General features: G+C 72.9%; 48 protein-coding genes, 3 tRNA genes and 1 pseudogene (1 of these 52 cut by a window edge). 31 read left to right on the top strand and 21 right to left on the bottom strand.

The features are described 5' to 3' along the window. From K7G60_RS18105 to K7G60_RS18090, 4 genes are all read left to right on the top strand, one after another. Positions 1-612: the 3' portion of a helix-turn-helix transcriptional regulator gene (locus K7G60_RS18105; protein ID WP_225801958.1), read on the top strand. It extends 579 nt beyond the left edge of the window; 612 of the gene's 1,191 nt are visible here — the last part of the coding sequence; its start codon lies off the left edge, out of view; it ends in the stop codon at positions 610-612. A gap of 76 nt (positions 613-688) precedes the next feature. Continuing rightward, a complete protein-coding gene (locus tag K7G60_RS18100) occupies positions 689-1,846 on the top strand; it encodes an acyl-CoA dehydrogenase family protein (protein WP_225801957.1) in 1,158 nt (385 codons plus the stop codon). Then, positions 1,847-2,716, top strand: a complete 870-nt coding sequence (locus K7G60_RS18095) for an acyl-CoA thioesterase II (RefSeq protein WP_225801956.1) — start codon at positions 1,847-1,849, stop codon at positions 2,714-2,716. 23 nt (positions 2,717-2,739) lie between these two features. Beyond that, positions 2,740-3,687: a cation diffusion facilitator family transporter gene (locus tag K7G60_RS18090; protein WP_225801955.1), complete on the top strand. Its 948-nt coding sequence runs from the start codon at positions 2,740-2,742 to the stop codon at positions 3,685-3,687. A gap of 306 nt (positions 3,688-3,993) precedes the next feature. Here K7G60_RS18090 and K7G60_RS18085 read toward each other — a convergent pair whose 3' ends face one another. Further along, the gene (locus K7G60_RS18085; RefSeq protein WP_225801954.1) at positions 3,994-4,767 is read right to left on the bottom strand and encodes a phosphatase; all 774 of its coding nucleotides are present in this window, start codon (positions 4,765-4,767) and stop codon (positions 3,994-3,996) included. Between the two features lie 66 nt (positions 4,768-4,833). After that, positions 4,834-5,421 carry a TetR/AcrR family transcriptional regulator gene (locus tag K7G60_RS18080; protein ID WP_225801953.1) on the bottom strand — a complete coding sequence of 196 codons (588 nt, stop codon included), beginning with the start codon at positions 5,419-5,421 and terminating at the stop codon, positions 4,834-4,836. Positions 5,422-5,508: 87 nt separating this feature from the next. Between K7G60_RS18080 and K7G60_RS18075 the strand changes: the two genes are divergently transcribed. The 7 genes from K7G60_RS18075 (at position 5,509) to K7G60_RS18045 (ending at position 15,230) form a co-directional block, all read left to right on the top strand. After that, positions 5,509-7,116 carry a carboxyl transferase domain-containing protein gene (locus K7G60_RS18075; RefSeq protein WP_225801952.1) on the top strand — a complete coding sequence of 536 codons (1,608 nt, stop codon included), beginning with the start codon at positions 5,509-5,511 and terminating at the stop codon, positions 7,114-7,116. A 14-nt stretch (positions 7,117-7,130) separates the two neighbouring features. Further along, positions 7,131-9,065 (top strand): biotin carboxylase N-terminal domain-containing protein, encoded by a 1,935-nt coding sequence (locus K7G60_RS18070; protein ID WP_225801951.1) that lies wholly within the window; start codon positions 7,131-7,133, stop codon positions 9,063-9,065. 14 nt (positions 9,066-9,079) lie between these two features. Then, on the top strand, positions 9,080-9,997 hold the full coding sequence (locus K7G60_RS18065) for a hydroxymethylglutaryl-CoA lyase (RefSeq protein WP_225801984.1): 918 nt from the start codon (positions 9,080-9,082) through the stop codon (positions 9,995-9,997). A gap of 8 nt (positions 9,998-10,005) precedes the next feature. Continuing rightward, on the top strand, positions 10,006-11,166 hold the full coding sequence (locus tag K7G60_RS18060) for an acyl-CoA dehydrogenase family protein (RefSeq protein WP_225801950.1): 1,161 nt from the start codon (positions 10,006-10,008) through the stop codon (positions 11,164-11,166). 342 nt (positions 11,167-11,508) lie between these two features. After that, on the top strand, positions 11,509-12,360 hold the full coding sequence (locus K7G60_RS18055; protein WP_225801949.1) for a siderophore-interacting protein: 852 nt from the start codon (positions 11,509-11,511) through the stop codon (positions 12,358-12,360). A 130-nt stretch (positions 12,361-12,490) separates the two neighbouring features. Next, complete coding sequence (locus tag K7G60_RS18050; RefSeq protein WP_225801948.1) at positions 12,491-13,969, top strand: aspartate aminotransferase family protein; 1,479 nt, start codon at positions 12,491-12,493, stop codon at positions 13,967-13,969. After that, positions 13,956-15,230: a lysine N(6)-hydroxylase/L-ornithine N(5)-oxygenase family protein gene (locus tag K7G60_RS18045; protein ID WP_225801947.1), complete on the top strand. Its 1,275-nt coding sequence runs from the start codon at positions 13,956-13,958 to the stop codon at positions 15,228-15,230. Before K7G60_RS18050 ends, K7G60_RS18045 begins: the two co-directional genes overlap by 14 nt. Here the strand turns inward: K7G60_RS18045 and K7G60_RS18040 are convergent. Continuing rightward, positions 15,185-16,489, bottom strand: a complete 1,305-nt coding sequence (locus K7G60_RS18040) for an RNA-guided endonuclease TnpB family protein (RefSeq protein ID WP_225801946.1) — start codon at positions 16,487-16,489, stop codon at positions 15,185-15,187. The genes K7G60_RS18045 and K7G60_RS18040 overlap by 46 nt on opposite strands. A 150-nt stretch (positions 16,490-16,639) precedes the next feature. On the opposite strand from K7G60_RS18040, the gene K7G60_RS18035 reads away from it, so the two are divergent. After that, positions 16,640-17,194: a GNAT family N-acetyltransferase gene (locus K7G60_RS18035; protein ID WP_225801945.1), complete on the top strand. Its 555-nt coding sequence runs from the start codon at positions 16,640-16,642 to the stop codon at positions 17,192-17,194. Continuing rightward, positions 17,191-18,960: an IucA/IucC family siderophore biosynthesis protein gene (locus K7G60_RS18030; protein WP_225801944.1), complete on the top strand. Its 1,770-nt coding sequence runs from the start codon at positions 17,191-17,193 to the stop codon at positions 18,958-18,960. Before K7G60_RS18035 ends, K7G60_RS18030 begins: the two co-directional genes overlap by 4 nt. A gap of 88 nt (positions 18,961-19,048) precedes the next feature. On the opposite strand, the gene K7G60_RS18025 is transcribed toward K7G60_RS18030, so the two are convergent. Next, positions 19,049-20,686 carry a beta-N-acetylhexosaminidase gene (locus K7G60_RS18025; RefSeq protein WP_225801943.1) on the bottom strand — a complete coding sequence of 546 codons (1,638 nt, stop codon included), beginning with the start codon at positions 20,684-20,686 and terminating at the stop codon, positions 19,049-19,051. Positions 20,687-20,879: 193 nt separating this feature from the next. Here K7G60_RS18025 and K7G60_RS18020 point away from each other — a divergent pair, with 193 nt between their 5' ends. Continuing rightward, positions 20,880-21,155, top strand: a complete 276-nt coding sequence (locus tag K7G60_RS18020) for a hypothetical protein (protein ID WP_030210307.1) — start codon at positions 20,880-20,882, stop codon at positions 21,153-21,155. A gap of 37 nt (positions 21,156-21,192) precedes the next feature. Beyond that, positions 21,193-23,010 (top strand): glutamine--fructose-6-phosphate transaminase (isomerizing), encoded by a 1,818-nt coding sequence (glmS, locus tag K7G60_RS18015; protein WP_225801942.1) that lies wholly within the window; start codon positions 21,193-21,195, stop codon positions 23,008-23,010. A 151-nt stretch (positions 23,011-23,161) separates the two neighbouring features. Here glmS and K7G60_RS18010 read toward each other — a convergent pair whose 3' ends face one another. Next, the gene (locus K7G60_RS18010) at positions 23,162-23,725 is read right to left on the bottom strand and encodes a GPR1/FUN34/YaaH family transporter (protein WP_225801941.1); all 564 of its coding nucleotides are present in this window, start codon (positions 23,723-23,725) and stop codon (positions 23,162-23,164) included. Positions 23,726-23,899: 174 nt separating this feature from the next. Continuing rightward, complete coding sequence (locus K7G60_RS18005; RefSeq protein ID WP_123452601.1) at positions 23,900-24,421, bottom strand: universal stress protein; 522 nt, start codon at positions 24,419-24,421, stop codon at positions 23,900-23,902. 279 nt (positions 24,422-24,700) lie between these two features. Here K7G60_RS18005 and K7G60_RS18000 point away from each other — a divergent pair, with 279 nt between their 5' ends. The 4 genes from K7G60_RS18000 to K7G60_RS17985 all read left to right on the top strand — a co-directional run bounded on the left by K7G60_RS18000 (position 24,701) and on the right by K7G60_RS17985 (position 28,103). Next, on the top strand, positions 24,701-25,354 hold the full coding sequence (locus tag K7G60_RS18000; protein ID WP_225801986.1) for a hypothetical protein: 654 nt from the start codon (positions 24,701-24,703) through the stop codon (positions 25,352-25,354). 421 nt (positions 25,355-25,775) lie between these two features. Further along, positions 25,776-26,936 (top strand): helix-turn-helix domain-containing protein, encoded by a 1,161-nt coding sequence (locus tag K7G60_RS17995; protein ID WP_225801940.1) that lies wholly within the window; start codon positions 25,776-25,778, stop codon positions 26,934-26,936. Between the two features lie 375 nt (positions 26,937-27,311). Then, on the top strand, positions 27,312-27,914 hold the full coding sequence (gene orn, locus K7G60_RS17990) for an oligoribonuclease (RefSeq protein WP_225801939.1): 603 nt from the start codon (positions 27,312-27,314) through the stop codon (positions 27,912-27,914). Positions 27,915-28,030: 116 nt separating this feature from the next. Continuing rightward, positions 28,031-28,103, top strand: a tRNA-His gene (locus K7G60_RS17985). A 412-nt stretch (positions 28,104-28,515) separates the two neighbouring features. On the opposite strand, the gene K7G60_RS17980 is transcribed toward K7G60_RS17985, so the two are convergent. The 3 genes from K7G60_RS17980 to K7G60_RS17970 all read right to left on the bottom strand — a co-directional run bounded on the left by K7G60_RS17980 (position 28,516) and on the right by K7G60_RS17970 (position 32,270). Then, positions 28,516-30,033: a cellulose binding domain-containing protein gene (locus tag K7G60_RS17980; RefSeq protein WP_225801938.1), complete on the bottom strand. Its 1,518-nt coding sequence runs from the start codon at positions 30,031-30,033 to the stop codon at positions 28,516-28,518. A gap of 141 nt (positions 30,034-30,174) precedes the next feature. After that, a complete protein-coding gene (locus K7G60_RS17975; RefSeq protein ID WP_225801937.1) occupies positions 30,175-31,572 on the bottom strand; it encodes a HAMP domain-containing sensor histidine kinase in 1,398 nt (465 codons plus the stop codon). Then, on the bottom strand, positions 31,569-32,270 hold the full coding sequence (locus K7G60_RS17970) for a response regulator transcription factor (RefSeq protein ID WP_225801936.1): 702 nt from the start codon (positions 32,268-32,270) through the stop codon (positions 31,569-31,571). The genes K7G60_RS17975 and K7G60_RS17970 overlap by 4 nt, the downstream gene beginning before the upstream one ends. An 87-nt stretch (positions 32,271-32,357) precedes the next feature. Between K7G60_RS17970 and K7G60_RS17965 the strand changes: the two genes are divergently transcribed. Beyond that, positions 32,358-32,930: a hypothetical protein gene (locus K7G60_RS17965; protein ID WP_225801935.1), complete on the top strand. Its 573-nt coding sequence runs from the start codon at positions 32,358-32,360 to the stop codon at positions 32,928-32,930. Between the two features lie 7 nt (positions 32,931-32,937). Here the strand turns inward: K7G60_RS17965 and K7G60_RS17960 are convergent, their stop codons facing one another. Both K7G60_RS17960 and K7G60_RS17955 read right to left on the bottom strand, forming a co-directional pair. Continuing rightward, positions 32,938-33,804 carry a spermidine synthase gene (locus tag K7G60_RS17960; protein ID WP_225801934.1) on the bottom strand — a complete coding sequence of 289 codons (867 nt, stop codon included), beginning with the start codon at positions 33,802-33,804 and terminating at the stop codon, positions 32,938-32,940. Between the two features lie 34 nt (positions 33,805-33,838). Further along, positions 33,839-34,327 (bottom strand): hypothetical protein, encoded by a 489-nt coding sequence (locus K7G60_RS17955; protein WP_225801933.1) that lies wholly within the window; start codon positions 34,325-34,327, stop codon positions 33,839-33,841. Positions 34,328-34,552: 225 nt separating this feature from the next. Between K7G60_RS17955 and K7G60_RS17950 the strand changes: the two genes are divergently transcribed. Then, positions 34,553-35,842 carry a tetratricopeptide repeat protein gene (locus K7G60_RS17950; protein ID WP_225801932.1) on the top strand — a complete coding sequence of 430 codons (1,290 nt, stop codon included), beginning with the start codon at positions 34,553-34,555 and terminating at the stop codon, positions 35,840-35,842. A 29-nt stretch (positions 35,843-35,871) separates the two neighbouring features. Here K7G60_RS17950 and K7G60_RS17945 read toward each other — a convergent pair whose 3' ends face one another. Then, a complete protein-coding gene (locus K7G60_RS17945; RefSeq protein WP_225801931.1) occupies positions 35,872-36,468 on the bottom strand; it encodes a histidine phosphatase family protein in 597 nt (198 codons plus the stop codon). 143 nt (positions 36,469-36,611) lie between these two features. Between K7G60_RS17945 and K7G60_RS17940 the strand changes: the two genes are divergently transcribed. From K7G60_RS17940 to K7G60_RS17925, 4 genes are all read left to right on the top strand, one after another. Next, complete coding sequence (locus K7G60_RS17940; RefSeq protein ID WP_225801930.1) at positions 36,612-37,451, top strand: phosphatase PAP2 family protein; 840 nt, start codon at positions 36,612-36,614, stop codon at positions 37,449-37,451. Then, positions 37,384-38,508 carry a hypothetical protein gene (locus K7G60_RS17935; RefSeq protein WP_225801929.1) on the top strand — a complete coding sequence of 375 codons (1,125 nt, stop codon included), beginning with the start codon at positions 37,384-37,386 and terminating at the stop codon, positions 38,506-38,508. Before K7G60_RS17940 ends, K7G60_RS17935 begins: the two co-directional genes overlap by 68 nt. After that, a complete protein-coding gene (locus tag K7G60_RS17930) occupies positions 38,499-40,088 on the top strand; it encodes a hypothetical protein (protein ID WP_225801928.1) in 1,590 nt (529 codons plus the stop codon). Before K7G60_RS17935 ends, K7G60_RS17930 begins: the two co-directional genes overlap by 10 nt. 96 nt (positions 40,089-40,184) lie before the next feature. Beyond that, positions 40,185-41,516 (top strand): AAA family ATPase, encoded by a 1,332-nt coding sequence (locus K7G60_RS17925; RefSeq protein ID WP_225801927.1) that lies wholly within the window; start codon positions 40,185-40,187, stop codon positions 41,514-41,516. A gap of 161 nt (positions 41,517-41,677) precedes the next feature. On the opposite strand, the gene K7G60_RS17920 is transcribed toward K7G60_RS17925, so the two are convergent. Next, positions 41,678-41,845, bottom strand: coding sequence for a hypothetical protein (locus K7G60_RS17920; protein WP_225801926.1), 168 nt, complete (start codon positions 41,843-41,845; stop codon positions 41,678-41,680). 350 nt (positions 41,846-42,195) lie between these two features. Between K7G60_RS17920 and K7G60_RS17915 the strand changes: the two genes are divergently transcribed. The 3 genes from K7G60_RS17915 to K7G60_RS17905 all read left to right on the top strand — a co-directional run bounded on the left by K7G60_RS17915 (position 42,196) and on the right by K7G60_RS17905 (position 43,438). Next, the gene (locus K7G60_RS17915) at positions 42,196-42,552 is read left to right on the top strand and encodes a hypothetical protein (RefSeq protein ID WP_225801925.1); all 357 of its coding nucleotides are present in this window, start codon (positions 42,196-42,198) and stop codon (positions 42,550-42,552) included. Positions 42,553-42,744: 192 nt separating this feature from the next. Continuing rightward, complete coding sequence (locus K7G60_RS17910) at positions 42,745-43,374, top strand: hypothetical protein (RefSeq protein ID WP_225801924.1); 630 nt, start codon at positions 42,745-42,747, stop codon at positions 43,372-43,374. Next, a tRNA-Lys gene (locus tag K7G60_RS17905) sits at positions 43,365-43,438 on the top strand. Before K7G60_RS17910 ends, K7G60_RS17905 begins: the two co-directional genes overlap by 10 nt. Positions 43,439-43,488: 50 nt before the next feature. On the opposite strand, the gene K7G60_RS17900 is transcribed toward K7G60_RS17905, so the two are convergent. After that, positions 43,489-44,739, bottom strand: coding sequence for a M6 family metalloprotease domain-containing protein (locus K7G60_RS17900; protein WP_225801983.1), 1,251 nt, complete (start codon positions 44,737-44,739; stop codon positions 43,489-43,491). A 354-nt stretch (positions 44,740-45,093) separates the two neighbouring features. On the opposite strand from K7G60_RS17900, the gene K7G60_RS17895 reads away from it, so the two are divergent. Beyond that, positions 45,094-46,992, top strand: coding sequence for an EAL domain-containing protein (locus tag K7G60_RS17895; RefSeq protein WP_225801923.1), 1,899 nt, complete (start codon positions 45,094-45,096; stop codon positions 46,990-46,992). An 84-nt stretch (positions 46,993-47,076) separates the two neighbouring features. On the opposite strand, the gene K7G60_RS17890 is transcribed toward K7G60_RS17895, so the two are convergent. After that, positions 47,077-48,774: a glycosyl hydrolase family 18 protein gene (locus tag K7G60_RS17890; protein ID WP_225801922.1), complete on the bottom strand. Its 1,698-nt coding sequence runs from the start codon at positions 48,772-48,774 to the stop codon at positions 47,077-47,079. Positions 48,775-49,018: 244 nt separating this feature from the next. Beyond that, positions 49,019-50,116, bottom strand: a complete 1,098-nt coding sequence (locus tag K7G60_RS17885) for an LLM class flavin-dependent oxidoreductase (RefSeq protein ID WP_374115642.1) — start codon at positions 50,114-50,116, stop codon at positions 49,019-49,021. A gap of 294 nt (positions 50,117-50,410) precedes the next feature. Between K7G60_RS17885 and K7G60_RS17880 the strand changes: the two are divergent. Further along, positions 50,411-51,026 (top strand): annotated as a pseudogene (locus tag K7G60_RS17880) (IclR family transcriptional regulator C-terminal domain-containing protein). Between the two features lie 86 nt (positions 51,027-51,112). Continuing rightward, a tRNA-Lys gene (locus K7G60_RS17875) sits at positions 51,113-51,186 on the top strand. 71 nt (positions 51,187-51,257) lie between these two features. Here K7G60_RS17875 and K7G60_RS17870 read toward each other — a convergent pair. The 5 genes from K7G60_RS17870 to K7G60_RS17850 form a co-directional block, all read right to left on the bottom strand. Beyond that, positions 51,258-51,920, bottom strand: a complete 663-nt coding sequence (locus K7G60_RS17870; RefSeq protein ID WP_225801920.1) for a response regulator transcription factor — start codon at positions 51,918-51,920, stop codon at positions 51,258-51,260. Further along, complete coding sequence (locus K7G60_RS17865; protein ID WP_225801919.1) at positions 51,851-53,164, bottom strand: sensor histidine kinase; 1,314 nt, start codon at positions 53,162-53,164, stop codon at positions 51,851-51,853. Before K7G60_RS17865 ends, K7G60_RS17870 begins: the two co-directional genes overlap by 70 nt. Before the next feature lie 384 nt (positions 53,165-53,548). After that, on the bottom strand, positions 53,549-55,207 hold the full coding sequence (locus K7G60_RS17860) for an AMP-binding protein (RefSeq protein WP_225801918.1): 1,659 nt from the start codon (positions 55,205-55,207) through the stop codon (positions 53,549-53,551). 67 nt (positions 55,208-55,274) lie between these two features. Continuing rightward, positions 55,275-55,868 (bottom strand): lytic polysaccharide monooxygenase, encoded by a 594-nt coding sequence (locus K7G60_RS17855; protein ID WP_225801917.1) that lies wholly within the window; start codon positions 55,866-55,868, stop codon positions 55,275-55,277. Between the two features lie 128 nt (positions 55,869-55,996). Then, a partial coding sequence (locus tag K7G60_RS17850; RefSeq protein WP_225801916.1) for an SPFH domain-containing protein occupies positions 55,997-57,274 on the bottom strand: 1,278 nt, incomplete at its 5' end.

Below are 57,274 nucleotides of genomic sequence, written 5' to 3'. Positions count from 1 at the left end.
CACCTCTGGGAGAACGGGTGCGGGCACACCTACCTCGTGGAGCGGACGCCCCCTCCCCCGCCGGAGGCGGCCGACGCGCGGAGCTGGGCGGCGGCGCAGGGGGCCGTGGACGGCGGGGAGACGCTGGTGCGGGTGTCGGTGCAGGGGAAGGGCGCGGCGGCAGTGGTGCTCCAGGCGCTGCACGTGCGGGTGGTGGAGCGGGGCGCGCCGCTGCCGTGGGCGGCGTACCGGACGGACGACGGGTGCGGCGGGGCGGTGACGCCGCGCCGTTTCGAGGTGGACCTGGACCGGCCGCGGCCGGTGGCGCGGGCGCTGGACGGATACGACGCCTCCGGGGAGGAGGGCCGGACGCTCCCGGCGGTCTCCTTCCCGTACGCGGTCAGCGCCGCCGAGCCGGAGGAGCTGCTGGTCTCGGCGGGGACGGCGGGGTGCGACTGCCGCTGGTACCTGGAGCTGGAGTGGAGCTCGGAGGGGCGCCGGGGCACGGTCCGGATCGGGGACGAGGACGGCGCGCCCTTCCGGACGAGCGGGGCGAAGGGGCGGCCCGTGTACGGCTACGACTCCGCGGGGCGGGCCTGGATCACAGGCGAGGAGTCTGGACAGGGTGGGTGACCGCTGGGTAACTTCGTTGACGACAGGCTGAGCAAGCGCTTAGACAAATGGGCCCGCACACCGGAGGAGTCGCACCGTGCGCCGTACCGTATTCGACGAGGACCACGAGGCGTTCCGGGAGACCATCCGCGCCTTCATCGAGGCCGAGGTCGTCCCCGTCTACGACGAGTGGTTCGCCGCGGGCCAGGCGCCGCGCGAGTTCTACGACAAGCTGGGCGAGCTGGGCGTCTTCGGCATCAACGTGCCCGAGGAGTTCGGCGGCGCGGGCCTGGACACCCACAAGTTCGAGGCCGTCATGTACGAGGAGACCTCGCGCGCGGGCGTCCACTTCGGCGGCTCCGGCGTCCACGTGCTGCTCGCCCTGCCGTACATCAAGATGCTCGCCACCGACGAGCAGAAGAAGCGCTTCCTGCCGAAGTTCGTCACCGGCGAGGAGATGTGGGCGCTCGCCATGACCGAGCCGGGCACCGGCTCCGACGTCGCGGGCATGAAGACCACCGCCAAGCTTTCCGAGGACGGCACCCACTACGTCCTCAACGGCGCCAAGACCTTCATCACCGGCGGCGTCCACGCCGACCGCGTGATCGTCTGCGCCCGCACCTCCGCCCCGTCGGCCGAGGACCGCCGCTTCGGCATCTCCCTCTTCGCCGTCGACACCAAGTCCGAGGGCTACTCCATCGGCCGCAAGCTGGACAAGCTCGGCCTGCGCACCTCCGACACCGCCGAGCTCGCGTTCGTCGACGTCAAGGTGCCCGTCGAGGACCTGCTCGGCGAGGAGGGCAAGGGCTTCTACTACCTCGGCCACAACCTGGCCTCCGAGCGCTGGGGCATCGCCTTCGGCGCCTACGCCCAGGCAAAGGCCGCCGTCCGCTTCGCCCAGCAGTACGTCACGGACCGCACGGTCTTCGGCAAGCCGGTCGCCCACTTCCAGAACACCAAGTTCGAGCTGGCCGCCTGCCAGGCCGAGGTCGACGCCGCCGAGGCCGTCGCCGACCGCGCCCTGGAGGCCCTGGACGCGGGCGAGCTGACCCCGGCCGAGGCCGCGAGCGCCAAGCTCTTCTGCACCGAGGTCGCCCACCGCGTCATCGACCGCTGCCTCCAGCTGCACGGCGGCTACGGCTACATGAACGAGTACCCGATCGCCCGTCTGTACGCCGACAACCGCGTCAACCGCATCTACGGCGGCACCAGCGAGATCATGAAGTCGATCATCGCCAAGTCGATGGGCCTCTGAGTGCCCGACGCGCATACGGCTCTGGATGACCTGCTCGATCTGCTCGACCTGGAGCGGATCGAGCGGGACATCTTCCGGGGCGAGTCCCGCCCCTCGATCGTCCCCCGCGTCTTCGGCGGCCAGGTGGCCGCCCAGGCGCTGGTGGCGGCGGGCCGGACCGTCCCCGGGGACCGGCTCGCACACTCGCTCCACGCGTACTTCCTGCGCCCCGGCGACCCGGGCGCGCCGATCGTCTACACGGTCGACCGCATCCGCGACGGCCGCTCCTTCACCACCCGCCGGGTCGTGGCCGTCCAGCACGGGCAGCCGATCTTCCACCTCTCCGCGTCCTTCCAGACGTACGAGGAGGGGCTGGAGCACCAGGTCGACATGCCGCCCGCCCCGGACCCGGAGTCGCTCCCGACGCCGGCCGAGATGCTCCCCCGCCACCTCCCCCGCGAGGTCGCGGACCGGCTGATCGAGGCGCGGGCGGCGGTGGACCTGAGGTACGCCGGGACGCCCCCGTGGGGGACGGTCGGCACCCCGCGCGAGCCGCACTCCCAGGTGTGGTTCCGCACCAACGGCAAGCTGGCCGACGACCCGCTGCTGCACGTCGTCCTCGCCACGTACGTCTCCGACATGACCCTGCTCGACTCGGTGCTCCTCGCCCACGGGCGGGGCGGCTGGGCCGTCGGCGACGTGGTCGGGGCGTCCCTGGACCACGCCATGTGGTTCCACCGCCCCTTCCGGGCCGACGAGTGGCTCCTGTACGACCAGGAGTCGCCGACCGCGTCCGGCGGACGCGGCCTCGGCCAGGCCCGGATCTACACCCGGGACGGGCGGCTCGCGATCTCCGTCATCCAGGAGGGTGTCGTTCGCGTCCCCCGCTGACGCCCGAACCTACCGTCCGGTTCATGACGGAAAACGGTGGAAACGGCGAAAGCACCTTCACGGTGATCGTGGCGGCGGCGGCGAACCTCGGGATCGCCGCCGCCAAGGCCGTCGCGGGCGTCGTCAGCGGCTCCAGCGCCATGCTCTCGGAGGCCGCCCACTCGGTCGCCGACACCGTCACCGAGGGCATGCTGCTCACCGCCCTCAAACGGAGCGAGAAGCCGGCCGACGAGGACCATCCCGTCGGCTACGCGGGCGAGCGCTACGTCTGGGCGATGCTGGCGGCGGTCGCCACCTTCGTGGGCGGCGCGGTCTTCTCGGTCTACGACGGCATCCACACCCTCGTCCACGGCGAGGAACTCGGCGACCCGACGGTCTCGTACGTCGTCCTCGGCATCGCCTTCGTCCTGGAGGGCTACTCGCTGCGGACGGGCGTGAGGCAGGTCAAGGCGGAGGCGGAACGGATGAAGGCCCCCTTCGCCAGGTACCTCCGCCTCACGCCGGACACCACCGTCAAGGCGGTGGTCATGGAGGACTCCGCCGCCCTCGCGGGCCTCATGCTGGCGGCGGGCGGCCTCCTCGGCGGCCAGATCACCGGCTCCGGCGTCTGGGACGGCGTCGCGTCGATCCTCATCGGCGCCCTGCTCGTGTACGTGGCCTGGGTGCTCGGCCGCTCCAACGCCGAACTCCTCGTCGGCCGCCCGGCCCCGCGGCAGATGCGCGCCGGCATCCGCGAGGAACTGCTCTCGGTCCCCCACGTCGTCGACGTCCTCGACCTGATCACCCTGATCCAGGGGCCCGGGGAGGTCCTGGTCGCGGCGAAGATCGACTTCCGGGACGTGTCGTCGGCGGAGCAGGTGGAGTGGGCGTGCGAGGACGCGGAGTCCCAGCTCCGCGAACGCTTCCCGTCGATCCGCCGGCTGTACCTGGACCCGACGCCGGGCGTGAGACAGCACCGCCCCGAACCCTGACGACCGCGGAGCCGGAGCCCCCTCGCCCGTGCGGGCCGCGCTCCCGCCCGTGTGGGCAGTCGTCCCGTCGGGGCAAGGGGGTCCCCCCCTGCTCGAGCGAAGCCGAGAGCTTGGGGGAGGGTGGGCACACGGGACGGCGCCCACAGCGGGGCCCCGCGTCCCGCGCCTGGACCCGCACCACCAGGGAGCTGTGCACGGGGTGCGGGTCCAGGCACATGAGCCTCGGGCGCCGGCAAGGGCGCCGTCCGTTGTGCCCACCCGTTCCGCCCCTTGCGGAACGCCTGCCCACAACGGGCGGGGGTACCGTCAGGCGAGGCCCGCCGCCGCCAGGGTGTACGCCGTCAGGGGTTCGTAGAAGCGCGGGTCCAGGACGTGGTCGTCCAGGGGGATCGTGACCTGCATCGTGCCCTCCGCCTCGCCGATGAAGAGCGCGGGGTCGTTGCAGTCGGCGTAGCCGACGGAGTCGACGCCCCGCTGCCCCGCGCGACCGGCCCACCCGTGGTCGGCGATGACGAGGTCCGGCCGGCCGGACTCCCCGAGCGCGTCGAGGATCGCGTTCATCGGCTCCGGGGAGTGCGTGTGCCACAGGCTCGCACCGCGCTCGAAGACGGCGACGTCGGCGAACTGCACCACGTACCCCTCGTCGGCGACGAGCCCGCCGGGGATGCGGACGATGTCGCAGCCCTGGGCGCGCAGCGCGGCGGCGACCCGGCTGTGGACGTCGATGAGCGAGCCGGGGTGCCCGGTCGCGAAGAGGACCCGCTCGCGGCCCGCGGCGGCCTTGCGGAGCCGGGCGGCCATCCGGTCGAGGCCGTCGACGGTGAGCTCGGGGTCGATGGTGTCCTGGCCGACCCGGTGCGCCGGGTCGTCGACGACGCCGCACCGCTCGGCCATGACGGCGAGCACGTCCTGCTCGTCGGTCCAGCGGTCGCCGAGTTCGAGGCCGAGCCAGTAGTGCCGGTCGCCGTTGGCGAGCTTGCGGTAGTGGGAGAGGTTGTTGTCGCGCGGGGTGGCGACGTCTCCCGCGATCCGGGTGCGGACGAGGTGCTCGACGAGGGCGGCGCGGCTGAGTATCGGCATGGGGTTCATTCTGTCCGAGCCGCGGAGGCGGAGGGCAACCCGTTCCGAGCTCTGGACCGGACGGTCCTACGCGCCCAGCGCGCCGAACGCCCCGTGCGCGAGCCGCCGCAGCAGGTCCTCCATGGGCCGGCGGCCGAGGGCCGCCAGGTGCGGGGTGGAGTTGAGCAGGCCGAAGACTGCGTGGACGGCCGTGCGGGACTCCGACTCGCCGGTGTCGGGGTACAGCTCGCGCACGACGGCGACCCAGAGTTCGACGTACTGCCGCTGGAGCTGCCGGACGCGCTTGCGGTCCTCGTCCTTGAGCCGGTCGAGCTCGCGGTCGTGGAGGGTGATCAGCGGCCGGTCGTCGAGGGCGAAGTCGATGTGCCCGTCGATGAGGGAGGCGAGGAGCGCCCGCGGGTCGCCGTCCGACTCGGCGGCCCGCAGCCGGCCCCCGTCGAGCAGCCGCTCGCTGATGCCGACGAGGAGTTCGGCGAGCATCGCGTCCTTGCCGGGGAAGTGGCGGTAGAGGCCGGGGCCGCTGATGCCGACGGCCGCCCCTATCTCGTCCACGCCGACGCCGTGGAAGCCGCGCTCGGCGAAGAGGCGGGCGGCCTCCTTGAGGATCTGCTCGCGTCGCGTCGGGGCGTCCGTCCGAGTGGGGCTCGTGGTCATGAAGTCGATTCTAGACAACCCGGTTAGCGGTCGTTAACCTGGGCGACGTACGTTAACGCTCATTAACCGAGCAAGGGAGCTCGAGGGATGCAGCAGGCACCTGTGCTGACGAGCGCGGCGGATCCCGCGTCCGCGGCCTGGCAGGCCAACGAGGCGGCCCATCACGAGCTGGCGGCGACCCTGCGCGCCAAGCTCGCGACGGCCGCCCTGGGCGGTGGTGAGAAGTCCAGGGCCCGGCACACCGCGCGCGGCAAGCTGCTGCCGCGGGACCGGGTGGACACGCTGCTCGACCCGGGCTCGCCGTTCCTGGAGCTGGCCCCGCTGGCGGCGAACGGCATGTACGGCGACCAGGCCCCGGCGGCCGGCGTCATCGCGGGCATCGGCCGGGTCTCCGGGCGCGAGTGCGTGATCGTGGCGAACGACGCGACCGTCAAGGGCGGCACGTACTACCCGATGACGGTGAAGAAGCACCTGCGCGCCCAGGAGGTGGCGCTGGAGAATCGTCTCCCCTGCCTCTACCTGGTCGACTCGGGCGGCGCCTTCCTGCCGATGCAGGACGAGGTCTTCCCCGACCGGGAGCACTTCGGCCGGATCTTCTTCAACCAGGCCCGGATGTCCGGCGCCGGCATCCCGCAGATCGCGGCGGTCATGGGCTCGTGCACGGCCGGTGGCGCGTACGTCCCGGCGATGAGCGACGAGGCCGTGATCGTACGGAACCAGGGCACGATCTTCCTGGGCGGTCCGCCGCTGGTGAAGGCGGCGACCGGCGAGGTCGTCACGGCCGAGGAGCTCGGCGGCGGCGAGGTCCACTCCCGGATCTCCGGCGTCACCGACCACCTCGCCGAGGACGACGCGCACGCGCTGCGCATCGTCCGGAACATCGTCGCCACGCTCCCCGAGCGCGGCCCGCTGCCCTGGTCGGTCGAGCCGGCCGAGGAGCCGAAGGTCGACCCGTACGGGCTGTACGGGGCCGTGCCCGTCGACTCCCGCACCCCCTACGACGTGCGCGAGGTCATCGCCCGGGTGGTGGACGGCTCCCGTTTCCAGGAGTTCAAGTCCGAGTACGGGCAGACGCTGGTCACCGGCTTCGCCCGGATCCACGGCCACCCGGTCGGCATCGTCGCCAACAACGGCATCCTGTTCGCCGAGTCGGCCCAGAAGGGCGCGCACTTCATCGAGCTGTGCGACCAGCGCGGGATCCCGCTCGTCTTCCTGCAGAACATCACCGGCTTCATGGTCGGCAAGGCGTACGAGCACGGCGGCATCGCCAAGCACGGCGCCAAGATGGTCACGGCCGTGGCCACCACCCGGGTGCCGAAGCTGACGGTCGTCGTCGGCGGTTCGTACGGCGCGGGCAACTACTCGATGTGCGGCCGGGCGTACTCCCCCCGCTTCCTGTGGATGTGGCCCAACGCCAAGATCTCGGTGATGGGCGGCGAGCAGGCCGCGTCCGTCCTCGCGACCGTCAAGCGCGACCAGCTCGGCGACGGGTGGAGCGCCGAGGAGGAAGAGGCCTTCAAGGCCCCGATCCGCGAGCAGTACGAGACGCAGGGCAGCGCCTACTACGCGACCGCCCGACTGTGGGACGACGGCGTCATCGACCCGCTGGAGACCCGGCAGGTCCTCGGCCTCGCCCTGACCGCCTGTGCCAACGCGCCCCTGGGTGACCCCCAGTTCGGCGTCTTCCGGATGTGAAGGGCCCCCAGAAGATGCAGAGCATGTTCGACACCGTCCTCGTGGCCAACCGGGGCGAGATCGCCGTCCGCGTCATCCGCACCCTGCGGGAGATGGGCGTGCGCTCGGTGGCCGTCTACAGCGACGCGGACGCCGACGCCCGGCACGTGCGGGAGGCGGACACGGCGGTGCGGATCGGTCCGCCGCCGGCCGCCGAGTCGTACCTGTCCGTCCCGGCGCTGCTCGACGCGGCCAGGCGGACCGGGGCGCAGGCCGTCCACCCCGGCTACGGGTTCCTGGCGGAGAACGCGGGCTTCGCCCGCGCGTGCGCCGAGGCGGGGCTCGTCTTCATCGGGCCCTCCGCCGAGGCGATCGCCCTCATGGGCGACAAGATCCGGGCGAAGGAGACCGTGAAGGCCGCGGGCGTGCCGGTCGTGCCCGGCGCGGCCGACCCGGAGATCGCCGCCGCGGCCCGTGAACTGGGCGCGCCCGTCCTGCTGAAGCCCAGCGCGGGCGGCGGCGGCAAGGGCATGCGCCTGGTGCGGGACCTTGCGGTCCTGGAGGAGGAGATCGCGGCGGCCCGCCGGGAGGCGCGGGCGTCCTTCGGCGACGACACGCTGCTCGTGGAGCGGTGGATCGACCGGCCCCGGCACATCGAGATCCAGGTCCTGGCGGACGCCCACGGGAACGTGGTGCACCTGGGCGAGCGCGAGTGCTCGCTCCAGCGCCGCCACCAGAAGATCATCGAGGAGGCGCCGAGCGTCCTCCTCGACGAGACGACCCGCGCGGCGATGGGCGCGGCGGCCGTGGAGGCCGCCCGGTCCTGCGGCTACGTCGGCGCGGGAACGGTCGAGTTCATCGTCCCGGGCGGCGACCCGTCCGCGTACTACTTCATGGAGATGAACACCCGCCTCCAGGTCGAGCACCCCGTGACCGAGCTGATCACGGGACTCGACCTGGTGGAGTGGCAGCTGCGGGTCGCCGCCGGCGAGCCGCTCGGCTTCCGCCAGGAGGACGTCCGGCTCGACGGCTGGGCGATCGAGGCGCGCATCTGCGCCGAGGACCCCTCGCGCGGCTTCCTGCCCTCGGGAGGCACGGTCCTCGCGCTGAGCGAGCCCCACGGGAACGGCGTACGGACGGACTCCGGCCTGCTCGAAGGCACCGAGGTCTCCTCCCTCTACGACCCGATGCTGTCGAAGGTCATCGTCCACGCGGCCGACCGGCCGACGGCCCTGCGGAAGCTGCGCGCGGCCCTCGCCGACCTGGTCACCCTGGGCGTCCCCACCAACGCCGGCTTCCTCCGCCGTCTCCTCGCCCACCCGGACGTCGTCTCGGGCGACCTGGACACGGGCCTGGTGGAGCGGGACGCGGAGAGCCTGGTCCCGCGGGGCGTCCCCGCCGAGGTGTACGCGGCGGCGGCGGCCGTGCGGCGCGCCGAGCTGGCCCCGGCGCCCCGGGACGGCTGGACGGACCCGTTCGACGTGCCGAGCGGATGGCGCCTGGGCGGGGCGGCGAAGCGGCCCGCCTTCCCGCTCCGGGTGCCGGGAACCGAACCCGTCACGGTCGAGGCGCCGGACGGCGCCCGGGTCGCGAACGGCACGGTGACGGTCACCGTGGACGGCATGACGCACGCCTTCCACCGCGCGGGCGACTGGCTCGGCCGTGACGGGGACTCCTGGCACGTGCTCGACCACGACCCCGTGGAGGCCGCGCTCTCCGGTGCCCGGCACGGGGGCGCCGACACGCTCGCCGCGCCGATGCCCGGGACCGTGACCGTCGTGAAGGTGGCCGTCGGGGACGAGGTGGAGGCCGGGCAGAGCCTGCTCGTGGTCGAGGCGATGAAGATGGAGCACGTCATCTCCGCCCCGCACGCCGGCACCGTCACCGAGCTGGACGTCACCCCCGGCACCACCGTCGCCATGGACCAGATCCTGGCCGTGGTGACGCCCCGCGAGGAGGAGGGCGCGTGAGCACCGGACTGCCGATGACCGTGCCCGACCCGTCGCTGCCCGCCCGGGTGCGGATCCACGAGGTCGGTGCCCGGGACGGGCTGCAGAACGAGAAGACGGCCGTCCCGACCGGGGTGAAGGCCGAGTTCGTGCGGCGGCTCGCGGCCGCCGGTCTGACGACGATCGAGGCGACGAGCTTCGTGCCCTCGAAGTGGGTGCCGCAGCTCGCCGACGCGGAGGAGCTGTTCCCACTCGTCCGTGACCTGCCCGTCCGGCTGCCCGTCCTCGTGCCGAACGAGCGCGGTCTCGACCGCGCCCTCGCGCTGGGCGCCCGTGAGGTCGCCGTGTTCGCCTCGGCGACCGAGTCCTTCGCGAAGGCCAACCTGAACCGGACCGTCGACGAGGCGCTCGCGATGTTCGCGCCGACCGTCACCCGGGCCATAGAGGCCGGGCTGAAGGTGCGCGGCTACCTCTCGATGTGCTTCGGCGACCCCTGGGAGGGCGCCGTGCCGGTCGAGCGGGTCGTCAGGGTCACCAAGGCCCTCGCCGACATGGGCTGCGACGAGCTGAGCCTCGGGGACACGATCGGCGTCGCCACGCCGGGGCACGTCCAGGCCCTCCTGACGGCCCTGACCAAGGCCGGCGTCCCCGTCTCCCGCGTCGCCGTGCACTTCCACGACACGTACGGGCAGGCGCTGTCCAACACCCTGACCGCCCTGCGGCACGGGGTGACCACCGTCGACGCCTCCGCCGGCGGCCTCGGCGGCTGCCCGTACGCGAAGAGCGCGACCGGCAATCTCGCCACCGAGGACCTCGTGTGGATGCTCGACGGTCTCGGCATCGAGACCGGGGTCGATCTGGCCGCCCTCACCGCCACGAGCGTGTGGATGGCCGAACAGCTGGGCCGGCCCAGCCCCTCCCGTACCGTCCGCGCCCTCTCCCACAAGGAGTGACGAAAGACATGTCCCTCGACCACCGGCTCTCCGAAGAGCACGAGGAACTCCGCCGTACCGTCGAGGAGTTCGCCCACGACGTCGTGGCGCCGAAGATCGGCGACTACTACGAGCGGCACGAGTTCCCGTACGAGATCGTCCGCGAGATGGGCCGCATGGGCCTGTTCGGGCTGCCGTTCCCCGAGGAGTACGGCGGCATGGGCGGCGACTACCTGGCCCTCGGGATCGCCCTGGAGGAGCTGGCCCGGGTCGACTCCTCCGTGGCCATCACCCTGGAGGCCGGCGTCTCGCTCGGCGCCATGCCGGTCTACCGCTTCGGCACGGAGGAGCAGAAGCGCGAGTGGCTGCCGAAGCTGTGCTCCGGCGAGGTGCTCGGCGCGTTCGGCCTCACCGAGCCGGGCGCGGGCTCGGACGCGGGCGGCACCCGCACCACCGCCGTCCGGGACGGCGACCACTGGGTCGTCAACGGCTCGAAGTGCTTCATCACCAACTCCGGTACGGACATCACGGGTCTGGTGACGGTCACGGCGGTCACCGGCCGCAAGCCCGACGGGCGTCCGCTGATCTCCTCGATCATCGTGCCGTCCGGCACGCCGGGCTTCACGGTCGCCGCCCCGTACTCGAAGGTCGGCTGGAACGCCTCGGACACCCGCGAGCTCTCCTTCGACGACGTCCGCGTCCCGGTGGAGAACCTCCTCGGCGAGGAGGGCCGGGGGTACGCGCAGTTCCTGCGGATCCTGGACGAGGGCCGGGTCGCGATCGCGGCGCTCGCGACGGGCCTCGCGCAGGGCTGTGTGGACGAGTCGGTGAAGTACGCGAAGGAGCGGCACGCCTTCGGGTCGCCGATCAGCACGTACCAGGCGGTCCAGTTCAAGATCGCCGACATGGAGATGAAGGCCCACATGGCCCGCATCGGCTGGCGGGACGCGGCCTCCCGTCTGGTCCTCGGCCAGTCGTTCAAGAAGGAGGCGGCAATCGCGAAGCTGTACTCCTCCACGGTGGCGGTGGACAACGCCCGCGAGGCGACCCAGATCCACGGCGGCTACGGCTTCATGAACGAGTACCCGGTGGCCCGGATGTGGCGCGACTCGAAGATCCTGGAGATCGGCGAGGGCACCAGCGAGGTCCAGCGGATGCTGATCGCCCGCGAGTTGGGCCTGCCGGCCTGAGCCCCGGCGGCGCCGTGAAGCGCCCGCCGCACCGGGTCCGGTGCGGCGGGCGCTCGCGCGTGCCCTCCATGACGGCGCGCATGCCGTCCTCGGCCCCGCGCCGTCCACGGCCACGCGCGCGCCGTCCACGGCAGGCCGCACCGTGAGGTCTTCAGCCGTTTCGAACCGCCTCGCCGACGGGCGGGCCGAGGACGGCCACCACCGCACCGGAGAGCCCTCGGTGGCGGGCCCGTCGGGCATCGCTGCCCCTACCCCGCCGCCGAGAGTGAGGTTAGGCTAACCTACCTTCAGCTCGTCCGGGCCGACCAGGGCCCCGAGAACGCCAAGAAGGTGCCCCGACCCATGACGAACACCGAGACCGCCCCCTTCCAGTTCTTCTCCCTCCAGGTCGACCGGACGCGGCGCCTCGGCCCGTCCCTGGTCCGCGTCACCTTCACCGGGGACGACCTGAAGGGCTTCGCCGCCGGGGGCCGCGACCAGTCGCTCTCCCTCTTCCTGCCGCACCCCGGCCAGGAGGCCCCGGTCCTCCCGCCGCTGGACGACCCGGACATGTACGCGATCCTGGGCGCCTGGCGGGCCATGCCGGACGACGTGCGGGCCGTGATGCGCTCGTACACCGTCCGCGAGCAGCGCACCGAACCGAACGAGATAGACATCGACTTCGCCCTCCACGAGGACGGCGGCCCCGCCTGCCGCTGGGCCGGCCGCGCCGAGCCCGGCGACCGGGTGGTGGTCCTGGGACCGGCGGTCGCCGCGAACACGGGCGTCCGCTTCCAGCTGCCCGAGGACGCCGACTCCGTACTGATCTGGGCCGACGAGACGGCCCTGCCCGCCGCCTCCGCGATCCTGGAGTGGCTGCCGGCCGAGACCCGCGCCCGGGTGTTCCTGGAAGTGCCTTACTCCGGCGACCGGATGGAGCTCGCGACCGAGGCGGACGCCACGGTCACCTGGCTCGTACGGGAGGAGGGGGCGCCGTCCGCCGTGGACGCGGTGTCCGGCACCGAGCTGCCCGGTCGGGCGCCGTACGTCTGGATCGCGGGCGAGTCGGGCGCCGTGAAGGCGCTGCGCCGCCACTTCGTGCGGGAGCGGGGGCTCGACCGCCGCCGGGTCACGTTCGTCGGCTACTGGCGCAAGGGCCTGTCCGAGGACGCGCTGCGCGAGGTGCCGGACGAGACGGCACAGGACGCGGCCTGAGCCCGCTCCCTTTACCCCCACAGGGCCGACGGCCCCCCAGCCCTCCCGGGTTGGGGGGCCGTTGTGCTGTTAATTTAGGTTAGGCTAACCTAACCAAGACCGACCGAGTCCGCTCCCGGAAGGGCCCCACATGCGTTCCCACCTGCTCAACGACACGACGGCGGAGAGCTATCGGCGCTCCGTCACCGAAGGAGTGGAGCGGGTGGCGAGGAAACTCGCCTCGACGCGCGGCCCGTTCACCGGCGTGACGCCCGCCGGGCTGGCCCCCGTCGTCGACGCCGTCGACCTCGACCGGCCGCTCGGCGACGCCTCCGCCGCCCTCGACGAGCTGGAGGACGTCTACCTCCGCGACGCCGTCTACTTCCACCACCCCCGCTACCTCGCGCACCTCAACTGCCCCGTGGTCATCCCCGCCGTCCTCGGCGAGGCCGTCCTCTCGGCGGTCAACTCCTCCCTCGACACCTGGGACCAGAGCGCCGGCGGCACCCTCATCGAGCGGAAGCTGATCGACTGGACCACCGACCGGATCGGCCTCGGCCCGCTCGCCGACGGCGTGTTCACCAGCGGCGGCACCCAGTCCAACCTCCAGGCCCTGCTCCTCGCCCGCGAGGAGACCGGCACGGCCGACCTGTCGAAACTGCGGATCTTCTCCTCCGAGTGCAGCCACTTCAGCGTCCAGAAGTCGGCCCAGCTGCTCGGGCTCGGCCGCGACGCCGTCGTCTCCGTCCCGGTCGACCGGAACAAGCGCATGCAGTCCGTCGTCCTCGCCGCCGAGCTGGAGGCCTGCCGTGCCGAGGGCCTGATCCCGATGGCGATCGTCGCCACCGCCGGCACCACCGACTTCGGCTCCATCGACCCGCTGCCCGAGATCGCCGCCCTGGCCGCCGAGTACGGCGCCTGGATGCACGTCGACGCCGCCTACGGCTGCGGACTGCTCGCCTCCAGGACCCGCCGTCACCTCCTGGACGGCATCGAGCGGGCCGACTCGGTCACCGTCGACTTCCACAAGTCCTTCTTCCAGCCGGTGAGCTCCTCCGCCGTCCTGGTCCGCGACGGCGCCACCCTGCGCCACGCGACCTACCACGCGGACTACCTCAACCCGCTCCCCCAAGCTCTCGGCTCCGCTCGAGCAGGGGGGACCCCCTCGACGCTCGCCGAGCAGATCCCCAACCAGGTCGACAAGTCCCTCCAGACCACCCGCCGCTTCGACGCGCTCAAGCTCTGGATGACCCTGCGCGTGATGGGCGCCGACGGCATCGGCGAGCTCTTCGACGAGGTCTGCGACCTCGCCCGGGAGGGCTTCGGGCTGCTCGCCGCCGACCCGCGCTACGACGTCGTGGTCGAGCCGCAGCTCTCCACCCTCGTCTACCGCTACATCCCCGAGGCCGTGACCTCCCCCACCGAGATCGACCGGGCCAACCTCCACGCCCGCAAGGCGCTGTTCGCCTCCGGCGAGGCCGTCGTCGCCGGCACCAAGGTCGACGGCCGCCAGTACCTCAAGTTCACCTTGCTCAACCCCGAGACCACCGCGGCCGACATCGCCGCCGTCCTCGATCTGATAGCCGGCCACGCCGAGCAGTACCTGGGAGAGAACCTTGTCCACGCCTGAGATCCACGACTTCATCGGCATCGGGCTCGGTCCGTTCAACCTCGGGCTCGCCTGCCTGACCGAGCCGATCACCGAGCTGAACGGCGTCTTCCTGGAGTCCAAGCCGGACTTCGAGTGGCACTCGGGGATGTTCCTCGACGGCGCCCACCTCCAGACCCCCTTCATGTCGGACCTGGTCACCCTCGCGGACCCGACCTCGCCGTACTCCTTCCTGAACTACCTGAAGGAGAAGGGCCGGCTCTACTCCTTCTACATCCGCGAGAACTTCTACCCCCTGCGCACCGAGTACAACGACTACTGCCGCTGGGCCGCCGGGAGACTCACCTCGATCCGCTTCTCGACGACCGTCGCCTCGGTCTCGTACGACGAGACCGCCGAGCTGTACGTGGTGACCACCGAGTCCGGAGAGACGTTCCGCTCGCCCCGGCTCGTCCTCGGCACCGGCACCCCGCCGTACGTCCCGGAGACCTGCGAAGGCCTCGGCGGCGACCTGATCCACAACTCGCGCTACCTCCCGCACAAGGAGGAGCTCCAGAAGAAGAAGTCGATCACCCTGGTCGGCAGCGGCCAGAGCGCGGCGGAGATCTACCACGACCTCCTGAGCGAGATCGACACCCACGGCTACCGGCTGAACTGGGTGACCCGCTCCCCCCGCTTCTTCCCCCTCGAATACACCAAGCTCACCCTGGAGATGACCTCCCCGGAGTACGTGGACTACTTCCACGCGCTGCCCGAACAGACCCGCTACCGCCTGGAGACCCAGCAGAAGGGCCTCTTCAAGGGCATCGACGGCGAACTGATCGACGCCATCTTCGACCTGCTCTACCAGAAGAACCTGGACGGTCCGGTCCCCACCCGCCTGCTCACCAACTCGGCCCTGCGCACGGCCGCGTACGACTCCGCGACGGGCACGTACACGCTCGGCTTCCGCCAGGAGGAGCAGGAGAAGGACTTCACCGTCGAGACCGAGGGCCTGATCCTCGCCACGGGCTACAAGTACGCCGTCCCGGCCTTCCTGAAGCCGGTCGAGGACCGTCTCCGCTTCGACGGCCGGGGCCGCTTCGACGTGGCCCGCAACTACGCGATCGACACCACCGGCCGCGGGATCTTCCTCCAGAACGCCGGCGTGCACACCCACTCGATCACCTCGCCGGACCTGGGCATGGGCCCGTACCGCAACGCGTACATCATCGGGGAGATGCTGGGTTCCGAGTACTACCCCGTAGAGAAGACCATCGCGTTCCAGGAGTTCGCCGTTTGACCTTCCCCGGGCCTCGCGGGGCCCGGGACTCCCGCCATCACTGACTGGGTTTTCTGTTTCGTCGACCGCTGCCCGCCCGGAGAGTTCCGTTGAGGTCTTCCACTGTCTCCACAGACTGTCACCGCCAGCCCGGCGGCCAGGATGTTGCGAGCCGCGTTCACGGCCCGGTCCAGGACCAGGCCACACGCGGGATTGTCACACCGGAAGGTGCGTTCGTTCAGTGCGAGATGCGCTTTCGTCGTGCCGCAGGCCGAACGGATCTTGCTGCTCGGGTGCCATCGGTCGACGACAACCAGCACCCGCCCGTACCACTGGCACTTGTACTCCAGAAGCCTGCGGAGCTCCGCCCAGGAGGTGTCGGAGATCGCCCGTGCGAGCGAGTGGTTCCGCACCATGCTCCGTACCGCCAGATCCTCGATCACGATCGTTTGATTCTCACGAACGAGTCGGGTGGTCAGTCGGTGCAGGAAGTCACGCCTCCGATCAGTGATCCGAGCATGAACCCGTGCGACACGGCGAGCCGCCTTGGCGTGGTTCTTCGACCCCACGGTCTTCTTCGCAAGCCGACGCTGAACCTTGGCCAGCCGTTCTCTGTCTCGCTCCGCATACCGCGGGTCGGACACCTTTCCCTGTTCGTCGGTCAGGCCCGGGACCGCGTGCGTGAGGGTGAGAAGCGAGGAGAGCCCCATGTCGATGCCGACCGCCGTGTCCACGACGGCCAGAGCACCCACCGAAGCATCTTCACAGAGCAACGACACGAACCAGCGGCCGGCTCCGTCCCGGGAGACGGTCACTGTCGAGGGCTCCGCCCCGGTAGGAAGGGGCCGCGACCAGACGATGTCCAGCGGCTCGGCCATCTTCGCCAACGACAACCGACCGTCGCTGTACACGAACGCCGAGCGGGTGTACTCGGCAGAAGCCCGCGAACGCTTCTTCGATTTGAATCGCGGGTACTTCGACCGCTTGTCGAAGAAGCCGGTGAACGCGGCCTGCAGGTGACGCAACGCTTGTTGCAGCGGGACGCAGGACACCTCTTGGAGACACGCGCACTCCTCGGTTCGCTTCCATTGCGTCAGCAGGGCCGAAGTGTCGCCGTACCTCAGCCGCCTCCGCTCGTCACGCCACATCCGGTCGCGTTCTGCCAGGGCAAGGTTGTAGACCTTCCGGACGCAGCCGAAAGTGCGCGTGAGCAGCGCCGCCTGCTCGTCGGTCGGAAAGAAGCGGTACTTGAACGCCCGCTTCACCACCCCCTGCGCCATACGTCCCAGGCTGGCACCCAAACCGAAACGACTTCAAGCCTCGGACACCATGGGACGCATGTGCGACACGATCCCCGTGGCGCTCGTCCGCCCTTTGGTTTCCCGTCCTCACCCAGGCCCGGATTCGGCCCGCCCTCGAAGGAAGATCGCATGTCCCGCACCACTACGTCCCCGGGTGGCGTCCAGATACGCCCCCTCGACCCCCTGAAGGACGCCGAGTTGATCCACCCCTGGGTCACCCACCCCAAGGCCGCCTTCTGGATGATGCAGGACGCGAAGCTCCAGGACGTCGAGCGGGAGTACATGGCGATCGCCGCGAACCCGCACCACGACGCCTTCATCGGCCTCGTCGACGGCGAGCCCGCCTTCCTCATGGAGCGGTACGACCCCTCGCGGGTCGAACTGGTCGGGCTCTACGAGCCGCGGCCCGGCGACGTCGGCATGCACTTCCTCGTCGCGCCCACCGACACCCCCGTGCACGGCTTCACCCGGACCGTGATCACGGCCGTGATGACCGAGCTGTTCTCCGACCCGGCGACCGCCCGCGTGGTCGTCGAGCCCGACGTCCGCAACAAGGCCGTCCACGCCCTCAACGAGGCCGTCGGCTTCGTGCCCGAGCGCGAGATCCAGAAGCCCGAGAAGAAGGCCCTGCTGAGCTTCTGCACCCGCGCCCAGTTCGAGACCGCCGTCGGAGCCGCCGCGTGAACCCCGTCGCACACCTCACCCCCGAGCGCTGGGCCGCCGCCAACCGCGCCCTGATCCGCAAGGGCCTCGCCGAGTTCGCCCACGAGCGGCTGCTGGACCCCAAGGAGCTGGGCGAGAGCCGCTACCAGGTCCTCAGCGACGACGGCACGACCGAGTACCGCTTCACCGCCGACCGCTTCGCGCTGGACCACTGGCAGGTCTACCCGGATTCGATCAGCCGCCACCGCGGCGACGAGCAGCTCCCGCTGGACGCCCTCCAGTTCGTCACCGAGCTGCGCGGCTCCCTCGGCCTGAGCGACGAGATCCTGCCGGTCTACCTGGAGGAGATCTCCTCCACCCTGGCCGGCACGGCCTACAAGGCGACCAAGCCGCCCGTGACCTCCGCCGAACTGGCCCGCGCCGGCTTCCAGGCGATCGAGACCGGGATGACCGAGGGCCACCCCTGCTTCGTCGCCAACAACGGCCGGCTGGGCTTCGGCGTCGACGAGTACCGGGCCTACGCCCCCGAGGCGGCGAGCGAGATCCACCTGATCTGGCTCGCGGCCCACCGCGACCGGGCCACCTTCACGGCCGGGACGGGCATCGAGTACGAGGCGTTCATCCGCGCCGAACTGGGCGACGCGACGGTGGACGGCTTCGCCGCGACCCTCGCCGAGCGCGGTCTCGACCTCGCCGACTACCTCCTCGTGCCGGCCCACCCCTGGCAGTGGTGGAACAAGCTGTCCGTCACCTTCGCCGCCGAGGTCGCCCAGCAGCGCCTGGTGTACCTGGGCGAGGGCGACGACGCCTACCTGGCGCAGCAGTCGATCCGTACCTTCTTCAACACCTCCGACCCGGCCAAGCACTACGTGAAGACGGCCCTGTCCGTCCTCAACATGGGCTTCATGCGGGGCCTGTCGGCGGCGTACATGGAGGCCACGCCGGCGATCAACGACTGGCTGCACGGTCTGATCGAGGCGGACGCCACGCTCAGGTCGGCCCGGTTCTCGATCATCCGCGAGCGGGCGGCGGTCGGCTACCGGCACCTGGAGTACGAGGCCGCCACCGACCGCTACTCCCCCTACCGCAAGATGCTGGCCGCGCTCTGGCGCGAGTCCCCGGTGCCGGCCCTCGCCGAGGGCGAGCGCCTGGCGACGATGGCCTCCCTCCTGCACCTGGACCGCGCGGGCGCGTCCTTCGCGGGCGCGCTGATCAAGGAGTCGGGCCTGGAGCCGACGGCATGGCTGCGGGGGTACCTGGACGCGTACCTCCTCCCGGTCCTGCACTGCTTCTACGCGTACGACCTGGTCTACATGCCGCACGGCGAGAACGTGATCCTCGTCCTGGACGAGCGGGGCGCGGTCGCCCGGGCGGTCTTCAAGGACATCGCCGAGGAGATCTGCGTCATGGACCCGACGGCGGTCCTCCCGCCGGCGGTGGAGCGCGTCCGCGCCGAGGTCCCGGAGGACATGAAGCTCCTCTCGGTCTTCACGGACGTCTTCGACTGCTTCTTCCGCTTCCTGGGCGCGACCCTGGCGGCGGAGGGCGTCCTGGACGAGGACGGCTTCTGGCGGACGGTCGCGGAGTGCGTGCGCGACTACCAGGAGTCGAAGCCGGAACTGGCGGAGAGGTTCGCGCGGTACGACATGTTCGCGGAGACCTTCGCCCTCTCCGCCCTCAACCGCCTCCAGCTCCGCAACAACCGGCAGATGGTCGACCTGGCGGACCCGTCGGCGGCCCTCCAGCTGGTCGGCGACCTGGTGAACCCGATCGCCCGGTTCGCCTGACGGGCAGGCCCTCGAGACCGATGCGAGCCCCGCCGGAGTACGGTCCTCCGGCGGGGCTCGCATCCCGTTGCGCCGCCTTCCGACGGCCCTACTCCGCCGGCCAGGGCACCTCCGGGGAGCGGTACCAGGTGATGCCGAGGGCGTCGAACCTCGGGGCCTGTTCGGCGAGGCGCTCGCGGTACGCGTCCCAGTCGTGGGCGGCCGCCGGGGACCAGCCGAGTTCGGCGATGCCCGGGAGGCGCGGGAAGGCCATGACGTCGAGGTCGCCGGTGGAGTCGAGGGTCTCGGTCCACAGCGGGGCCTCGACGCCCCGGACGGCGTCCTCGGGGGCGCCGGGGAGGTAGGTGGCGGGGTCCCAGTCGTACGACCTGCGGACCTCGACGTAGCCGGCCCAGGCGAGGCCGAGCGGGGTGTCCTTGGTGTACTTCATGTCGAGGTACGTGCGGTCGGCGGGCGAGAGGATCAGGCCCGTGCCGTTGCGGGCGGCCGCGGCGACCCGTTCCTTCTCCTCCGCGGGGGTGCGGTCGAGGCCCCAGTACTGGACGAGGGCGCCCTCAGCGGGGGTGGCACCGGTCAGCTGGTGCCAGCCGACGACGGTCTTGCCGTACTTGGCGACGACCGGCTGCACCTTGTCCATGAAGGCCACGTAGTCGGCGTGGCTGGTGGAGTGGGCCTCGTCGCCGCCGATGTGGAGGTAGCGGCCGGGGGTGAGGGCGGCGATCTCCCGGACGACGTCGTCGACGAAGTCGTACGTGACGGGCTGGGGCACGCACAGGGAGCTGAAGCCGACCTTGGTGCCGGTGTAGAGGGGCGGGGCGACGCCGTCGCAGGTGAGCTCGGCGTAGGAGGCGAGGGCCGCGTTGGTGTGGCCGGGCATGTCGATCTCGGGGATCACCTCCTGGTAGCGGGAGGCGGCGTACTCCACGATCTCGCGGTACTGGGCCTTGGTGTAGAAGCCGCCGGGGCCGCCGCCGACCTCGGTGGAGCCGCCGTGGGTGGTGAGGCGGGGCCAGGAGTCGACGGCGATGCGCCAGCCCTGGTCGTCGGAGAGGTGCAGGTGGAGGGTGTTGACCTTGTAGAGGGCGGCCTGGTCGATGAAGCGCTTCACCTCGTCGACGGTGAAGAAGTGGCGGGCGACGTCGAGCATCACGCCCCGGTAGGCGTAGCGCGGGGTGTCGGTGACGGTGCCGCCGGCGATCTTCCAGGGGCCCGGCTGGACGCTCTTCCGTTCGACGGAGGAGGGGAGCTGCTGGCGGACGGTCTGGACGCCGCGGAAGAGGCCGGCGGGTTCGCGGGCGGTGAGGGTGAGGCCGTCGGGTGCGGAGGTCAGCCGGTAGCCCTCGTCGCCGAGGCCGGTCTCGTCGGGGTCGAGGCGGAGCCGGATGCCGCGGCCGGCGGCGCGGTCGTCGACGACGGGGAGCGGGAAGCCGGTGGCGGGGCGGAGGAGTCCGGCGAGGTACTGACCGAGGGCCCGGGACTCGCCGGAGTTCTCGTCGATGCCGATGCGGGTGGTGGGGGTGAGAGTGTAGGGCTCGCCCCCTGGTGTGACGGAGGCGGGTACGGGCACGATGCGGCCGAGCGGGCGGACCTCGGGTTCGGCGGCGGCCCTGCCGGGTGTCTTGGCATCGGTGCCCTTGTCGGCGGCTGCCTCTCCGCAGCCGACGCCGGCGGTCGCGAACAGGAGCAGAAGTCCGATCAGGCGCGGAATCGTCAGGCGCTGTCTCACAGGCGGGCTCCCCTTCGGGTGATCGACACGTCCGTCGTTCTGTATATCCCCTTGGTCGCCCTGCGTACCGTCGCCCCTCTCCGGGGTCAAGGTCTGGACCAAGAGTCCGGGGAAGCGGGTGGATCATGGCTGCCCTGCCCGAATTCGGGCAGGATTCTTGCGGAGGGCCCCGGAGACCCCTCAGTATGCACGGGTGCTCGAACGCCGCCCGTCGCACGACGACCTCATCGACCACCTGGTCCGCAGCACCGCGCTCCAGCGCGGTGAGGCCGCCCGGGTGGTGCTCGACGTGCTGGCGTACTTCGACGAGACGACCGAGGAGTTCGTCCGCCGCCGTCACCGCGAACTGCAGTCCGGCGGCGCCGTGAACGCCGAGATCTTCGAACGGATCGCGGCGGAGCTCCCGCACCGGGCGGTGGCACCGCCGGAGCTCTCGCTCCGGCAGTTGCGCCGCATCGTCTACGGCTGAGCAGCACTCATCACCAACCTGGAGGGGTTTCACCTTTATGTGCGGAATTGTCGGTTATATCGGTAAGCGCGATGTTGCCCCGCTGCTGCTGGAGGGCCTGGCGCGCCTGGAGTACCGGGGCTACGACTCGGCCGGCATGGTCGTCACCAGCCCGAAGGCCTCCGGCCTGAAGGTCGTGAAGGCCAAGGGCCGCGTCCGCGACCTGGAGGCCAAGGTCCCCAAGCGCTTCACCGGCACCACCGGCATCGCCCACACCCGCTGGGCCACGCACGGCGCCCCGAGCGACGTCAACTCGCACCCGCACCTGGACCCCGAGAACAAGGTCGCGGTCGTCCACAACGGCATCGTCGACAACGCCCAGGAGCTCCGCGCCAAGCTGGAGGCCGACGGCGTCGTCTTCGCCTCCGAGACGGACACCGAGGTCATCACCCACCTCATCGCCCGCTCCGAGGCCGAGACCCTCGAGGAGAAGGTCCGCGAGGCCCTCAAGGTCATCGAGGGCACCTACGGCATCGCCGTGATGCACGCCGACTTCAACGACCGCATCGTGGTGGCCCGCAACGGCTCCCCGGTCATCCTCGGCATCGGCGAGAAGGAGATGCTCGTCGCCTCCGACGTCGCCGCCCTGATCGCCCACACCCGCCAGGTCGTCACCCTGAACGACGGCGAGATGGCCACCCTGAAGGCCGACGACTTCCGCACCTACACGGTCTCCGGCGCCTCCACCACGGCCACCCCCGAGACCGTCGAGTGGGAGGCCGCCTCCTACGACATGGGCGGCCACGACACGTACATGCACAAGGAGATCTCCGAGCAGCCCGACGCGGTCGACCGCGTGCTGCGCGGCCGGATCGACGACCGCTTCTCCACCGTGCACCTGGGCGGCCTGAACCTCGACGCCCGCGAGGCCCGCACCATCCGCCGCATCAAGATCCTCGGCTGCGGCACCTCGTACCACGCCGGCCTCATCGGCGCCGGGCTCATCGAGTCCATGGCCCGCATCCCCGCCGACGCCGAGCCGGCCTCGGAGTTCCGCTACCGCAACCCGGTCGTGGACCCCGACACCCTCTACATCGCCGTCTCCCAGTCCGGTGAGACCTACGACGTGCTCGCCGCCGTCCAGGAGCTCAAGCGGAAGGGCGCCCGCGTCCTCGGCGTCGTCAACGTCGTCGGCTCCGCCATCGCCCGCGAGGCCGACGGCGGCGTGTACGTCCACGCCGGCCCCGAGGTCTGCGTCGTCTCCACCAAGTGCTTCACCAACACGGTCACCGCCTTCGCGCTGCTCGCCCTGCACCTGGGCCGCATCCGCGACCTGTCCGTCACCGACGGCAAGCGGATCATCGAGGGCCTGCGCAAGCTGCCCTCGCAGATCGAGGAGATCCTCAAGACCGAGGAGCAGATCAAGGAGATCGCCGCGGAGTACGCCGGCGCCCAGTCGATGATGTTCATCGGCCGTGTGCGCGGCTACCCCGTCGCCCTGGAGGCCTCCCTCAAGCTGAAGGAGATCTCCTACATCCACGCCGAGGCGTACCCGGCCTCCGAGCTGAAGCACGGCCCGCTCGCCCTCATCGAGCCGGCCCTGCCGACCGTCGCGATCGTCCCCGACGACGACCTGCTGGAGAAGAACCGCGCCGCCCTGGAGGAGATCAAGGCCCGCAGCGGCCGCATCCTCGCGGTCGCCCACCAGCCGCAGGCGAAGGCCGACCACACCATCGTCGTCCCGAAGAACGAGGACGAGCTGGACCCGATCCTGATGGGCATCCCGCTCCAGCTCCTCGCCTACCACACGGCGCTCGCCATGGGCCGTGACATCGACAAGCCGCGCAACCTGGCGAAGTCCGTCACCGTCGAGTAGGACCCCGCGCCGTCGCGGCCGAGGCGCGGCGCCCGGGCCTGTCCCCCAGGCGCCGCGCCCCTCCGGGCCTGTCCCCCGGAGCCTCGGCCGGACACTGGCAGTCCCCCGTGCACACACCTCCCGTGCACGGGGGACTGCTTTCTTCCGGGACTCAGCCCGCGGCCGGGGCGCTGCCCGCCGAGCGGCGCAGGGCCGTCGGCCAGCCGGCGACCGCGGCCGTGGCGCCGTACCAGGCGGCCAGGCCCGCGGCGGCGGCGACCCAGCCGCCCGCCTTCCCGAGGCCGCCGTTGTCGGCGAGGGCGCCGATGCCGAGCAGCAGCAGCGCGACGAACAGCAGCCCGTACACGCCCTGCCCGAAGAGCCCGCTGCCCGCGGCGGCCATGGTCAGCGTGAGCGCCAGGAGCGCCCACAGGAGCAGGAAGAGGCCCATGGCGTCGGCCGAGGCGTGCCCGCCGGCTCCGCTGCCCCAGGTGAACCAGAAGGCGCCGAGCGCCGCGTACGCCGTGCCTTCGCCCTTGTCGCCCGCGCGCAGGGCGAGCAGTCCGACGAGGAAGAGCGTCACGCCGCCGACCCAGGTGGCGAGACCCGCGGCGTCCGCTGCCGCGACGTTGTCGATGACACCGGTTCCGCCCAGGCCGAAGGCCAGCAGGGTCAGTCCGAGCGCCAGGTGGCCGAGCGTGGAGGTGGTGTTTCCCGCGGCGACTTCGTTGTTCACGGCGGGCTCCCTTCAGGTGTGCAGTTGTCCTGCGCGAGCTGCTGTGTTCCGTGGCCTTTATGTACCCTTCACAAGCACACAATTCACCTGAGGAAGGCCGAATTTATGCCCGGATCACGGCAGTTGAGGGAGTGATCTGACGGGTCGTACGGGACGGAAGGGGCCGCGGGCGCGTTACGGGATGACGATGACGGGCCGCTGGGCGCGACGCGCGAGGCGGCCGGCGACCGAGCCGAAGATCCGGCCGACGATCCCGTGCGTGGAGCCGACCACGATCGCGTCGGCCGAGTACTCCCGGCCGACCTCCTCCAGCTCGTGGCAGATGTCCCCGCCGCGCTCGACCAGGATCCACGGCACCTCGGAGAGGTGGTCGGCGCAGGCCAGCTCCAGCCCGAGGACCTCGGTGCGGTGGTCCGGCACGTCGACGAAGACCGGGGGCTCGCAGCCGGCCCACACCGTGGTGGGCAGCCGGTTGGCCACGTGCACGATGATCAGGCCCGATCCGGAGCGGCGGGCCATGCCGATGGCGTACGCGAGGGCGCGCTCACTGGACGTGGAGCCGTCGAAGCCGACGACCACCCCGTGCCGGAAGGCCGGGTCGCAGGCGTGACGTGGCTGTTCTACCGCCAGGGGGTCGACCGTGGAATCGGCGACGCGCTTGCGGTCCGCGGGTTCGGGGAATTCGTGACCGGCCATCGGTGTCTCGGCGAAGAGGGTCCTCGTGGGAAGGGACGGGGAAAAGGGGGGACGAACGACGGGTGACGGCGGAGCTGTGTCCGGGAATCATCTTCCCAAGCCCATACCCCCAAGGGTACGGCGACACTCCTCTCCTGCCCAGAGCCCGCCGTGCCCCTCCCGACGTGCCCGCCGCTCGCGCGCGGCGTTCCAGGGAGCATGCACGAGGCGTTCGGGATCTGGCAATGCCGGATGTGCCCTACAGGCGTCCGTACGGGGGCCAAACGGACGTCGCCGAGAGTGACCGGAACGTTCCGCTCCTCGTTGCCACGGGGTCCACCCACCGTCGCCACGGATCGACCCGCCGTCACCACGGACGGGCCCGCCGTCACCACGGACCGACCCGCCGTCACCACGGACGGGCCCGCCGTCACCACGGACCAGACCACCGTCGCCACCGACCCGACCCGGCCCACCACCCTCACCGACCGGCTCACCGTCACCACCGACCCGCCCCACCGTCACCACCGAGCCGACCCGCCTTCACCACCGACCCGCCCCACCGTCGCAGGGAGACCGCCCGTGCCCGCACCATCGACCGCCGTCGGCCAGACCTCCGCCGCCCCCGCCTCCGCCCCCGCCCTCGGCTCGCCCCGTTCCCGGCGCCGGGCGCCCTCCCTCCCCACGAGCGCCGGCGCGGACCCGGGAACGGGAACGGGGGCAGGGACGGCAGCGGGAGCGGGCGCGGCGGAGCAGGCCGGTGACGTCGTCCGCTGGGCGGTCTTCTGCTGCGCGCTGGTCCCCGTGGTGCTCGTCGTCTACGGCACCTCGCTCGGCGGGGCCGCCGGGACCGCGCTCGGGCTCGTCTCGGTGACGGCGGCCTGCCGGCTGCTGCTGCGCCGCTCGGAGCGCGGACTGCGGGCCGAGACGGTCCGCCCGGGGCGCCGGAACTAGTCTCCGAGGGGCCCGGAGCCGGCTCCGCCCCCCTTCGAGTTGACAGGTTCGTACACCCGACCCCATATGTTTTCAGCCAACTTGAAGCCGACGGCGAGTCCTTGGCGGAACGGTTGGCCAAGCCCGGCGCCGACGGCCGCGGAAGCCCTGCCCCAGGGGCCCGCACCCCCCGCGTACGGGGGCGTTCGCCGCACCGCCCCTTCCTCCGGCGGCCGTCGGACGCAAGACTTCGCGATCGATCGCTTCACGCCAAGTTGCCTTGTCGACAATCCACCGGATGGAGAACTTGTCACGCCGGCGCCACGGGACACAGTAGATTCGATCATGGGTACCGAAGACTGGGGTCTCGTGCAAAACCGAGGGGAAACGTGCAGGAGCGACACGACCAGGGAGACGCGAACACCGAGGGGGGCTTAGCGTCATGAGCCAGGACTCCGCCGCACCGGAGGTCGCACGGAAGCTGTCCGGGCGCCGCCGTCGCGAAGTCGTCGCGGTGCTGCTGTTCAGCGGCGGCCCCATCTTCGAGAGCTCCATCCCGCTCTCCGTGTTCGGCATCGACCGGCAGGACGCCGGGGTGCCCCGATACCGGCTGCTCGTCTGCGCCGGCGAGGAGGGCCCGCTGCGCACCACCGGCGGGCTCGAACTGACCGCGCCGTACGGCCTGGAGGCCATCGGCCGGGCGGGCACCGTCGTCGTCCCGGCCTGGCGGTCGATCACCTCGCCGCCGCCGCCGGAGGCGCTCGAAGCGCTGCGCCGCGCGCACGAGGAGGGGGCCAGGATCGTCGGGCTGTGCACCGGGGCGTTCGTCCTGGCCGCCGCCGGACTGCTGGACGGCCGCCCGGCGACCACGCACTGGATGTACGCGCCGACGCTCGCCAAGCGCTATCCGTCGGTCCACGTGGACCCGCGGGAGCTCTTCGTCGACGACGGGGACGTGCTGACCTCCGCCGGCACCGCGGCCGGAATCGATCTGTGTCTGCACATCGTGCGGACCGACCACGGCACCGAGGCCGCGGGCGCGCTGGCGCGCCGGCTGGTCGTCCCGCCGCGGCGCAGCGGCGGTCAGGAGCGCTACCTCGACAGGTCTTTACCTGAGGAGATCGGCGCCGACCCGCTGGCCGAGGTCGTCGCCTGGGCGCTGGAGCACCTTCACGAGCAGTTCGACGTGGAGACGCTCGCCGCGCGCGCCTACATGTCGCGGCGGACCTTCGACCGCCGGTTCCGCTCGCTGACGGGCTCCGCCCCGCTCCAGTGGCTGATCACCCAGCGGGTGCTGCAGGCGCAGCGGCTGCTCGAGACCTCCGACTACTCGGTCGACGAGGTCGCGGGCCGGTGCGGCTTCCGCTCCCCGGTGGCGCTGCGCGGCCACTTCCGGCGCCAGCTCGGCTCCTCGCCGGCCGCCTACCGGGCGGCCTACCGCGCCCGGCGGCCGCAGGGCGAGGCCGGCACGGCGGTGCTCGAACCGGCGGTGCCGGCCCAGGGACCGACGGGGCTCCGCAGGCCGCTGGAGCCGGGCAAGCCGCAGTCGGACGTGTACGCCTCCGGCCGCCCGGCCCTGCCGGGCCAGCGCAGCGCGCCGTAACAGGACCGCCGCCGCCACAAGCGGCGCGACGCAGGACCGACGGGCCCTCGGGGACACCTTTCCCCGGGGGCCCGTCGGCGTCCCGGCATGCGTTCCTCCGGAACCTCAGTTCCTGCCCGCCGGACAGGAATACGGGCTTCCGACCAGGACACGCGGGCGCCGGCCGTCTTCGCCGCCCGGTCGCGCCGCACGGCGAAGAGCGGACACCACCGCGAGAACCCGGTCGAGGCGCACGCCGAGGAGCCCGACCGGGTCCGGAGGGCCGTCCAGGACCGGTTGAAGACCGCCTCCGAGGTCCTGGGGCCCGAGGGTGCCGTGCGATGGCGCGGCTCGCCCCCTGGGGCGAGACGCTGATCACGTCTTAGGGTAGGACGCATGAACGATCGCATGGTGTGGATCGACTGCGAGATGACCGGGCTCTCGCTGACGGACGACGCACTCATCGAGGTGGCCGCGCTGGTCACCGACTCGGAACTGAACGTGCTCGGCGACGGCGTGGACATCGTGATCCGCCCGCCGGACGCCGCCCTGGAGACCATGCCCGAGATCGTGCGCCAGATGCACACGGCCTCGGGGCTGCTCGACGCGCTCGCCGGCGGCACCACGCTCGCCGACGCGGAGGCCCAGGTCCTCGCGTACATCCGCGAGCACGTCAAGGAGCCGGGCAAGGCGCCGCTGTGCGGCAACTCGGTCTCCACGGACCGCGGCTTCCTCGCGCGCGACATGCCCGCCCTGGAGAGCCACCTGCACTACCGGATCGTCGATGTCTCCTCGGTCAAGGAGCTGGCCCGCCGCTGGTACCCGAGGGCGTACTTCAACAGTCCGGAGAAGAACGGCAACCACCGGGCGCTCGCCGACATCCGCGAGTCCATCGCGGAGCTGCGCTACTACCGCGAGGCGGTCTTCGTCCCGCAGCCCGGCCCGGACTCGGAGACCGCGAAGAAGATCGCGGCCCGCCACGTCGTCCCCTCCGAATAGCCGCTCGATCGGGCCCGCTCGCGCCCGGAGAGGAATGCGTGCGCGAGCACCCCTCGAAACCCTGTAGACTTCTTCTCGGCCGGTCGGGGAAACCTTCGGGAAAACCGCCGGTCGTGGTGGGTATAGCTCAGCTGGTAGAGCACCTGGTTGTGGTCCAGGATGTCGCGGGTTCGAGTCCCGTTACTCACCCTGATGACTCAGGCCCCGGTTCGGAAGAACCGGGGCCTGAGTCGTTCTCAAGTACAGGCGAGGGCCGCCGGGGACGGGGTGCCGCCCCTCCACGGGCCCGTGGCCGCGCATGTGACGGACCGCACACCCGGCGCCGACGGGGTGACCGGCGCGGCCGGGACGGCCGTCGTGGGGGGTCGGCCGACGGAGCACCTCGCACCTCCGGGGTGAAGGCGGTGGGTGCGGGATCGCTCCCGGTGGGCATCCCGTCGAAGAGCGGATGGGAGCGCTCCCGGCCTTAGGGCCCTGTCAGAACACGGTCAAGGTCCGGGAATCGTCGAAGGCGTTCGACGCGTGCGGGAGAAAAGGGGCGCGCCCCGGTCGGCGGTGGGGTGGTTCCGACCGGGGCGCGCGGTGTGGGGGGCGCGGTGGCTCACCTGTACGCGCCGAAGGCCTTCGTGAAGGCCAGCGGCTGCTGGAGGATCGAGGAGCAGGTGGGGTCGGCGTAGGTCACGGCGCCGGCCGCGCACTGCTTGTCCCGGGCAGAGGACCACATCGAGAGCCGGCCGATCCCCTTGGAGCGCGCGAAGTCGACGAGCTGGGTGGCGTCCTCCACCGTGAAGACCTCGGAGGCGACGTCGTTGACGCCGATCATCGGGGTGACCGCGACGGCCTTCCAGGCGGCCGCGTCGGAGAGGCCCAGGACGCCCTTGATCTGGGCCTGGGTCGCGGTCGCGGCCTGGACGGCGTACGTGCCCATGTCGGCGCTGTACGCCGGCCCGTAGTCCATCGCCATGATGTTGACGGCGTCGACGCGGACGCCGTTCCGCCTGGCGTCGGCCAGCAGGTCCACGCCCGGCTGGGTCAGGCCCTCGGGCATGACCGGCAGGGTGAAGGAGACGTCCAGGCCCGGGTGGGACTTCTGGAGCTGGGCGATCGCCTGCGAGCGGCGGGTGTTGGCGGCGGTGTCCGGAAGGGCCGCGCCCTCGATGTCGAAATCGAGCTTGGTGAGCCCGTACCGGTCGACCACCTTGCCGTACGCGGTGGCGAGCGCCGAGGAGGTCGGGCAGTTCAGGGCCAGCTCGTGGCCGGCGGCGCCGCCGAAGGAGACGCGGACGTCGCCGCCCTTGGCGCGCAGGGCGCCGATCTGGGCGGCGACCTTGTCGTTCGCGAGGTCGGTGACGCCGCCCCACAGCGGGGCGCAGGAGCCGCCGGAGGTGATGAAGGCGAGGTTGAACTCCTTCACGCCGGTGGCGTCGGCGGTCGCGAGCAGGTCGTACGCCGGGTAGAGCGAGGTGTCGACGTACGGGGCGAACCTGGCCCCCGCGGCCGGGGCGCCGGTGGAGGTCGCGGTGGGGGTGGGCGTGGGCCGCGCGGTCGCCGTGGCGGTCGGCTTCGGGCTCGTGGTGGCGGTGGCGGTCGGCGTGGGCTTCACGGTGGCGGTGGCCGTCGGGGCGGGAGAGGCCGTCGCGGTGGGCTGCTCGGTGGGGCGGCCGCTCGGGGTGGGGGTGACGCCTCCGGCGGAGCAGGCGGCCTTGTTGATGAGGCAGCCGGTGGGGTCGCCGGCCCGGCCGGTGGCGGAGGTGACGAAGCCGACGGTGACGGACCGGCCGGGCGCCAGCTGCTTGTTCCAGCTCGCGGGCCTCACGGTGACGTGGTTGCCGGAGACGGTGTGCTCGCCGTTCCAGAGGGAGCCGATGGTGGTGCCGGCCGGGAGGTCGAACTCCAGGGTCCAGTCGGACTGGGTGCCGGTCGTCTCGTTGGTGACGACGTACTGGCCGGTGTAGCCGCCGGTCCAGGAGCTGGTCCGGGTGTAGGCGGCGCCGACGGCGGCGGCCTGGGCGGTGCCGGTGAGCGCGAAGGCCGCGCCGCCGACGACGGCGGCCGCGACGACCGCTCCGACGACCTTGGTCCGGGTGCTCGTCCTGCGCCGGTGCGAACTGCTGCCCATCGCGTGCCTGCCTCTGCGTGCCGGGGGTGGGGTGGGGTGCGGCAGCACGCTAGCGCCGGGGAAACGGACAATTGCCGCCCTCTGCGCCTTCGTCGGGATTCTTAGGCTCCGCTTAAGGAAGGCATCGGAACCGGAAAAGGTTCACGCCCGGCGGCTCCCCGAGGTCCTGCGCCGGCGGGCGGGCCGGTGGCCGCGCCGGCCCGTGCCCTCGCCCGCGCGCCGTCCGTCGAGGCCGATCCAGATCCGCACCTCCGTACCGCCGAGGACCGAGTGGCCGATGCGGACGTCGCCGCCGGTGGCCTCGGCCATCCGCCGCACGATGTCGAGGCCCAGGCCCGTGGAGCCGTCCCGGCCGCCGCTGTTGCCGCGGGCCAGGGCGGCGGCGGGGTCGGCGATGCCGGGGCCCGCGTCGGAGACGAGGACGATGACGGCGTCGTCCCCGTTGTGGACGTCGATGGAGAAGGCCGTGCCCTCGGGGGTGTGGCGGAAGACGTTGCCGAGCAGGGCGTCGAGGGCGGCGACGAGTTCGGGCCGGGCGACGGGGATGCGGACCGGGCGCTCGACGCCCGCGACCCGCACCCGGCGGCCCTCGTCCTCGGCGAGCGCCGACCAGAACTCCATCCGTTCGCGGACCACTTCGGCGGCGTCGCAGCCGGCTCCGGGCCCGGTCGCCTGGGTCTGCGGCTTCGCCTCGCGGGCCGTGCGGATGATGATGTCGACCTCGCGCTCCAGCTGTTCGACGGCCGCGCGGGTCTGCTCTGCGGCGGGCGAGGAGCCGAGCGAGGCCGCGTTGAGGCGGAGCACGGTGAGCGGGGTGCGGAGCCGGTGGGAGAGGTCGGCGGCCAGCTCCCGCTCGTTGGCGAGGAGCTGCACGACCTGGTCGGCCATCGAGTTGAAGGCGACGGCGGCCGACTTGAGTTCGGGCGGCCCCTCCTCGGGGACGCGTGCGCCGAGCCTGCCCTCGCCGAGGTCGTGGGCGGCGCCGGCGAGCCGCTGGGCGGGCCGGACCATGCGGACGCCGAGGCGGTCGGCGACGGCGACGGAGCCGACGACGAGGGCGGTGCCGACGCCGGCGAGGACGAGCCAGGCGGTGGCGACGCCGTTGCTGACCTCGCCCTCGGGGACGAAGAGTTCGACGACGGCGACCTCGCCGCTGCTGAGCGCGGTGGGCTGGAGCAGGGCGAAGCCGCCGGGGACCTCGGCGATGGAGGCGCGGCCGAGGCCGCGGGTGGCGGCGAGCTCCTGGGGGTCGGCGCGGCGGGTGCCGATCTCCAGGGCGGTGCCGCCGGGTCCGGGGGCGGGCACGTGGATCGCGAGCCGGCCGGCGGCCCCGTCCTCGGTGGTGGCGACGGCCTTGTCGAGTTCGTCCCGGTCGGTGGTGATCGCGAGGACGGGGGCGAGGCCGGCGGCCCGTCGTTCGGCGTTGGAGAAGGCCCGGTCGCGGGCCATCTCCTCGACGACGAGTCCGAGGGGGACGGCGAAGGCGAAGGCGACCATGGCGGTGACGGCCAGGGACACCTTGACGAGCGCCCACCTCACGGCTGCGGCTCCCGGGGCGGCTCCAGCTTCACGCCGACCCCGCGCAGGGTGTGGAGATAGCGGGGCCGCGCGGCCGTTTCGCCCAACTTCCTGCGCAGCCACGACAGATGTACGTCGATGGTCTGGTCGTCCCCGTACGACTGCTGCCAGACCTCGGCGAGCAGCTCCTTGCGCGGGACGACGACGCCGGGCCGCCCGGCGAGGAAGGCGAGCAGGTCGAACTCGCGCCGGGTCAGGTCCAGCGCCGTCCCGTCGAGCTCCGCCTGTCGGCGCAGCGGGTCGACGGTCAGCCCGCCGACCCGGAGGACCCGGGAGGGCGGCTGCTCGCCGGCGGCGGCCCGGGAGCGGCGCAGGACGGCGGCCATCCGCGCGGAGAGGTGGTCGACGGAGAAGGGCTTCACGAGGTAGTCGTCGGCCCCGGCGTGGAGGAGCCGTACGATCTCGGCCTCGTCGTCCCGGGCGGTCGCGATGATCACCGGGACGTCGGTGATCCCGCGCAGCATCTTGAGAGCCTCGGACCCGTCGAGATCGGGCAGACCGAGGTCCAGGATCACGACGTCGAAGCGGAAATGGGCGACCTCGCGCAGCGCCTCCAGAGCCGTGCCGACGCTCCGTACGGTGTGGGAGGCCTCGGTCAGCTGCCGGATGAGGGCGGAGCGCACGAACTGGTCGTCCTCGACCACGAGCACACTTGCCATGGGCGGCACCGTACGCCATTCGGGTGAGGCCGTGAGCAAGGTCCACCCTCCGGTACGGGCCTTCGTCCGGTGGTGCACTATGTCCCGGTGCGAAGAGGACTCGTTCACGCCCTGGCCTGGTCGCTCGCCACCGGCGCGGCGGTCACCCTGTCCTGGTGGGGGGTGCACACGGTGCTGTCCGGCACGGTGTACGACCCGCCCCGCGCACTGCCCCTCCCGGCCGGCCCCGCCATCGGAACGGCCGCCTCCGGAGATGCCCCGGAGCCCTCCTCCACCCGGCGGCCCGAGAGCGCCGAGCCCTCCGAGCCCGCCACTCCGACGCCCGCGCCGAGCGAGGTCCGCACGCCCCCGGCCGCCCCGTCCTCGACCCCCTCGCGCCGCCCGGACCCCACGACGGAGAGCCCCGCCGCCCCTCCGGAGCCGGCCTCCGGCTCACGGGTGAAGAGCTACCCGGTGGACGGCGGCCGGGTCACCTTCGACCTCGGGGAGACCTCGGCGGAGCTGGTCTCGGCGACGCCCGCGTCCGGCTGGCGGATGCAGGTGTGGAAGCAGCCGACCTGGATCCGGGTCACCTTCACCCAGGACGGCCGCGAGCTGTCGGTCTTCTGCGTGTGGCACGACAGCGCGCCCCGCGTGGAGATCGACGACCGCCGCACGTAGGCGCCGGTCAGCGGAAGGCGGACGCCGGCGGTACGGGCGAGGGCTTGGCGCTCGCGTCGGTGACCGGCGCCGCTCCCCCGGCGAAGTCGGCGAGGGCCCGGCCGTGCTCCACGCGCCCCGGGTGCGGGTCGGTGGCGACCCGGCGGGTCAGCTCGGCCACCGGCAGCCCGTGGTCCGAGGCGAGCAGCACCGCGTTGCCGAAGCGGCGGCCGCGCAGGACCGTCGGGTCGGCGGCGAGCGCCAGCTCGGGGAAGACGGCGGCGGCGGTGGCGATCTGGCCGCGCAGATGGGTCAGGGGCGGGCCGTCGGCGAGGTTCGCCGCGTAGAAGCCGCCGGGCCTCAGCACCCGCCGCACCTCGGTGAGGAACTCGGTGCTGGTCAGGTGGGCCGGGGTGCGGGCCCCGCTGAACACGTCGGCGATGACGAGGTCGGCCCAGCCGTCCTGGACCTTGGCGAGGCCGGCACGGGCGTCGGTGGAGCGGACCCGGATGCGGGCCCCGGCGTCGAGGGGCAGTTCCCGGCGGACGAGCTGGACCAGGGGCGCGTCGAGCTCCACGATCTGCTGGGTGGAGCGGGGCCGGGTCGCGGCGACGTACCGGGCGAGGGTGAAGGCGCCGCCGCCGAGGTGCACGACCTGGAGCGGCCGGTTCGGCGGGGCGGCGAGGTCGGCGATGTGGCCGAGGCGCCGCTGGTACTCGAAGGTGAGGCGGGCCGGGTCGTCGAGGTCGACGTGCGACTGCGGGGCGCCGTCGATGAGCAGCGTCCAGCCGCGCGGGCGTTCCCGGTCGGGTATGAGTTCGGCGAGGCCGCCGTCGACGGTCTCGACGACGGGGGCGGCCGCGGCCGCCCGGTCCCGCTGTTTGTTCCTGGCCACGGGCCCATTATCGGGGCAAGGCGCCCCTGACAGCTCAGTGGCAGCCGTCGGCCGCCTCGATGAGCCGGGCCGCCTCGCCGAGCGCCTCGCGCAGGACGACCGGGTCGGTGACGGGGTCGGCGTCGCCCGGCGGCAGCAGCCAGCCGGCGGGGCGGGGCGCGTCGCCCGCCGGCTCGGGGAGCTCCGGCAGCGCGGGGAGCTCCGGCAGCTCGGGGAGGCGGAAGCCGCGCCCCGAGGTCCGCGTACAGGCGCTGCCCGGCATGTCCCAGGCCGCGGCGGTGCCGGGCGGCACCAGGAAGCCGAGGGTGTCGCAGGTGCCGTCGTGGACGACCGGGCCGACGGCGGGGGCGGCGGCGCGGCGCAGGATGTCCACGGCCTCCAGGCCCTGGCGGACCGGGACGGTCACCAGGTCCCAGGGCCCGGCGGCGGGCTGGCACCCGTCGGTCTCCGGGACGGGTGCGCGACGCGTGACGTCCGGGACGGGTGCGTGCCGCGTGGCCGACTGCGAACCGATCTCCGACATGGGGGACCCCTCCTCGCTCCAGAGGAGACACGTTCCGTCCCTCCTCTACGGTTCAACGCCCGTGCGCGTCAACGGCTACGGCGGGATGCCGCCGCAAAGGATGGCAGTTCATGGCAGATCACAGGCGAGATATCCGATTTGTAGCCAAACTCAGCGTACGCATCCGGTCACAGCAGGTACGTTCTTGCCGCCGGAAACCCGGCAGCACCAGGAGAGGGCTCGGCCATGGCGATGTCACGGGCAGTTCCCAATCTCGCCTTCCGCCGGCTTCGCGGACAGCACTCGCCGGCGGAGTTCGCCGCGGCCGTCCGCCGGGCGGCGCGGGAGATCGGCGAACAGGTCGCGTGCGACGCCCGCTACATCGGGCGCGTGGAGGCGGGAGAGATCCGCTGCCCCAACTACGCGTACGAGCGGGTCTTCCTGCACATGTTCCCCGGTCTGAGCCTCTCCGACCTGGGGTTCTCCGCGCGGGAGACGGTGCGCGGCCGGCGGCAGGCAGTCCCGGCCGGGGCAGCGCCTCCCGCCGCCATCACCACCCGGAACGATGAGGAGAGCGACGTGCTGCGTCGCGCATTCATGACGAGCGGCTCCGCCACCCTGGCGGCCGCCTCGCTGGGACTCGGCGGCCCCGCCGTCGCGATCCCCTCCCCCCGCGGCACCCACCGGATCGGCGAGGCCGAGGTGCGGGCCGTCGAGGACGCCGTGCGGCGGATCCGGCTGCTCGACGACCGGCACGGCGCCGACGGCCTGTACAAGGTGGCCGCCCAGCCGCTCCGTACCGCGTACGCGCTCCTCGACACCGGCACCATGACCCGCCGCTCCACCGAGGACCGGCTCCACGCGGGCGCGGGCGAGCTCTCCCTCTCCGTCGGCTGGCTGGCCCACGACTCGGGCCGGCACGAGGACGCGCGCTCGCACTACGCGGAGGCGCTGGCCACCGCGCGCGTGGCGGGGAACGCGGCCCTGGAGGCGCACGCCTTCTGCAACACCTCGTTCCTGGCCCGGGACACCGGCCGGTACCGCGAGGCGGTCCGGGCGGCCCAGGCGGGCCTGCGGGCCGCGCAGCCGCTGGACTCGGCCCGGCTGCTCTCGCTGCTGTCCCTGCGGGAGGCGGGCGGGTGGGCGGGGCTCGGCGACCGCTCCGCCTGCGAACAGGCCCTCGGCCGCGCGCACCAGCACTTCGACCGGGGCCCGGCCGAGGGCGACCCCGAGTGGATGTCCTTCTTCGGCGAGCCGGAGCGGGAGGCGCTGGAGGCCGGCTGCTGGTCGGCGCTCGGCGAGTGGGGCCGGGCGGCGCGCCACGCCCACCGGGCGGTCGTCCTGCAGAACCCGCACTTCGCCCGGAACCTCGCGCTCTACCGGGCGCACCTCGCCAAGGACCTGGCGCACGCCGGCCGCCGGGACGAGGCCGCGGCGGAGGCGCGGCGCGTCGCGGACTCCCTCGACGGCATCGCCTCGGCCCGGATCCGCGACCTGCTCTCGGAGACCGGCCGGGTCCTGGCGGGCACGTACTGAGCGGGGCCCCGGGGCTCCCGCCCCGTGCGCTACTGCTCCAGGTGCCCCGTGTCGTTCCAGCGCTCGATCGCCGGGGCGTCGTACGCCCAGCCGAGGACCGAGAGGCTCGTCGGGTCCAGGCGGATGCGGGAGGCGAAGGAGACGTCCTCGCCGAGCCAGCGCGCGCCGATCGAGCGCAGGATGTGGCCGTGGGCGAAGACCAGGACGTCGCGGTCGGCGGAGCGGGCCCACTCCACGATCTCGTCGGCGCGGTCCGACAGCTGGGCGAGCGTCTCCCCCTCGGGGACGCCGTCGCGCCAGATGAACCAGTCCGGCTGGATCTTCCGGATCTCGGGCGGGGTCAGTCCCTCGTACGCCCCGTAGTCCCACTCCATCAGCGCGTCCCAGGGCTCGGCCCGGTCCCCGAAGCCGGCGAGCTCGCAGGTCTCGCTCGCCCGGACGAGCGGGCTGGTGCGCACCTCCACGTCGGGCAGCCCCCGCCAGGGGCCCCGGTGCAGGCGCTCGCCGAGCAGCTTCGCCCCGCGCCGTCCCTCGTCGAGCAGCGGTATGTCGGTCCTGCCGGTGTGCCGGCCGAGAAGGGACCACTCGGTCTGGCCGTGCCGGGCGAGCAGGATGCGCGGTGCCATGGGAAGGATGCTCCAGGGGTTCACGGTGCGGACGTGCCTCTCCCATCATCGCCGACGTGAACGCGCGGTGGCGCCCGGGCAACCCCCCCGGGGCCTCCTCGCGTCCCCTCCCCCGGGCCGATCACCGACTGGGGGACTCGTACATGCACAAGCCACGCTGGTGGGCGGAGCTGTCCCTGGTCGCCGTCGTGTACGCGGCCTACTCGGGCGGGCGGCTCCTGGTGAGGGGCGACGAGACCTCGGCCGTGGCGCACGGGCTCGCGGTCCTGCGGTTCGAGGAGGGCCTCGGCATCGATGCCGAGCACCCGTTGAACCGGCTGTTCACGGACGTCCCCGCGCTCGGGATCCCGGCGGACTTCGCGTACGCCTCGCTGCACTACCTGGTGACCCCGGCGGTCCTGGTCTGGCTCTTCCGCCGCCGCACCGCGCACTACCGGGCCGCCCGCACCTGGCTGATGCTCTCCACCCTGCTCGGCCTCGTCGGCTTCACGCTGCTGCCGACCTGCCCGCCCCGACTCCTCGGCGCGGCCCACGGCTTCACGGACACGATGGCGCACTTCAGCGCGTACGGCTGGTGGGGCGGCGAGGCCAGCGCGCCGCGCGGGCTCGGCGGTCTGACGAACCAGTACGCGGCGATGCCCAGCCTGCACGTCGGCTGGGCGCTGTGGTGCGGGGTGCTGCTGTGGCGGTACGGGCGGACACCGCTCACGAAGGCCCTCGGGGTGGCGTATCCGCTGGTCACGGCGCTGGTCGTGATGGGCACCGCCAACCACTACCTGCTCGACGCGGTCGCCGGGGCGGCCGTGATGGGCGCGGGCCTGCTGCTCGCCCCGTACGCGCTGCGGCTCGCCGACCGGATCGGCGGGAGGGCGGAAGCGTCCCCGGTTGTCAGTGGCGGATGGGAGACTTCCGCGGGTGAGCGCATCCCTGGACAGCGGTCCGTCCCGGACACCGCGGACGACAAGCAGGCAACTCCTCGCTGAGCTGCGCGGACCGGCCGTCGTGCCGCGTCCGCTGGACGCCCGGGCGCTCGCGGCGCTCGCGGCCAACCCCGGCTGCCGGCGGCGGGCCGTCCTCGACGGCGCCGGCGTCGACAAGTCGGCGCTGGCCGCGAAGCTCGGCTCGCCCGCGCCGTTCGGGCAGTCGCAGTTCGCGATCGTGCGCGGCAACTCCTTCGAGGCGAAGGTGAAGGCGGACGGCGGGCGCGAACTGCTGCGCCTGATCGGCGTGGAGGAGCCGGGCGAGGTGTCCGTGCCCGACCTGGCGGCGGCCGGGCCCGAGGGACGGGTGGCCCGCACGGCCCTCGCGCTGCGGGAGGCCACCGCCGCCGGAGCGTGGGCACTGCTCGACCATCCGCTGCTCGCCCTGGAGGTCGCCGGTTCCCCCGTCTACCTGGAGCCGGACGCGGTGGTGGTGCACCCCGACGGCGGGTGGACGGTGGTGGAGATCAAGTCGTTCCCGATGATCGACGGTTCGGCCGACGCGGCGAAGGTGGGCGCCGCGGCCCGCCAGGCCGCCGTGTACGTGCTGGCCCTGGAGCGGGTGGCGGCCCGTACGGAGGGCGCGCGGGTCGCGCAGTCGGTGCTCCTCGTCTGCCCGAAGGACTTCTCGAACGTGCCGGCGGCCTCGGTGGTCGACGTGCGCAAGCAGCGGTCGGTGACCCGGCGGCAGCTGGCCCGGCTGACCCGGATCGACGAGATCGCCCGGGCCCTTCCGGAGGGCATCAGCTTCGACGTGGTGGAGCGTTCGGCGGAGGAGCTGACGGCGGCCGTGGAGTGCGTGCCCCATCAGTACGCGCCGGAGTGCCTGGCCGCCTGCGAGTTGGCCTTCCACTGCCGGGCGCGCTCCCGGGCGGCGGGCGCGGTGGAGACCCTGGGCCGTTCCGTACGGGGGGAGTTGGGCGGCCTGACGACGGTCGGCGCGGTCCTGGCGGCGGCGCGCGGCGAGGAGGGCGACCCGGAGGACCCGGCGGTGGCGGCGCTGCGCCGGGCGCGGGCCCTGCGCGAGGAGGCCCTGGCGGGGGTGACGGCATGTCGCTGATCTCGACGCTCGCCCGGATGGAGGCCGTCGAGTCGGGCCGGGCGCAGCCGCTCGCCACGGTCCGGCACCGGCGGCTGTCCGCGCGGCCGTTGGTCTTCGTGCCGCTGACGACGGCCGGTGAGGCGGGCGCCCCGCTGGGCGCGCTGGTCGGCACCGACCCCGGGGAGCCGCGGCTCCTGGTGGTGCCGCAACCCCGGGACCGTGACCTGCGGTTCGCGTTCCTCGCCGATCTGGCCGAGGAGATCCTGCCGTACGTCGACTCGTTCACGGACGTCGTCGAGGCGGCGGAGCGGAACGAGGTCGACCCGGAGACCGGCAAGAAGGTGAAGGTCGAGGTCGAGCTGTGCGCCGACGCGCCGCAGCTGATCGTGCCGAGCCGGGCGGGCATCGAGTACGTACGGCTGCTGGGGCGGTCGACGCGGTTCCGGCGGACGGCCGAGCAGGACCCGGAGACGCCGTTCCCGGCGCCGCCGCGGGTGCCGCTGCTCGGGCGCTGGCTGACGCACTTCGGCGAGCGGGCCCGGGTGCCCGGCTCCTCGCTGCTCCTCGCGGCGACGGACCTCCTCAACCGGCACTGGGCAACCGGCCAGTCGTCCCTGGAGGACCAGCACCTGGGCGCCCTGCTCGCCTGGATCGACCCGGCCGCGGGCGAGTCGGGACCGGAGGGCGCGCTGCGGGCCGAGGTCGGCCGGGACGCCCAGGGGCAGCTGCTCTGCCCGCCGGCCGGACCCGCCACCGACCCGGCCTTCGACAACAAGCTCCTGGCGCCGGCGATCGAGCGGTACGACCGGGCCCGGCAGGCGCTCGGCGCGGCCGAGGACGGCGAGGCGGCCGACACGGGGCTCGCCGAGCTGCACGCGGCCGAGCGGGAGCTGCGCCGGCTGATCGCCTCGCAGCTGAAGCCGACCTGGGACGCGGTCTGGCGGGCGGTCGAGCTGCTGCGGGAGCTGCCGGAGGGCGCCAGGGTCGAGGACCGCTGGACCCGCGACCGCTGGTCCTTCACCGGCCACCGGGACCGGGTCGCGGCCGGCGAGCCGCCGCAGCCGCGCCGGGACGACGCCGTGACGGCGGCCGCGAAGCTCGCCGCCCGCGAGCAGGCGCAGGGCCAGCTGGAGGCGCAGGAGGCGCTCGACGACCCGCTGGTCCTGGCGGGGCGGCGGCTCGCGGGCGAGGCGTTCTCGGCCGAGGTGGTCGAGGTGACGATGGCGTGGACGGAGTCGAAGCGGCCCGCGCCGCGCCCGCTCCTCACGGTCCGCACGGACGACCGGCCGCACCTGGGCGAGAAGGTGAAGGTGTACCGCTCGCTGGACGGCAAGCCGCAGGCGGCGGAATTCGTGCGGTACGAGGAGGACGGCTCGCTGCTGCTGCGGGTCCTGGACCGGATGGGCCGGTCCAGGGAGCCCGCGGAGGGATCGGTGCCGGAGAAGGGCGAGCGGATCGCCTGGACGCTGTTCGAGCACGACCAGCGGGTCGGGCCGAAGCTGCCGGACCCGGAGGAGACGCCCTGGACGCACGGCGGCCCGCCCCGGACGGACGCCGTGGAACTGCCCGACGCCGTGACGCCGGAGGACGTCCTGTGACCCCGCCCGACGCCGTGACGCCGGAGGACCTGACGTGACCGTGTTCGCCCCGCCCGCCGTGACCCCGCCCGACGCCGTGACCCCCGAGGACCTGACGTGACCGTGTTCGACCCGTCCGCCGAGGCCGCCCGGGCGACCTCCGCCATCCTGGCGGACACCCTGCACGGCACCGCGCGGGGCGTCGTCGTCGACTCCCCGCCGGGCGCCGGCAAGTCGACGCTCGTGGTCAGGGCCGCCCTCGAACTGGCCGCCGCCGGGCGCCCCCTGATGGTGGTCGCCCAGACGAACGCGCAGGTGGACGACCTCGTGCTGCGGCTCGCCGAGAAGGAACCGGACCTGGAGATCGGCCGGCTGCACTCGAACGACTCCGACCCGTACGACAAGGTGCTCGACGACCTGGCGAACGTACGGAAGTCGGCGAAGGCGGGCGAGCTGACCGGGCTGCCGGTCGTGCTGTCCACGGCCGCCAAATGGGGGCACGTGAAGAACGTGGAGCCGTGGGCGCACGCGATCGTCGACGAGGCGTACCAGATGCGCTCGGACGCGCTGCTCGCGGTGGCGGGCCTCTTCGAGCGGGCGCTGTTCGTGGGCGACCCCGGGCAGCTCGACCCGTTCTCGGTGGTGGGCGCGGAGCAGTGGGCGGGGCTCACGTACGACCCGTCGGCGAGCGCCGTCTCCACGCTGCTCGCGCACAACCCGGAGCTGCCGCAGCACCGGCTGCCGGTCTCCTGGCGGCTGCCCGCCTCGGCGGCGCCGCTGGTGTCGGACGCCTTCTACCCGTACACGCCGTTCCGCAGCGGCACCGGGCACGGGGACCGGAGGCTCTCCTTCGGGGTTCCCTCGGACGGCTCGGGTCCCGACCGGGTCCTCGACGAGGCCGCCGAGTCCGGCTGGGGCCTGCTCGAACTCCCGGCCCGGCACACCCCCCGCACCGACCCCGAGGCGGTCGGCGCGATCGCCCTGGTCGTGCGCCGGCTCCTGGACCGGGGCGGCGCGGCGGTCTCGGAGCGCTCGGAGACCCCGGTCCCGCTCACCCCGGACCGGGTCGCCGTCGGCACCGCCCACCGCGACCAGGCGGCGGCGGTCCGGGCGGCGCTCGCGGACCTCGGCGTGACCGGCGTGACGGTGGACACCGCGAACCGGCTCCAGGGGCGCGAGTACGACGTGACGGTCGTCCTGCACCCGCTGTCGGGCCGCCCGGACGCGACCGCCTTCCACCTGGAGACGGGCCGGCTGTGCGTGCTGGCCTCCCGGCACCGGCACGCGTGCATCGTGGTGTGCCGGGCGGGCGTGGCGGAGCTCCTCGACGAGCACCCGTCGACGGATCCGGTGCGGCTGGGGGTCGCGGTCTCGTTCCCCGACGGCTGGGAGGCGAACCATGCGGTCCTCTCCCACCTGGAGGAACACCGGGTGCCCTGGACGCCGTGAGGCGGCCGTCGAGGAAGCTCAGGCACTGCGGGACATCCGCCCCGCGCGGCCTGCCTCCACCACGCGCCGCCGATGCCGGTGCGGCTCCGTCCTCCCGGCGGGTCGTCCGGCCCGATGTCACCGTACGGGAGGGCGTCTCCGCCCGGCGTGACCTGGACCTCCTAGTGCCGCGGCGGCTTCTTCGGCTTCTTCCTCACCGCGTCGACCTGGGTCTGTTGGGTGTCGGTCACCATCGAGACCACATCCATGACCGCCGGTGCGGCGAGGGCACCGCAGAGCGCGAAGCCGGACACGGCCAGGGCGGTGCGTTTGCGAAGGGCGACTTGCATGGTGCATCACCTGGCTTATGACGAATCGCAGGCTGACCTTCCACGATTCTCCTCGCCTCCTCCCGACGTCAAGAGGCCAGGACCACAAAGGAAGTTGAACGCTCCACCACGGCGCGGGCGATGCCCACCGCCCCCCCGGGGGCGGCCCTCGGACGGGCACCCACGCGGTCCTCTCCCACCTGGAGGAACACCGGGTGACCTGGACGCCGCGACCCGGCCCGCGCGGGTCGAAACCGGGGCCCGGCGGACGCCGGGGGCGTACGGGCGGAGGTTCGCGCTCTTGCGTGGCGCGGGACAATGGAAGACGGCCCGGGATTCCGGGCCGTGCCTGTGCGAGGAGGAGAAGGACGATGGCGGAACCCGCGGAGCGGAGCGCACAGCGGCGGCTTCGGCCGGCACCGCTGATCTTCGAGCCTGCCGAGGCGACCGCCGACCCGGAGCACTTCTTCGACCTGGAGTCGATAGAGGACCCCCGCGAGCTGCTGTCCCGGGCGACGGAGCTGACGCTCGCGTTCCGGGCGGCGACGGACCGGGCGACCGAGTACCAGGCGATCGCGGCCGCGCAGCTGGCGGATCCGCGCCGGTTCGACCGGCTGACGGCGGCGGACGTCGCCGAGCGGGCCGCCTGGACCGAGGACTACGCCCGGAAGATGATCGAGTTCGGCCGCGACCTGATCCGGACGAACGGCCGGCCGGCGGAGGACTGAGCCCGGGGACGGGCGCGCGGGGGCGCGCGGGCCTGCCCGGAGGCGCGCCCGTGTGGCTCGGAGGCGTACTTCTGACCGAAAAAGCACCCCTGGCATATGCCGAGGGGGCACGATACTCCTCCCCCACCCCTCCTGTCCGGGATTCCGGGAACCCTCGGCAACCGGAGGATCACGCCCGGTAGACCTGGATCCATGACGACCTGGCTGCGCGACGAGACCCCGCACGACATCTTCCGGTTCCTCCGGCAGGGCGACGAGGGACGGCACCAGACGGCTCGGGTGACCGCCGACGGGGCCGCCTGGCTCGCCTCGGCCGCGGGGGGCCGCGAGGGCGCCGCGCTCACCCGCTGGGAGTCCCGCCCCGCCTCCCCGGCGGCGCTGCCCTGCGGGACCGTCTTCGACGTCGTCAACGTGGACCCGGTCTTCGGCCGCCGGATGCTGGACCGGCTGTGGGAGGAGGGTCCGGGCTCGGGGCCCGTCGCGACGCACCGGGGCCGGATGATGCTGTTCGCCGCGCCGGGGACGGCCCAGCGGCTGCCCGCCCTGCTCGACTGGGAGGAATGGGGCGAGGCGGTCCCCCGGCCGCTCTGCCACGGCCTGGGGGACGCGGTGACCGTGCCGGCGCTCGTGCCCTCCGACTCCGCCGGGCCCCGCTGGCTGGTGGCCCCGGACACCCGGCACCCGTGGCTGCCCGGCCCCGAGGTCGTGCTCTGGGCCTGTGTGCGGGCCGTCCGGGCTGCCTCCGCCGCCGACGTGCGGGTATCGATTTTTCCTCCGGCGGATCCGGGTGCTAATGTCTACGACGTCAGCAGGCGCCGCTAGCTCAGTTGGTTAGAGCAGCTGACTCTTAATCAGCGGGTCCGGGGTTCGAGTCCCTGGCGGCGCACAGACAGGAGGAGCCCCTCGCGGAAGCGAGGGGCTCCTTCGTTTTCCCGGTCACGCTTCTCCGGGGGGTGTGATCTTCACCGTCCAGACGCCCGCCCCGCTGCGGTCGGCGACCTCGACGCGGACCCCGGTGCCGGGCACGGTCAGGGTCTCGCCCTCCTCCAGGGGGGCGTCCGCGAGCGGCGGGTAGACGGAGCGGTCCGAGCACGCCTGGGTGGCCGGGTGCGCGTCCACGACCTCGACCGGGCCGTCGCCGGAGGCCGCGTCGCTGCGGACCCGGTAGACGAGCACGCCCTCGGTGCAGGTCTCGGTGTCGTTCCCGGCGCCGCTGCGGGCCTCGATCGCCAGGACGCTGTCGGGGCCGGTGCGGACGACGGCGAGGCGGGTGCCGAGGCTGCCGCCGGCCGGGGGCGGGGCGTCGACCGGCTCCAGGCTGACCAGCCGGGAGCCGGTGCCCTGGACGCAGGTGATCTGGGTGCGGGAGAGCCAGCCGAGCTTCCACTTGTGCCAGCCGAAGAGGTCGGGGGAGAGCCCGAACTGGCTGCCCATGACGTCCCAGTCACCCACATGGGTGTCCCAGTCGCCCTTGCCGTCCACCGGCCGGTGGTAGAGGTCGGGCAGGTCGAAGACGTGGCCGGTCTCGTGGGCGAGGACGTTGCGGTCGGGCGGGTGCCGCTCGAAGACGGTGACGACGCGCTTGATCTCGGTGCCGTCGACCTCCAGCGGGCGCTCGAGGTTGACGACCTTGGTCGCGTCGGAGTCCACGCCGGGCGCGTCGGGGTCGGCGACCAGGTAGACGATGTCGTACCGGGAGAAGTCGACGTCCTTGTCGGCGGCGGCGATCGCGTCGCGGAGGTAGGCGGCCCGCTTCCCGGCGTCCCAGTCCCGCCGTATGTCGTACTCCTCCGACTCGTGCGGCATCGGGGTCCAGCCGGGCCGGGGGTGCGGGCGCAGGCTGAAGCGGCCGTAGGAGGCGCGGTCGAAGTACTCGCTGGTGGCGGGGAAGTGGTCGGCGGCGAGTTCGGCCGGTTCGATGAGCGGTGCGGAGTCCGGGAAGGACAGGAAGATCATGACCGCGTCGAGGTTCTGGTTCGGCCGGGGATAGGCGCCGTTCCAGGTGTCGAGGCCGAGCGAGTGGTGGGCGGCGGTGCGGGGCAGGGCGCAGGGGCTCGCCGAGGGGGCGCCGACGGCGGGACCCGCGACGAGGCCCGTGGCGGCCAGTGCGGCGAGCGAGGTGAAGGCCGCCGCACCGGCACGCAGCCGTGAGCGTTCCACTCCCCCGGGTGGCTGCTGAGCCCTCACGTGGACCTCCGGATCAGGAATGCGGGACACCCCACCCACCTTGTGACGGTTTGCGACGTTTCGCATGTTTCCGCTGCCCCGGGCGGGTGAGGGCGCGCCATGAGGTCGACGCGACACGAGCGCGCTTCAGCTCACGGAAAGTCACATTCGGTCATGCCCTCTACGACCCGTGTCAGAGCCGCGCAGAAACGATCGGGCGGGGCGGTCCGGTGGGCAGCCTCACAGTGCCGGAGACCCCTCGGAGGCGCCTCGGAGCTGGAACGCTCCCCCGGCTGGCTCTATGATCGGCTCACTCTTCCTTGGCCGACCATCCCGACCACATGTGACCGGCCCGACTGCACACGGGAGCGAGCGGTGAGCGGAACCCCCGAAGGACCGGTGCACCCAGAGCCGGCGGAGACACAAGCGGCCGAGCCCGCACTCACGGAGCGTCACCTCGCGCGCCGGACGGCCGAACTCCGCGACTACCGCGCCGCCTTCCGGGTCTCCCAGCTCGCCATGGCCGTGGTCGACGAGGACGGCGTCGTCATCGCCGCCAACGACTCCTTCGGCACCCTCCTCGGCACCGAGCCCGCGGCGCTCCGGGAGCAGGCCGCGGCCGACCTCGTCGACCTCGCCTCCGACGGCCGCACCTGGCACGCCTACCGCGAGGTGCTCGGCGGCCGCCGTTCCCGCTTCCGCTGCACCCGGCGCCTCAAACACGCCGACGGGCGCTCGCTGTGGGCCGAGGTCACCGTCGCTCCCGTGCCCGACAGCCGGCGCGTCCTGCTGTCGATCGCGGACATCAGCGAGCGGCGCGAGCTCCACGCCCGGCTGCGCCACCTCCAGATGCACGACCCGGTGACCCGGCTGCCCAACCGCGCGCTGTTCTTCGAGCGCCTCTCGGCGGCCCTGGAGACCGCGGCCCAGGACGCCGCGGCCGCCGCGGCCTGTGCCCGGTACGACTCCCAGGACTCCCCCCGGTCGCACGAGTCATATGAGTCATACGAGTCGTACGGCTATGGCAGAACAGGGCGGATCGGTCTCTGCTACCTGGACCTCGACGGCTTCAAGGCGGTCAACGACACCCTGGGCCACCGGGTCGGCGACCGGCTCCTGGCCGCCGTCGCCACCCGGCTGACGGAGTGCGCGGACAGCGACGGTTACACCCGCAACGGCGGCCACCTCGTGGCCCGGCTCGGCGGCGACGAGTTCGCGATCCTGGTCGAGGACTCCACCGGCACGGAACAATTGGCGGACCTGGCGCGCTCGGTGCTCGACGCGCTGCAGCGCCCCTTCGACCTGGGCGGCCAGCGGCTCTCGGTCTCCGCCTCGATCGGCGTGGTCGAGCGCGCGGCGCCCGGGACGACGGCGACCGCCCTGATGCAGGCCGCGGACACCACGCTGTACTGGGCGAAGGCGGACGGCAAGGCCCGCTGGACGCTCTTCGACCCCGAGCGAAACGCCCACCGCATGACCCGGCAGTCGCTCTCCTCCACCCTGCGGCCGGCCGTGGAGCGCGGGGAGTTCACCCTGGAGTACCAGCCGCTGGTGGATCTGGCCGACGGGGCGGTGCGCGGAGTGGAGGCGCTGGTGCGCTGGAACCACCCGCAGTTCGGCTCGCTCGCGCCGAATCGGTTCATCGGGATCGCCGAGGAGGACGGCTCCATCGTGGAGCTGGGGCGGTGGGTCCTCGCCACCGCCTGCCGCCAGGCCCGGCAGTGGCAGAAGGACCATCCGCGCGAACGCCCGATCTTCGTCAGCGTCAACGTGGCGGTCCGCCAGGTCTGGGACTCCGACCTGGTCGCGGACGTGGCCGGCATCCTCGCGGAGACCGGTCTCGCGCCGCACCTGCTCCAGCTGGAACTGACCGAGTCCGCGGTGATGGGCTCGAACGGCCGGCCGCTCCAGGCGCTCCAGGCGCTGAGCGACATGGGGGTGCGGATCGCGATCGACGACTTCGGCACCGGCTACTCGAACCTCGCCTATCTGAGCCGGCTGCCGGTCTCCGTGCTCAAGCTGGACGGCTCCTTCGTCCGCGGCTTCCAGGACGAGGAGCACGCCAACCCGGCGGACGAGCTGATCGTCGAGGCGCTCGTGCACCTGGCGCACCGGCTCGGCCTCACCGTGACCGCTGAGTGCGTCGAGACCGCCGGGCAGGCCAGCCGGCTGCGCCGGATCGGCTGCGACACCGGGCAGGGCTGGCTGTACTCGCGGGCGGTGACCCCGGACCGCATCGCCGAACTGATCGGCGCGGAGCCGCTGCCGGTGTAGTCCTGACCCGTGCGGCGTGGAACTGCCCCCGGCCGGAGGGACATTCCGGGCGGGGGCAGTGGTCATGCGGAGTTCAGCGGGGGGTCAGCAGGCGCCCTGGTCCTTCCAGACGCCCCACTCGCCGGTCGTGCCCGGCTCCTCGTTCTGGGTCCACCACTGGGCCTTCCACGTGTGGCCCTTGTGGGAGACGAGCGAGCCGCCGGTGTAGACCTGGCCGGCCACGTACGCCGGGGCGGTGCAGCCCGCGGGCGGGGTCGTCGGCGGGGTGGTGGGAGGCGTGGTGGTCGGCGGGGTCGTGGGCTCCGTCGTCGGCGGGGTCGTGGGCGGGGTGGTCGGGGACGAGCCGACCGCCGTCACGATGTCCTTGAAGAGGGTCGCGTTGGCGTCGAGGCCGAGGAGCGAGTACATCATCGCGCCGGCCAGACCGCGGCTGTGGGCGTAGTCGGCGCGCGCCTGGATGGTGCGCCTGTCCAGACCGGTGAAGAACTCGCCGTCCTTGTAGAAGTACGCGGACTTGGCCTGGTCGTCCCAGAAGGTGGCCGACGGGTTGTCGACGATGCCGCCGAGCTCCTTGTAGTACGCGATGCCGGCCGCCTGGCTCAGCGGACGGGCGTTGGAGCCGCCGGTCGCGGGCTGGGCGAGGCCGTTGGCGGTCCCGGCCGGGACGCCCTTCCAGCCGCGGTAGTAGAACTCGTAGCCCAGGGTCAGCTTGTTCGCGGGGAAGCCGCCGGTGATGCCGTAGGCGGGCTTGCCGTCGATCCAGGAGTCGATGGCGTTGTCGATCGAGTACTTCTCGGTGCCCGGCTTGATGACGTCGGTCGGGTCGTTCGCACCGGAGTACAGCGGGGACTGGTGGTACGTGGGCCCGTCGCCGTCCCAGGCTCCGTGCATGTCGTACGTCATGATGTTCGCGTAGTCGAGGTACGCGCCGATCTTGTCCGTCTCGATGTTCTTGATCTTGTCCTGGCCGGCCGGGAGCGCGGCGGTCAGGAGGTACTTCTTGCCGCCGTGGGCCGCGCCGTACTCGTCGAGCTGCTTGCGGAACTCGGCGAGGAGGAGCGTGAAGTTCTGCTTGTCCTCGGGGGCGTAGTGGTTGCCGAGGTGGCCGTCGGGCGAGCCGGGGTACTCCCAGTCGATGTCGATGCCGTCGAAGACGCCGGCGGCGGTGCCGGGGCCGCCGTAGCCGCCCTCGACGGGCAGGTCGCCCTGGATGTACTGCTTGATGCAGGAGGCGACGAGCTTCTTGCGACTCGCGTCGGTCCTGGCCGCGTCCGAGAAGTACTTGGAGTAGGTCCAGCCGCCGAGCGAGATGTTGATCTTCAGGTGGGGGTGCTTCGCCTTCAGCTCCTTGAACTGGTTGAAGACGCCCACGATCGGCTGGTCCCACTTGTCGGCGACGCCGTCGACGCTGTCCGCCGCCGAGAAGGACTTCTGGTAGTCGGCGTACGAGTCGCCGGCGCCGTCGCCCGCGTTGGGGTTGTTGTCGTCGCCCGCGGCCTTGTTGGCCTCGAAACAGGTGAGGTCGGTCGGGTGGATGTTCCCGAACGAGTAGTTGATGACGTCCAGGCCCGCCGCGATGCCCCGCTCGTCGAGGTGCTTCGGGTAGAAGGCGTTCCCGTAGACGCTCCACTGGTCGTAGTACGCGATTTTCACGCCGCCCGTGGAGGCGGTGGTGCCGGTCTCGGCGGCCTGGGCGGAGCCGAGTCCGGCCGTGGCGGCGAGGGCGCCGGCGGCGAGGGCCGAGCTGAGGAGCGTGGCGATCAAGGGCTTGCGGGGGTGCACGTGCTGCCTCCGGGAGGGGGTGGCGGTACGGAAGTTGGAGCAGTGATATCCGCCGCACAAACAGCTCGTCAATGGTCTGAACCAGATTGAGGACTAGACCAATTTCCCGGAGAAAGCCCTTGTCAGAGGGGTGCAGCACAAAAGGAAACCGCCCGCCACCATCGGTGACGAGCGGTTTAAGGTTCGCTTAGGGTGCCGGCGCGGTTCGTTCGACGATGAACCAGCGGCCCGCGAATTCCGGCCCCTAGGGGGTGCCCGGCAGCTCCGGCAGCTCGTACGCGTCGGCGATCAGCTCGTAGCTCCGCACCCGCTCCGGTCCCCCGTGCCCGTTGGCCGTGATCATCAACTCGTCCGCGCCCGTCCGCTTCCGGAGGTCGTCCAGGCCGGTGCGCACCTCGTCCGGCGTGCCGTACACGACGTTCGCGAGCCAGCCGTCGACGAACTCCCGCTCGGCGGGGCCGAATCCGTACGCCTCCGCCTCCTCCGGCGTGGGCACCAGGCCCGGTCGGCCGGTGCGCAGCCGCAGCATCGCGAGCGCGCCGGCGAGGACCTGGCGGTGGGCCTGCGCCGCCTCCTCGGCGGCGAACGCCGAGACGCCGATCATCGCGTACGGGGCGTCGAGGACCTCCGAGGGCCGGAAGGAGTCCCGGTAGAGGTCCAGCGCCGGGATCGTGTTCCTGGCCGAGAAGTGATGGGCGAAGGCGAAGGGCAGTCCGAGCAGTCCCGCGAGGCGGGCGCTGAAGCCCGAGGAGCCGAGCAGCCAGATCGGCGGGCGCCCCTTCGGGCCCTGGACCGGCCCCGGCACGGCGTGGATCCGGGCGTACGGGTGGCCGTCCGGGAAGTCGTCGTCCAGGAAGCGGGTCAGCTCGGCCAGCTGCTCCGGAAAGTCGTCCGCGCCCTCGTGGAGGGTCTCGCTGCGGCGCAGGGCGGCGGCCGTGGCCCCGTCCGTGCCGGGCGCGCGGCCGAGGCCGAGGTCGATCCGGCCGGGGGCGAGCGCCTCCAGGGTGCCGAACTGCTCGGCGACGACGAGCGGGGCGTGGTTGGGCAGCATGACGCCGCCCGAGCCGAGCCGGATGCGCCGGGTGTGGGCGGCGAGGTGGGCGAGGATCACGGCCGGGGAGGAGGAGGCGACCCCGGGCATGGAGTGGTGCTCGGCCACCCAGTGCCGGTGGAAGCCGCGCCGCTCGGCGAGCCGGCTCAGCTCGACGCTCGTGGCGAGCGCCTGGGTCGCGGTCCGCCCGCTGCCGACGGTCACCAGGTCCAGCACGGACAGCGGCACGGGCGCGCTGCCCCGCGCCTCTCCTCGAATGGCGTCGATCACCGTGGGAACCCTCCTCGGCATGCGTGCGGATACGTCAGAACGACAACAGGAGGGTGTCTCCGCTTATTCCGCCCCCCGCGCGGCAGAAATTTTCTGCCGCGCCCCGATGGCCGAACACCGACGTCGGCACCGCCGCACACGGCCCTGACCTGAGGCTCTGCGCACCACTCATGACGTGGGCATATGCCAGGGTGTCGCGTCGCAGCCCAGGGGCCAGGTCCGCCGCATCATTCTCGCCAACAGCCGCCCCGTAAAGGGCCCTTGGCGGTTATCGTGGTACGAAAGCTTGCGGTCACAACCTGGTAGGGGGAAACCGTGGCGCTGAAGCCCGAGCCCACCGCGCCGTTCCACTCGGTGCAATACGCCCTGCGCGTCCTCGAGACGGTCTCACGGCACGGTGGCGGAGTGACAGACGTCCAGATCGCGCGCGAGACCGGCCTGCCCGTCGCCCACCTGTCCTCACTGCTCCTCATGCTCCGGCGCGGCGGTATACATCAGCCGGTACATCGACGGCGAGGTGAAGATCACCCAGTTCGCCGACGGCCCGCGCACGCCCAAGGTCAACGAGTGGGTGGACTTCCGCTCGGCCGCGCACGCCAGCGCGGTCGGCAAGTGCCTGCTCACCCAGCTCGACCAGAACGGCCGCCGGGACCACCTCTCCCGGCACAAGATCGCCCGGCTGACCTCCCGGACGATCACCAACGAGCGGATCCTCTTCTCGAAGCTCGACAGCCAGCCGGCGACCGTCCCCGTGCTCGACCTCCAGGAGTACGCGGTGGGCACGGTCTGCGCGGCCGTCCCGCTGACGGCGGGCTCGGCCGTGGGCTGCCTGGCGCTCTCCCTGCCGATCGAGCACGCCCACCGGCTGCGCGCGGCGGCGGACACGCTCAACCGCAGGGCCGCCCCGGTGGTCCTCTCGCTGGCGATCTGAGGCCGCGGCCCGGCCTGCTCGGAGCCGGTCCCGAAGGGTGGTCGGAAGCACCCCTCGGGACCAGGTAGTATTTTCTCTGTCAGCAGGCGCCGCTAGCTCAGTTGGTTAGAGCAGCTGACTCTTAATCAGCGGGTCCGGGGTTCGAGTCCCTGGCGGCGCACAGACAGGGAAGGCCCTCTCACCTCGGTGAGGGGGCCTTCTTGTCGCGTCCGGAGGCCACGGCCCCGGCGGTCAGGCCCGGAGGTACGTGAGGACGGCGAGGACCCGGCGGTGGGTGTCCTCGGCCGGCGGCAGGTCCAGTTTCGCCAGGATGTTGCCGATGTGCTTGCCGACGGCGGCCTCGGTCACGACCAGACGGCGGGCGATCGCCCCGTTGGAGCGGCCCTCCGCGACCAGGCCCAGGACCTCGCGCTCGCGCGGGGTCAGCGCCTCCAGCGGATCCCGGTGCCGGCGCAGCAGCTGCCGTACGACCTCCGGGTCGACGACCGTGCCGCCGGCCGCGACCCGGGCCAGGGCGTCCGCGAACTCCTCCACCTGCCCGACCCGGTCCTTCAGGAGATAGCCGACGCCGGTGCCGTCGCCCGCGTCGAGGAGGTCGGCGGCGTAGCTGCGCTGCACGTACTGGCTGAGGACCAGGACCGGCAGGGCCGGCCGCTCGGCGCGGAGCGCGACCGCCGCGCGCAGGCCCTCGTCCTGGAAGCCGGGCGGCATCCGGACGTCGGTCACGACGATGTCGGGCTCGTGGGCGGCGACCGCCTCGCGGAGCGCGTCGGCGTCACCGACGGCGGCGACCACCTCGTGCCCGAAACGGGCCAGGAGTCCGATCAGTCCCTCCCGGAGGAGGACGCTGTCCTCGGCGAGGACGACGCGGAGCTTGTCGGCAGTGCGGGACACGGGATCTCCACTCGCAGGAGGGTCGGCCCGCCCGGCGGGCTCATGATCGCCAGTGTGCCATCGAGGACGGCGATCCGGTCGGCGAGTCCGGTGAGACCGGAGCCCCCGGCCGGGTCGGCGCCGCCGCGCCCGTCGTCCTCGACGTCGAGCCGCAGGACGCCGCCGGCGTGCCGGGCGGTGATCCGCGCCCGGCGGGCACCGCTGTGCTTGCCGACGTTGGCGAGGGCCTCGCAGCCGGCGAAGTACGCGGCGCTCTCGACGGCGACGGGCAGCCGGGGCAGCGCGGAGACGTCGGCGCCGATGTCGACGGGGACGGCGGAGCGGTCGGCGGCGTCGGCGAGCGCCGGGCCGAGTCCGTAGTCGGCGAGGACCTGCGGATGGATGCCGTGGATCAGCTCGCGGAGCTCCGTCAGGACCTGCCCGGCCTCCGCGTGGGCCTTCGCCAGCTGCTCGGCGAGCGGGCCGCCGGGCGGGGCGTCGAGCCGGGCCAGACCGAGGGTCATGGTGAGGGCGACCAGACGCTGCTGGGCCCCGTCGTGGAGATCGCGCTCGATGCGCCGCCGCTCGGCCTCGAAGGCGTCGACGAGCCGGGCGCGGGAGGCGATGACCTCGCCGATCGCACCCGGCCGCCCGGTCTCGCGCGGGGCGAGCAGGGCTCGGGCGAGGGCGGCACGGGCCCCGGCGACGGCGGCGAGGGGGTAGGCGAGGGCGACGAGGAGGACGGCGCCGATGAGGGCCGCGGCGAGGGCCTCGGGCCAGGAGGTGACCAGATACGCCTTGACGACCTTGGTCTCGTGACCGTCCGCGGCGAGACGGAAGGGCGCGCTGAGGAGGGCGAGGGGCAGGCCGGCGCCCACGGCGAGGACGAGGAGGTCGAGCGGCCACAGGACGGTGGCGAGCAGCAGGGCGTACGCGAGCTCCCGCCAGGTGGCCTGCTCCGTCGCCCGGGTCCGGAACCAGACCGCCAGGCCGGGCGCGGCGGGGACGCGGTGCGGGTCGGGGACGGGGTCCAGGTCGACGAGGCGGAGCCGCAGACGCTCGGCCCGGCCGAGGGCGAGCCCGAAGAGGAGGAGCAGCGGCAGCCCGACGAGGACCAGCGAGAACACCCCGAGCACCAGGAGCCCGGCCCCGGCCACGGCCCCGACGAGCCCCCCGGACGCGAGGTATCCCCCGGCCCGCCAAGGCCAGGGCCCGAACGGGAAACGGGGGCGGGTGAGTGCCTGCCAGGGGGTACGGGGGTCCATGAACGGCCACGGTAGGCGTCGGCGAGGGGCGGAGCCAGGGGTCTGGCGGGCGTCACGGGGGTGGGGCTGGGCCTACCCCCGACGGGGCGGCGCCCCCTGCTACCTCCGTGTGGGCAGTCGTCCCGCAGGGGCGAGGGGGTCCCCCCTGCTCGAGCGGAGCCGAGAGCTTGGGGGAGGGTGGGCACACGGGACGGCGCCCTTCGGCGGCGCCTCCGCGTTCCGCGCCTGGACCCGCACCACAAGGGGCGGCGCACGTCCGGTGCCGGTCCAGGCCCAGGAGCCTCGGGCGCCGGCAGGGCGCCGTTCCGTTGTGCCCACCCGTTCCGCCCCTTGCGGAACGCCTGCCCACAACGGGCGGGGGCACGGGTCGGCCGGAGGGGGCGGTCAGGACGGGGGCCGTCCGAGGGGGGCGGGGTCCAGGAGCATCGCCCTCGTCCCCGGTGTCAGGGGCTCGTAGGCGCACCCCGGCACCGGCCGCCACCACACCGGGTCCTCGCACCGGAGGCCGGCCCGGCGGAGGGCCACCCGGTGGATCTTGTTCGTGGCCGTGAGCGGCAGCTCCCGCATCACGCGGACGAAGCGCGGCGGCATCTTCGTGCCCAGGTCCGGCTGGGCGGCCAGGAAGTCGGCGAAGGCCTCCGGGTCGAAGACCGCGCCTTCCCGCAGGGCCAGCGCCGCCATGACCTGGTCGCCCGTCACCGGGTCCGGTACCGCGTAGACCGCGACCCCCGCCGCCCGGTCCCAGCGGGCGAGGATGTGCTCGATCATCGCCGCGGCCAGGTTCTCGCTGTCGACCCGCAGGCGGTCGTCCGTACGGCCCGCGAAGTAGAGGAAGCCGTCCGCGTCCCGGTAGAAGAGGTCGCCGGTCCAGTACCAGCCGCCGCGCAGCCGGGCCGCCTCCGCCTCCGGGTTGCGCCAGTAGCCCTCGAAGGGCGAGCGGCCCCGGTTGACGAGCTCGCCGACCGCCTCGGCGGCGTTGAGGAGCCGGCCCGTGGGCGAGAAGCGGGCGGGGGCGCACTCCTCGCCGGTGTCGGCGGCGATGACCGCCAGGTCGTCGCCCGGTGCCGCCCGGCCGATCGCGCCCGTCGGAGTGTCGGGGGTCCGCTGGATCGCCGCGCCGCCCTCGGAGGAGCCGTACCCCTCCACGAGCGGGACCCCGAAGCGCTCCCGGAAGCGGGCCGCGTCCGCCGCCCCCGCCTCCGTGCCGAAGCCGAGCCGCAGCGGGTGCGCGCGGTCGTCGGGGCCGGGCGGGGTGGCGAGGAGGTACTGGACGGCTCGGCCCACGTACGTGAAGTACGTGGCTCCGAAGCGGCGGACGTCCGGCAGGAAGCGGGAGGCCGAGAAGCGGGCCCGCAGCGCCACTCCGGCCCCGGCGGCGAGCGCGGGCGCCCAGTCGGCGATGACGGCGTTGCCGTGGAACATCGGCATGCAGACGTAGTGGACGTCGTCCCGGCCCACGGAGAAGCGGGCGACGAGCGAGGCGCCCGCGGCCGCCAGGCGCCCCTGGCTGCAGAGGGCGGCCTTCGGCGCGCCCGTCGAACCGGAGGTGAAGGAGAGCAGGAAGCGGCTGTCGGGGCGCACGGGACCGAGCCGTGCGTCGCCGGGGCGGGCGTCCCCGTACGGCGCGAGGAGTTCCCGGTAGGCCTCGGTGTCCGTGACCAGGATCCGCAGGCCCGGCAGGGCGAGCCCGTCGAGGAGCGGCAGGTGGGCGCGCTGGGTGACGAGGACCCGGCACTCGGTGTGGAGGATGTCCCGGGCGAGTTCGGCGCCGCGCCGGGTGGGGTTGATCCCGGCGACGGCGGCCCCCGCGAGGGCCGCCGCGCTGAGCCAGAGCGGGTACTCCGGCGTGTTGTCGAGCAGGATGCCGAGGTGTGGCTCGCCCCCCGGCACGGGTGGCATCAGGTCCACGAGCAGTGCGGCCCGCGCGGCGGCGCCGGAGGCGACCTGGTGGTGGGTGAGGGTGTGGTGCTCGTCCCTCAGGCCGGTCCGGTGGTCGCCCCACTGGCGCCGTACGAGCTCCGCGACGGTGTCCGCGCTCCTCATGGGCCGGACCATAACTGACGACTCATCAGAACTGAACCGTCAGGGACGGACCGTCAGGGACGGACCGTCAGAACGTGACGTCCGAGCAGGCGTAGAAGGCGTTCGCGGTGTCCGCGATCGTCCACACCGCCAGGATCAGGTGCCGGCCCGTCTTGCCCGCCGGGATCGTCCCGGAGTGCGAGAGCGTCGCCGGCGGCTGCTGGTTGTTGTAGGGGACGGTCAGGAACGGCTGGGGGTCGAGCGCGGCCCGCGTCAGCTTCTGCGTCGGGTCCCAGCCGTTCCTGGTGATGTAGTACTTGAAGTCGGTGGTGCGGTGGCGGGCCGTGAACTGCCAGCGGAAGCTGTAGCTCTGCCCCGCCGTGAGCCGGGTGGCGGGCCAGGTGCCGCCGCGCGGGTCGTCGAGCTGCGCGAACTGCGACAGCCCGGCGGAGCAGATCCTCCCGTCGGCGGGTCCGGCGGCGGGGAAGCCCTTCGGGCCCTCGACCGACTGCGGCTCCCACTGTATGGGGCCGCAGTTCGTCACGGTGCCGTTGGCGCAGAGCTTCTGTCGGCTGATCGGCGAGTCGGTGTAGCCGTGGCTTCCGGCGGTGCCGGCGCCCAGGAGGGTGACGCCGGCGACGCCGAGCGCCACCACCGCCGCCCCGACTGACTTTTTGCGCATGCTGTCGCTCCAGGAGAACGTGGGGGAGTTCCGTTGGGCCGTGCGCGCGCGTACGGTACTGCTTCACTCGTGCTTTGGTCTGGACCAAGTACCAAGGTATGGACGGACGTTGGACATGTCCATCCCCCTCACGCCCCCTCGACCGGCCCCGTCCTGCCCGTGTAGAACGCCACCGTCAGGTCCTTGACCAGCGCCTTGCGCTCGTAGTCGTCCAGCTCCACCAGACCACGACTGGTCAGCCGGTGAACCACGTCGTCCACCGCGTCCACCACCGAGGTCAGGACGCTGTCCCGGTGCTTCGCGTCGATCGCCGCGATCCGGCGCCGGCGCATCGCCGCCGCCACCTCCGGCGCGTACTCGATGCGCGTCGGCTGCGCCGAGAACACGTCCACGCCGACCGGCGCGCACTCCGCCGACAGCATCCGCGTCAGCGCCTCGCCCACCGCCTCGGCGTCCCGCAGCGTCGGCGCGTCCTCGTGGAACGCGTCCGCCGGAAGCTGCGACAGCACCCTGGCCATCGCCGCCTCCACCTGCTCCCGCAGGTAGTCCTCGTGCCCGTCGACCCCGAGCACCGCCCGGACCGTGTCCCGCACCCGCCACACCACCAGGACGGTCACGTCGAGCGCGGTGCCCTTCGCGTCCACCGCCGACAGCGGCTCACTGCGCCAGTGCCGCAGCCGGACGTCCACTCGGCGGCGGATCAGCAGCGGGCTGATCCACACCAGGCCCGTACGGCGGACCGTGCCCCGGTAGTCGCCGAACAGCGACAGCACCCAGGCGTAACCGACCCGGCCCCGACTGAGACCGCCCAGCGAGAACAGGGCGAGCACCACGCCCAGCGCCAGGAGAGCCCACTGCCCAAGGGGGATGCCGTTGTACGGGCGCGCCGGCAGCCGCAGCATCCGCGCCGCCTCGTCGGGCACCGCCCCGGTCCACCACACGAGCCCCGCGCACCAAGCGATCGCCAGCGCCCCGGCGACCACCCCGACCCATCCGGGCAGCACCGGACCGGGCCGCTCCACGAGCGCGGGATCGGCCGTGGGGGCGGGGCGCGAGGCGGCCTTCGGCTTCGGCCGGGACTCCGGTTCGTTCTTGGGGTGCGGCTTGGGAGGAGACGCGGCCCCGGCCTGCCGGGACGGCGTCTCGGACGGTGACGCGGCGTGCGGCTGCGGCAGCGGTCGCGCCTTGGGGCCCGGCTCGGTCCCGGTCTCGGGATCCGGCTTGGCCGGGGCGGCCTGGACCTTCGACGGGGCCGGGATGGCGGGCTTGCGGCCCACCGTCGGCGGGGTCGGCGCGGCCATGGAGATCGTGGCGGGCCCCTCTTCGCCGTCCGCCGTGACGGGGACGGCGGTCCCCGGCTCGTCCCGGAAGAGCAGGTGCACCGGGATGGAGCCGGTGGTCTCGGC

Origin of the sequence: Streptomyces sp. NK15101, assembly GCF_020400725.1 — a bacterium.
Lineage (GTDB): Bacteria > Actinomycetota > Actinomycetes > Streptomycetales > Streptomycetaceae > Streptomyces.
Note: the sequence above shows the minus strand (reverse complement) of the source record. Positions and strands in the feature narration are given on the sequence as shown.

Excerpts from the sequence above, each read along its gene's own strand:
- K7G60_RS18090 (WP_225801955.1), top strand. The coding sequence starts at position 2,740 with ATGACGGAAAACGGTGGAAACGGCGAAAGCACCTTCACGGTGATCGTG.
- K7G60_RS18085 (WP_225801954.1), bottom strand. The coding sequence starts at position 4,767 with ATGCCGATACTCAGCCGCGCCGCCCTCGTCGAGCACCTCGTCCGCACC.
- K7G60_RS18080 (WP_225801953.1), bottom strand. The coding sequence starts at position 5,421 with ATGACCACGAGCCCCACTCGGACGGACGCCCCGACGCGACGCGAGCAG.
- K7G60_RS18075 (WP_225801952.1), top strand. The coding sequence starts at position 5,509 with ATGCAGCAGGCACCTGTGCTGACGAGCGCGGCGGATCCCGCGTCCGCG.
- K7G60_RS18070 (WP_225801951.1), top strand. The coding sequence starts at position 7,131 with ATGCAGAGCATGTTCGACACCGTCCTCGTGGCCAACCGGGGCGAGATC.
- K7G60_RS18065 (WP_225801984.1), top strand. The coding sequence starts at position 9,080 with ATGACCGTGCCCGACCCGTCGCTGCCCGCCCGGGTGCGGATCCACGAG.
- K7G60_RS18060 (WP_225801950.1), top strand. The coding sequence starts at position 10,006 with ATGTCCCTCGACCACCGGCTCTCCGAAGAGCACGAGGAACTCCGCCGT.
- K7G60_RS18055 (WP_225801949.1), top strand. The coding sequence starts at position 11,509 with ATGACGAACACCGAGACCGCCCCCTTCCAGTTCTTCTCCCTCCAGGTC.
- K7G60_RS18050 (WP_225801948.1), top strand. The coding sequence starts at position 12,491 with ATGCGTTCCCACCTGCTCAACGACACGACGGCGGAGAGCTATCGGCGC.
- K7G60_RS18040 (WP_225801946.1), bottom strand. The coding sequence starts at position 16,489 with ATGGCGCAGGGGGTGGTGAAGCGGGCGTTCAAGTACCGCTTCTTTCCG.
- K7G60_RS18035 (WP_225801945.1), top strand. The coding sequence starts at position 16,640 with ATGTCCCGCACCACTACGTCCCCGGGTGGCGTCCAGATACGCCCCCTC.
- glmS (WP_225801942.1), top strand. The coding sequence starts at position 21,193 with ATGTGCGGAATTGTCGGTTATATCGGTAAGCGCGATGTTGCCCCGCTG.
- K7G60_RS18005 (WP_123452601.1), bottom strand. The coding sequence starts at position 24,421 with ATGGCCGGTCACGAATTCCCCGAACCCGCGGACCGCAAGCGCGTCGCC.
- K7G60_RS17995 (WP_225801940.1), top strand. The coding sequence starts at position 25,776 with ATGAGCCAGGACTCCGCCGCACCGGAGGTCGCACGGAAGCTGTCCGGG.
- orn (WP_225801939.1), top strand. The coding sequence starts at position 27,312 with ATGAACGATCGCATGGTGTGGATCGACTGCGAGATGACCGGGCTCTCG.
- K7G60_RS17980 (WP_225801938.1), bottom strand. The coding sequence starts at position 30,033 with ATGGGCAGCAGTTCGCACCGGCGCAGGACGAGCACCCGGACCAAGGTC.
- K7G60_RS17970 (WP_225801936.1), bottom strand. The coding sequence starts at position 32,270 with ATGGCAAGTGTGCTCGTGGTCGAGGACGACCAGTTCGTGCGCTCCGCC.
- K7G60_RS17955 (WP_225801933.1), bottom strand. The coding sequence starts at position 34,327 with ATGTCGGAGATCGGTTCGCAGTCGGCCACGCGGCACGCACCCGTCCCG.
- K7G60_RS17950 (WP_225801932.1), top strand. The coding sequence starts at position 34,553 with ATGGCGATGTCACGGGCAGTTCCCAATCTCGCCTTCCGCCGGCTTCGC.
- K7G60_RS17945 (WP_225801931.1), bottom strand. The coding sequence starts at position 36,468 with ATGGCACCGCGCATCCTGCTCGCCCGGCACGGCCAGACCGAGTGGTCC.
- K7G60_RS17940 (WP_225801930.1), top strand. The coding sequence starts at position 36,612 with ATGCACAAGCCACGCTGGTGGGCGGAGCTGTCCCTGGTCGCCGTCGTG.
- K7G60_RS17930 (WP_225801928.1), top strand. The coding sequence starts at position 38,499 with ATGTCGCTGATCTCGACGCTCGCCCGGATGGAGGCCGTCGAGTCGGGC.
- K7G60_RS17920 (WP_225801926.1), bottom strand. The coding sequence starts at position 41,845 with ATGCAAGTCGCCCTTCGCAAACGCACCGCCCTGGCCGTGTCCGGCTTC.
- K7G60_RS17915 (WP_225801925.1), top strand. The coding sequence starts at position 42,196 with ATGGCGGAACCCGCGGAGCGGAGCGCACAGCGGCGGCTTCGGCCGGCA.
- K7G60_RS17910 (WP_225801924.1), top strand. The coding sequence starts at position 42,745 with ATGACGACCTGGCTGCGCGACGAGACCCCGCACGACATCTTCCGGTTC.
- K7G60_RS17885 (WP_374115642.1), bottom strand. The coding sequence starts at position 50,116 with ATGCCGAGGAGGGTTCCCACGGTGATCGACGCCATTCGAGGAGAGGCG.
- K7G60_RS17865 (WP_225801919.1), bottom strand. The coding sequence starts at position 53,164 with ATGGACCCCCGTACCCCCTGGCAGGCACTCACCCGCCCCCGTTTCCCG.
- K7G60_RS17860 (WP_225801918.1), bottom strand. The coding sequence starts at position 55,207 with ATGAGGAGCGCGGACACCGTCGCGGAGCTCGTACGGCGCCAGTGGGGC.
- K7G60_RS17855 (WP_225801917.1), bottom strand. The coding sequence starts at position 55,868 with ATGCGCAAAAAGTCAGTCGGGGCGGCGGTGGTGGCGCTCGGCGTCGCC.